We start from the raw sequence: 57,671 nt of genomic DNA, 5'->3' as shown, positions 1-57,671 counted from the left end.
GCTTGACGAAGTTCAGTGCGCGCAGCTCCTTGAGCAGACTCGCATTGAAGGTGATCTCGTTGGTGCGATTGAGAATGTCCACGGCGCTCACTGGGGCATGCTCACGGGCCACCGGATTGATCTGTACGATCAGGATGTCGCGGCTGTCGGTGGTGCGGTAGAAAGGGAACAGCGGTGGATTGCCTGAATAGCCACCATCCCAGTAGGGCACTCCATCGATTTCCACCGCCTCGAACAGGAATGGCAGGCAGGCCGAGGCCATCACCATGTCGGGGGTCAGCTCACCGCCATTGAAGATCTTGACCCGTCCGGTAGTCGCGTTGGTGGCAGCAATGAACAGTTTGAGCTGCTTGCAGCGTCCCACGTTGTCGAAATTCACCTGGTCAACAAGGATGTCACGCAGAGGGTTGTACTTGAGGGGGTTGAACTGACTGGGGGCCCAGAAGCGTGTCATCAGATCGAAGAACAGATGGCCCGGCGAATGGTCGAGACTCCAGTTGCCGATCAGGCGGTCCCAGGGGCTGCGTTGCAGCGGGCTGAAGCGAGCAGCTTCGGCGACAGCTCTCCAGAAGGTCTCGAGCTTTCGGCGCGCCACCTGAGGGCCGCCCGCCACCAGCCCATCGGCCATGATCACGGCATTCATGGCGCCCGCTGAGGTCCCGGAGATGGCCTCGATCTCGATCGAGGGAGTGTCGAGCAGAGTGTCCAGTACGCCCCAGGTAAAGGCGCCATGGGCTCCGCCGCCCTGTAGTGCGAGGTTGATGCGCTTGGCTTGCTGGGTCACCGGTATCTCCTGGTTTCCTGAACCTTGTTTTCCCGAACCTTATTTTCCCGAACCTCAGGTTTCCTGAAACCAGGCTTTCTGAATCCCGGTTTCCTGAACCTGGGTTTCAAGGGCTTGGTTTCAAGGGCTCGGTTGCAGGGGCGGGTGGTTGCCCTGATGAATAGAGTCCTGTCCAGCACCATGCCATACTGCACTGCATATAACAGTCTTGTCTGACCTCAACATTGTCAATGCCCGGCGCCGTTTCGGGTGGATATGATGACACCAATGCCAGCCGTTGCCCCGACCTTGCCGGATGATCTTCGCGAGGATCCACGCTATTACCTGCGTCACTTCCAGTTTGTGCTCGACTGGGTGGCGGCACACCACGACTCTCTGTTGGCGGAATCCGAGTGGAAGTTCATCGTCGGGTTTGGCGAGTTGCCGGAGGTCTCCCAGGCGCTGTTGGTGCGTATGGTGTCGCGCAAGGGCGAATTGTTTCGTCTGTCACGTCTCGACTATGCCGAGATTGGTGATAGCGACCGTGCGCTGGTGCCGTTGGTGGAAGCCGGAATGGTGATCCGTGATCCTCTGATTGGTCTCGATGAGCTGTTTGCGCAGCTACGCGTACCGGAGCTGCGTCAGTGCTTCGCCGAACGACTTGCAGCACATGGTATTGCAAAGTCGGCAACTCGCCAGCGCCTGCTTGACGTCATACAGGAGTACGAGGAGGCCGGTGACGCTGAGCCGCAACGCCGACGTCTGTCGCACTGGTGGACGGAGACCACGGATCAACTGGTGCAATTGACGGTAATGCCGGTATGTGACCGGCTGCGGCTGATGTTCTTTGGCAACCTGCATCAGACCTGGTCGGACTTCGTTCTTGCCGAGCTGGGGCTGGTGCGCTATCAGCAGGTTGACCTTGGCGAGTTGTCCCATGCCTTCCAGTGTCGTGGGGATGTGGACCTCTATCTGGCTCTGCATGACCTGCGTGGCCGGTTGGATGAAGGGGAGTCCATTGAAGCGCTGCTGACGGAAATTCCGCCACCGGCGCAGGACAACCCCTGGCTGGCCGAGCGCCGTGCGCGACTGTTGTATCGCCTCGGTCAGCAGGCGCAGCGCGATGGCGACATCCCTCTGGCCCTGCACTGTTACGGTCTCGCGGGGCCCGGTGAGGCGCGTATTCGTCGGCTACGTCTGCTTGAGCGTCAGGGGGAGTATGCCGAGGCCCACCGGTTAGCGCTTGAGGCACAGGCATCGCCTTGCGGCGAAGCGGAGCAACAGGGCCTGGAGCGCCTGCTGCCGCGCCTGGCGCGAAAGCTGGAATTGCCTCGTCCCGAGTTGCCTCCCACCCGCCAGCCTCGAGCTCGAGTCCTCGAGCTTCCGGCGGATCATCTGGTCATCTGCGGCAGCGTCGAGCTCGCTGTGCGCGATGCCATCAGTCACTCTGATCGGCCGGCATGGTATGTCGAGAATGGCTTGATTACCGGGCTGTTCGGCCTGTTGTGCTGGGAGGTGGTCTTCGCCCCGCTGCCGGGGGCTTTCTTCCATCCTTTCCAGCATGGCCCCGCGGATCTGCGTCGAGATGATTTTGTCGCTCGCCGGCGCCGGCTGTTCGATACTGCTCTGGCCAGACTCGATGATGGCAGTTATCGCGATGTCATTCTCGATCACCGGCAACGTTGTGCAGGGCTGGCCAATCCCTTCGTGCACTGGGAACTGCTGGAGCCGGAACTGCTGAGCCTCGCACTCGACTGTATCCCGGCGATGGATCTGCGCTGCATGTTTCAGCGCCTGCTGTTGGACCCGGCGGTCAACCGCTCGGGACTGCCGGATCTAGTGCAGTTCCTGCCCGGGGAAAGGCCGAGCTATCGTCTGATCGAGGTGAAGGCGCCGGGAGATCGTCTGCAGGACAATCAACGGCGCTGGCTTGATTGGTTGGGCCGCCACCATATCTCGGTCGAGGTGTGGCATGTGGAGTGGCGTCATGACTGATGCTGTTCGTGTTCCCGGCAATGAGTCCATGCCCAGGGTGGGGGTAAGGGCCCTCTGCGACTTCACGGCACGGCGTGGTGATCTCGATCACCGCTTCACACCGTCACCCAGCGCTCGTGATGGTCTCGAGGGACAGGCGCGGGTCGTTGCCACTCGCGGTGAGGGGTATCGTGCGGAAGTGCCTGTCGCTGAGGAGGTGGCAGGCCTGCGCATCCAGGGGCGTATCGATGGCGTCTGCCGGGATGGCCGAACGATCGAGGAGATCAAGACCTATCGTGGTCGCCTGGAGCGCATGGCAGACAATCAGCGTGCACTGCACTGGGCCCAGGTGCGTGCCTATGGCGCACTCTGGTGCCGAGAACAGGGCCTCGAGGAAGTCACTCTGGTGCTGGTCTATGTGGATAGCGCCAACTGGCGTGAGACGCGACTGACCGAGACCTGCCAGGCCGAGGCATTGTGGCGGGAGCTGGAACAGCGCTGTCGGAATTATCGCCAATGGGGGGAGTCGGAGGTCGCCCATCGCCGCGCGCGCGACGCCAGTCTGGCCCAGTTGGCATTCCCGTGGCCGGATTTCCGGCCCGGTCAGCGTGAACTGGCCGAAACGGTCTACAAGGCGGCGGCCACCGGGCGTGAGTTGCTGGTCGAGGCTCCGACGGGGATCGGCAAGACTCTGGGTACCCTGTTTCCGACCCTCAAGGCGATGCCTCGCCATGCTCTCGATCGCCTCGCCTTTCTGACCATGAAGACACCGGGGCGTCAGGTGGCGCTGGATGCGTTGAGAAAGCTGTTTCCGCAGCCCGATGCTCCCTTGCGAGTACTGGAATTGATCGCCCGACAAAAGGCCTGTGAATACCCCGGACGCGCCTGTCATGGTGATGCCTGTCCTCTGGCTCAGGGCTTCTATGATCGCCTGCCGGCGGCTCGGGAAGCCGCGGCAACCTATGCCTGGCTTGATAGAGAGGGATTGCGCGACATCGCAAGCCAGCACCAGCTCTGCCCCTACTATCTGGGACAGGAAATGGCACGCTGGAGCGACGTGCTTGTGGCTGACGTCAATCACTACTTCGACACCAGTGCGTTGTTGCATGGACTGTGCCGTAGCGAGGAGTGGCGCATGGCGGTGCTGATCGATGAGGCTCATAACCTCGTGGATCGCGCCAGAGGCATGTATTCGGCTGGTCTCGATCAACGTCGCATGGCAGGCTGGCATCGCGAGGCACCGCAGGGTGTGAAACGCTCGCTGGGGCGTGTGGTGCGCTGTTGGCAGGCACTGATTCGTGAGCAATACGATGTGGATGTTGCTGTTCCGACGGCTCCCGAGGATACGACTCACTGGAGGCAGCTGGAAGCATTGCCCGAGCAACTGGTTGGAGCTCTGCAGTCGGCCAGCAGTGCGATCAGTGACCATCTTGCCGAGCATCCCGAGGATGGCAGCGGCATGTTGACCGACTGCCTGTTCGAGCTGCTGGCCTTCACGCGGCTCGCCGAGACCTTTGGTGACCATTCGTTGTGTGAGTTGACCCGACAGGGGCGAGGGCGCTCGCAACTGGCCATCGTCAATCTGATACCGGCGGACTTTCTCGCGCCGCGATTTTCCTCGGCCAGCACCTGTACGCTGTTCTCGGCGACTCTGTCACCGGCGCACTATCAACGCGATCTGCTGGGCCTGCCACAACATACCGTGTGGTATGAGGTCGCGTCTCCCTTCAGTGCCGAGCAGCTCGAGGTGCGCGTCTGTCGCCATCTTTCCACTCGCTATCGTGATCGTGAGCGCTCGCTGCCGGGAATAGTCGAAACCCTGGCCGACCAGTACCGGCGGCAGCCCGGCCATTATCTGGCCTTCGTTTCCAGTTTCCACTACCTGCAGCAGCTGCATGAGGCTCTGGCCAAGGCCTGGCCCGAGATTCCCCTGCGTCGCCAACAGCGGAGCATGAGTGAGGAGCAACGGAATCAGTTTGTGGCAGATTTCCGTCCCGGTGGAAGAGGGATTGCGCTGGCGGTGCTCGGAGGCGCCTTCGCCGAGGGAATAGACCTGCCGGGCGATCGGTTGATTGGTGCCTTCATTGCCACCCTGGGATTGCCGCCCCGGGAGCCGCGCCAGGAAGTACTCAAGCAGCGGCTCGAGACGCGCTTCGGGTGCGGCGACGATTATGCCTACCGCATTCCCGGGCTGATCAAGGTCGTGCAGGCAGCAGGTAGGGTCATTCGTCAGCCCGAAGATCGCGGTGTGGTGGTGCTGATGGACGATCGCTATGCCAGTCCCGAGGTTCAGTCTCGATTGCCGGGCTGGTGGCGAGGGGCCTCCTGAGCTCCTGCCTCGGAGCTGTCGGGTTTCATGACGATGTCTTCATCGGCCTCATAGAGCTGCTCCAGCTCGCTGGCAGCCTGCTGAACATTCTGGATCAGTTTGCGTTCGTTGCCGAACACTTCCAGTTGGCGTTGTAGAGTCCGCTCGTCATGCCTGCGGAAGATATCGACGGCATGCTGCGCCTCATCGCGGGGAATGCCCAGTCCGATCAGCGTTTCCCGGGTCATGTCCAGGCTGCCGGGCAACAGTTCGCGCTGGAGGTAGCTGACGTTGGCACGCATCAGCAGCAGTGCGTGGTAACGATTGCGGGCCCGGGCATGGATCTTCAGGTGAGGGAAGCGCTTCTGGGCACGCTCGATGATCCGCATCGAGCTTTCGACATCACTCACTGCCACCACCAGCATCTGGGCCTTGCTGGCTCCTGCGGCCTCCAGAAGGTCGATACGAGCAGCATCACCGTAGTAGACCTCGTTGCCGTAGCGACGCACCACCTGGACATGTCGGGCATCGATATCGAGCACGGTGTACGGAATCTTCAGGCCCTGGAGAATACGGCCGACAATCTGCCCAAAACGGCCGAAGCCGGCAATGATGATCCGGGGCGATTCGTCACGTGGCATATCGAATTCCGGCTTGCTAGCGGCAGGTTGCAGTAGTGGCCGAATCAAGCGCACATGCAGGAGGTACAGCACTGGCGTCGCTGCCATGGATAATGACACCACCAGAATCAGCAACTCGACGGTTGCGCTGTCGAGCAGAAAGCTGCCGCCTGCCGCCGTCAGCAGTACAAAAGCAAACTCGCCGCCCTGGGGCAGTAACATGGCAAGATTGAGGGAGTCGCTCCAACTGGCGCGGAACAGGCGGGCTGCCATCATCACGCAGAATGCCTTGGTGACCAGCAGCGCGCCCGTCAGCCCGAGGACCAGGCCCGGTGCTTCGACCAGCAGCTCGATCTTTGCCGTCATGCCGACGGCCATGAAGAACAACCCCAGCAGCAGCCCCCGGAAGGGTTCGATATCGGCTTCAATGCTGTGACGGTATTCCGAGTCCGATAATAGAATACCGGCGGCAAAGGCGCCCAGCGCCATGGAAAGCCCGGCCATATCCATCAACAGCGCGGAACCGATCACCACGGCCAGCGAGGCGCCGGCAAAGACCTCTCGGCTGCCGGTTGCCGCGGCACGCTGAAACATTGGCCCGAGCAGGAAGCGACCACCAACCACGAGAGCTACCACGGCGGCAGCGGCGATCAGAATTCTGGTGATCAAGGGCCCCCAGCCGGCTTCCAGCAGAGAACCGCTGGCGAGAATGGGGATTGCCGCAAGCACAGGCAGGGTGGCGATGTCCTGGAACAGCAACGTGGCAAAGGCCAGGCGCCCATGGCGTGCATTCAGTTCATGGCGTTCGCCCAGCATGTGCAGCACCAGGGGTGTTGAGCACAGTGCCAGGCTGAATCCCACTATCAGCGCGGGTATCAGTGCCAGACCGAACCACCAGGCGCCTGCCGCCAGCACGACGGTGGTGATGGACATCTGCAGGCCGCCACCGCCGAACACGGCCTTGCGCATCAAGCGCAGACGTGAAGGCTTGAGTTCCAGACCAATGATGAACAGCAGAAAGATGATGCCCACTTCGGCAAAATGAAGTACCGCTTCTGCATCAGGCACCAGGCCCAGTGCGGCTGGGCCAATGACCACACCGGCTACCAGGTAACCAAGGACCTCGCCGAGCCCGAGACGCTTGAGGATCGGCACGATCAGCACCGCGGCGACAAGAAAGACGAACGCAAGGAACAGCAGTGACGAGGCCATGCAGGGTAAGCTCCAGCCGTGGAACAGTTGTCGTCGCTATATTATTGAACCGGCAAGCTCTTGTATTGGGTTAATCGCAGCCCAGGGAAGTGCCGTCGACAATCCAATGGATCAGGATGAGCTATTTGGTTGCCATGCCAATAGCGTACTGCACCTCGCAGGAGACATGCAGCATGTCTATTTCGTGTCGGTAGGTCTCACCCCAGCTGGTTGTCTGATGCCTGGTGATGGCCTGACCTCATGACTCTCTCCAGTTCTGCGACGATATCCTCGTCAGCGGCATAGACCCGTTCCAGCTCGGCGTAGGCTTCCTGCACTGTCTGGATCAATTGCTTCTGGTTGTTGGAAGCCTCCAGTTGACGAGACATCAGCTGTTCATCGTGGGGGCGAAAGATATCCACGGCATGTTGAGCCTTGTCACGTGTGATGCCTAACTCGACCAGTACCTCACGGCTTGTCTCGAGGCTGGCGGGCAGCAGCTCGCGCTGAAAATAGTGGATGCCGGCATTCTTCAATAGCTGTGCCTGATGACGATTACGGGCCCGAGCGAAGATGCGTAGATGAGGGAAGTGCTTCTGTGCCTGTTCGATGATACGCATGGAGCTCTCGATATCGCTGACGGCCAGTACCAGCAGCTGTGCGTGCCCGGCACCGGCCGCTTCGAGCAGTTCCGGTCGAGTGGCGTCACCGTAATAGACGTCATTGCCGTAGCGCCGTACCACCACAACACGATCGGCATCGTTGTCGAGCACGGTATAGGGAATCTTCAGCCCCTGCAGAACCCGGCCCACAATCTGACCAAAACGCCCGAAGCCCACAATGATCACACGTGGTGAACTGTTGTCGGGCGTATCGAACTCGCGGTCGCTGGAGGCGGAGTTGGTGGGGCTCAGCAGTGGTTGCAACCATCTCACGTAGGTGAGAAATACCACTGGTGTTGCGGCCATCGACAGCGAGATGACCAGCACCAGCAGTTCAATCGTGGCCTGATCGATCAGCGCAGAGGCACCTGCCGCTGTCAGCACCACGAAGCCGAATTCACCGCCTTGTGGCAGCAGCATGGCGAGATTGAACGAATCCGCCCAACTGGCACGAAACAGGCGTCCGGCGATCAGCATGCAGACCATCTTGGTGATCAGTAGGGCGGCCGTGAGGCCGAGCACCAGAGCTGGCGACTGGAACAGCAATTCGACCTTGGCGGTCATGCCGATGGCCATGAAGAACAGTCCCAGCAGCAGGCCGCGGAAGGGCTCTATATCGGCTTCGATGGTGTGCCGGTACTCGGTATCCGACAGCATGATGCCGGCAACAAAAGCTCCAAGGGCCATGGAAAGGCCAGCCAGATGCATCAACAGCGCAGCGCCGATCACTACCAGCAGTGAGGCCCCGGCGAATACTTCACGGCTACCGGTGGCCAGGCGAAACAACGGACGCAACAGGTAACGTGCCCCTGCAATCAGGCCGATCAGGGCACATGTTGCAATCAGTATCCTGTCGAGTAACGGCTCCCACCCGGCTGCCAGCAGCGCATCATCGGCAAGGAACGGGATGGCGGCCAGCAACGGAATGGTGGCAATGTCCTGGAACAGCAGCATGGCAAAGGCCAGGCGTCCATGGCGAGTGTTGAGTTCACGGCGCTCGCCAAGAATGTGCAGTACCAGCGGTGTTGAACACAGTGCAAGGCAGAAGCTCACTACAATGGTGGCTGGTATCGACAACCCCAGCCACCATCGACAGCCGAGCACCAACAGCAGCCAGGTCACCAGCATCTGCAGACTACCGAAGCCAAACACGGCCTTGCGCATCAGGCGCAGGCGCGCGGGTTTCAACTCCAGGCCAATGATGAACAACAGAAACACGATGCCGATCTCGGCGAAGTGTAGAACCGCCTCGGCATCGCGTACCAGGCCCAGCGCGGAGGGACCAATGACCAGTCCGGCCACCAGGTAACCGAGCACCTCGCCAAGCCCCAGGCGCTTGAGAATCGGCACAATCAGCACCGCAGCCAGCAGAAAGATCAAGGCGAGAAACAGCAGCGACGTCATTCGAAAGCTCCATCCATGGAACAGTGATTGCAGCCATGTTACCGCAGCGCAGCATTCAGGGATCAATCATCGCTGATATACAACGGATACAGCACAGTGGTGAGTACCATGGTGCTCGCGCGGGGTTTCCGGGGAGGAGGGAAGCGCTATCGGGACGGAGACGTGGCCTCTCTTCGGCGAGCGCTGGTTGACACCCGTCGACGATGACGAGCTGAGCTCACCGGGGCGAGAGGCGTCAGGTTATTTCAGGGTGAGGCAGGCTATTGAGGGTGAGACAGGCTGTCATCACCGATAGGGACATGGCCCGGCAGACTGCTGATGCGGGCCAGCCAGGCACGGATAGCGGGATAATTCTCGAGCTCGAAGCCCCCTTCATGCGCCACATGGGTGTAGGCGTAGAGTGAGATGTCGGCGATGGTGGGACTGTCGCCGACCAGCCAACGGGATTGACTGAGCTGCCGTTCCATGACGTCCAGTGCCCGATAACCACCGGCTTTTCTGGACTCATACTCTGCGCGCCGGTCCTCAGGCAGTCCGAGGTACAGAGATATGAAGCGTGCCACGGCGATATAGGGCTCGTGACTGTACTGTTCGAAGAACTGCCATTGCAGCACCTGGGCACGAGCAAGGCGGTCGCTCGGCAGCCAGTCGGTACCCTCGGCGAGATAGTTGAGAATGGCGTTGGATTCGGCGAGAAACTGACCGTCATCCAATTCGAGCAGCGGAATCTTTCCGTTGGGATTGCGGCCAAGGAAGTCGTCGTTGTGGGTATCGCCAGCGAGGATATCGATACCGATCCAGACCAGGCGGATATCAAGCAGTGCGGCGAGCAGCTTGATCTTGTAGCAGTTACCGGAGCGGGAATCTCCGTAAAGGTTCATCGGCATATCCTGAAAAGCTATACATGGATGTCGACAGTTTGCCACGTTGCTGCGTGGTGGAAAGCTTCCATAGCGTTTCAGCGTAGCTTTTTGAAGGCCGCGCTGACTGTACCTGTCGGTGTTATGAAACGCATGATTGCCTTTCGCACACTGTCCTGCAAACTCCTATCCTTCCTGTACAACTGCTGAATCACATGTGCCTGTCAGAGTATCGGCATCGGCTTTCCCCGGTAGGGGCGGTTCGGTACTCGAGCAGGGAGAGCGAGGGGACTGACGATGGATCGAAAACGTGCAAGCAAGTGGCCGGCGCGGTTACTGGGCCTTCTGATACTGCTGCTGGGTCTCAGCTTGATGGGAGGTGGCGGCTATCTACTGATGAGCGGTGGTTCGGCTTATTACCTGTTGGCTGGAGCCGGGCTCACGCTGTCCGGGGCGACCATGATGGCGAGGCGCCACGGGGCATTGGGGCTTTTTGGCCTGGTCCTGCTGGGCACGACCCTATGGGCAGTGTGGGAAGTCGGTTTCGATTGGTGGCAGCTGGTGCCCCGAGTGGCGCTGTTGTGTGCCATCGGCCTGATCATGCTGTTGCCCTGGTGGAGTCGCGGTGCCAGTCGTGGTGGCGTCGCCATTCTGTCTCTGGCGGTGTTGGCAGCACTTGGTGTGGCGGTGGCCACGCAGGTTCTCGAAACTGGTGACCTGGAAGGCGAGATCGCGGGCCAGGCTCCCGCTGTGGCGCTGAATCCGGCTCAGGTGGCCGCGGAAGACTGGGTCGCCTATGGCGGGACCAATGCCGGGACCCATTATTCGGCACTCGAGCAGATCACGCCGCAGAACATCTCTCAACTGGAAGAGGTCTGGCGTATCCAGACCGGTGATACCGCACAACCCGATTCGCCACCGGAGATCACCAACCAGAATACGCCGCTAAAGGTCAACGATCTGCTGTATATCTGCACTTCGCACAGCCGGGCTATGGCACTGGACCCGCAGACGGGTGAGACCGTATGGTCCTTCGATCCCGAGGTCAGCACCATGGGGGCGGAGGACTTCTCGCTCTGGGCACACATGACCTGTCGTGGCGTTACCTACTACGATGTGGCGTCCTATGGCGAGAATGGTATCGAGGCTGCACCCGATGCCGAGGGCAATATCATCGATGCGGCGGAATCTGCATCCAGTCATGAGGGCGATGCGGCACCGATGGTCAGCGAGACGGATGTCATGTGCCCGCGCCGTATCTTCCTGCCTACCGCCGATGCACGCCTGATTGCACTCAATGCCGATACCGGTGAGCGCTGCACCACTTTCGGTGAAGATGGCGAGATTGACCTGACTCGCAATATGGGGCCGATCGTGCCGGGAGGTTACTACTCCACCTCACCAGCGGTGGTCACCGAGAATCTGGTGATCCTTGGTGGCCATGTCACCGACAACAGCTCTGTGGATGAGCCCTCCGGTGTGATTCGCGCCTTCGACGTTCGCAGCGGAAAGCTGGTGTGGAACTGGGACAGCGGTAATCCGACCAGTACCACACCGCTGAGCGAGGGTGAGATCTATACGCGCAACTCGCCCAATGTCTGGGCACCGTTCAGTGTCGATGAGGATCTGGGGTTGGTGTATCTGCCGATGGGCAATGCAACTCCGGACCAGTGGGGGGCTGATCGCAGTGAGGATGACGAACGCTACAGTGCTGGGTTGGTGGCACTGGACCTTGCGACGGGGAATGTCGAGTGGGCCTACCAGTTTGTCCATCACGACCTGTGGGACATGGACTCACCGGCGCAGCCGGTATTGATTGACCTCAACGTCGATGGGCAGATGGTACCTGCGGTCATTCAGCCGACCAAGCAAGGCAGTCTCTATGTGCTCAATCGTGAGACCGGCGAGGAAGTGGTGCCGATCGATGAAGTTCCGGCGCCTCAGGGCGCGGTGGAGGGAGACTGGACAGCACCGACACAACCGCGTTCGCAGCTAAACCTGCTGCCGCCGCCGCTGACGGGGCGGGACATGTGGGGCGGCACACCGGTGGATCAGATGCTGTGCCGTATCAAGTTCAAATCGCTGCGTTACGAGGGACAGTACACGCCACCATCTCTGCAGGGCAGTATCGTTTACCCGGGTAACGTCGGTGTCTTCAACTGGAGCGGCATTGCCGTCGATCCGGTTCGTCAGGCGATCTTCACCTCGCCCAACTATCTGGCTTTCGTGTCGCGGATGATCCCGCGGGATCAGGTGGCCGAGGGTGAGGGGTCGGCCAGTGAGCAAGGGCTGCAACCCAACGAAGGGGCCCCCTATGCGGTGGAAATGGGGCCGCTGCTGTCGGTGCTGGGCATCCCCTGCCAGGCTCCGCCCTGGGGCGATGTGGCAGGTGTCGATCTGGCTGCTCAGGATGGGCCGGATGTTGTCTGGCGGCATCGTAACGGAACGACTCGTGACAGCATGCCGTTCAATATTCCGTTGCCGCTCAAGGTTGGAGTGCCCGCGCTTGGCGGACCGGTGACTACGGCGGGTGGCGTTACCTTCCTCAGCGGCACTCTGGATCAGTACATCCGTGGTTACGACATCACGACCGGCGAGGAACTGTGGAAGTCACGCCTGCCGGCAGGTGGCCAGGCGACGCCGATGACCTATCAGGGCCAGGATGGTCGCCAGTATCTGGTGGTCACTGCGGGGGGGCACGGTACCTTTGGTACTCGCATGGGCGACTATGTGATTGCCTACGCGCTGCCTGAGGCGTGATTGATTCTGCATAATCATCGCAGATTGTTTGCCTTGGCTGGATAATGATTCCAGTCAGGGCGAATGATTCGTCGGTAATGTATCTGCCAGGCTGGATAACGCTTCACTTGATTAACATTTTCGGTTTCAGGAGGCGTTTCCATGGTAGATCACAGTCTCAACGACAAGGTCGTGCTTATTGCTGGTGGTGCCAAGAACCTTGGCGGCTTGCTGGCGCGTGATCTGGCGCGTAATGGAGCACGGGCGATCGCAGTGCATTACAACAGCGAAGCCACACGGGCTGCCGCTGAATCCACTCGAGACGAGGTCAAGGCACTGGGGGCCGAGTGCGAGCTGTTTCAGGCAGACCTGACCGCTGCGGCCAATGCCACTCAATTGTTCGATGACGTGCGTGCGCGATTCGGAAAAGTAGACATTGCCGTCAATACGGTCGGTATGGTGCTCAAGAAGCCGATGCTGGAAACCAGCGAGGACGAATACGACACCATGTTCGCGATCAATTCCAAAAGTGCCTTCTTCTTCCTCAAGGAGGCCGGTCGTGTTCTGGAGGACCACGGCAAGGTGGTCACCATGGTCACGTCTCTCCTTGGGGCCTTCACTCCCTTCTACTCCACCTATGCTGGAGGCAAGGCACCAGTGGAGCATTTCACCCGCGCGGCGGCCAAAGAGTTCGGAGAGCGCGGAATTTCGGTAACCGCGGTAGGGCCTGGACCCATGGATACACCGTTCTTCTATGGTCAGGAGGGTGACGATGCGGTGGCTTTCCACAAGAGCGCGGCGGCTCTGTCAGCCTGGAGCAGGACCGGGCTGACCGATATCGAGGACGTCGTACCGTTGCTGCGCCACCTGGTCACCGATGGCTGGTGGATGACCGGCCAGACGATTCTGACCAATGGTGGCTATACCACCAAGTGACGACCCCGGTCTGACCGGAAGTCTTTTCTGTGAGGCCTGGCACCCGCCGGGTCTTGCGATTCATGGTGCCAGGCGTGGCGATGGCTTGCTGGCTATGCTGATGCTGGCTGACAAGGGGAGGGAATACCGATGCGAAGCCTGCTGATCATTGTCATTGGCCTGCTGGTGGTGAGGCTGATGCGTTATCTGGCGCCGGGGGGACGGTATGCCGCCATGTGGGGGTTCTCGCTGGTGTGGCTGCTGGTTTGCGCCTGGAACCTGAGTGTCGGCCTGTCTCATGGATACGCACTGGGAGAAGAACTACTGGTGCATGCCTTCCTGTTTGCTATCCCGGTGGGATTCGGGTGGTGGAAGGTGGCAGGCCGGACGAGCTGAGGTCATGGATCGAACGGATCAATTGCGCGCCTTTATTCAGGTGGCGGAAATGGGGAGTTTTACCCGCGCCGCCGATGTGTTGGAGTGCCCGCGAGCCACGGTCTCCCTGGCGATACAGCAGCTGGAATCGGTGCTGGGAGTGCGGTTGTTTCATCGCACCACCCGACGTGTGCAACTGACACCGGACGGGCTGTTGCTGTTGCCGCGTGCCCAGGCACTCATCATGGATTGTGAAAACCTCGAGGTGATGTTTCGTGAGCGTCACGATGCCATTGCTGGCCGCCTATCGATTGACGTGCCAAGTCGTGTGGCGCGGCGTATGTTGGCACCGGCGCTACCGCAGTTGCTGCACCGGCATCCGCGGCTGGATGTGGTGTTGGGGAGCTCGGATCGACATGTGGATCTGGTGGCGGAAGGGATTGATTGTGCACTGCGCTTCGGCACACTCAGTGATTCCAGCCTGGTAGTCAGACGGCTGGGGGAGGCCGTTATGGTCAACTGTGCTAGTCCCGGCTATCTCGAACGGGTCGGTGGCCTGCCGGATCTGGCGGTACTGTGCAATGGGCATCACCAACTGGTGGGGTATGGCTCATCGTCCAATGGACGTGATCAGATTTTCGATTTGATCGAGAATGACGAACCCCGGCAGATAAGCCTACCCAGCCGTGTTCAGGTGAACAATGCCGAGAGCTATATCGCCTGCTGTGAGGCCGGATTGGGAATCATCCAGGTGCCGCGCTTCGATGTTGAAGACCTGCTGGAACAGAGCACTCTGATTGAAGTGCTGCATGAATGGCGTGCGCCTCCCATGCCTGTATCAGTTGTCTACCCGCATCGGCGCCACCGGACATCGCGGATCGATGCCTTCATCGAGTGGCTGGGGGAGTTACTGGCACCACAACTGTCGGGATAACCGCGGTGCCAGGCAAGTACGGAGGCTCTGTCAATCCGGCGAAGGTGTGCGGTAATGGCCGGGGACGGTGACTCGATCACCATTGGGTAGCTGCCTGACATGGGTGGGAACGTATACGCGCTTGATGACGCTCTTGCTGTTGTTGGTCATGCTGGGCCTCCTGCAGAATGGGAGAGTGCTGCTGGGCGACGATGTCGATGTACGACGGGTGCCCATATCGATTGATGTGGCGCGGGCTCTCGTCGGTCTTGTGGCCGACGGCGGTACTTTTCTGTGCCGCAACCAACCCAACACAGATGCTTGTCGGGTCAATAAATGAGAGTTTCTTGCGTCTGTCAACGGCTTTTGTTTGCTGTGGGTGACACCATACTCTCGAATGTGCATGGATTCGAGGAGTGGGAATGATTTCAGGTGATGGCACGATGACTTGTAGCTCAGCCCCAGTGATTGAAGTACGTGATTACCCTGATCGCCCTCTGTCGGATCGGCACAGTTTTCAGCTGCTGCTTGGTCAGGTCGGAATGGTGGAGCTGGAAGTCGGCGGGCGCCCGGTGAGGGTCAGTGAGGGCATCGTGGCGCCGGTGGCCAGTGGTAGCTGGCATCACTATCTGGCGCCTGCGGACAATCGTATCCTGGTCCTCGACCTGCCGGTCGACTGGTGTGAGGCGCTGGATCTGGCGGCCTTGTTCGATACATCGTGTGATGCATCCCGGAGTGGTGGCTGGCAGCTTCCCGAGGTGCTGTGCCGACAGGCGTCGAAGCTGCACCAGCATCCGAACATCGCTGTCGACTGGCTGGAGCAGGTGACTCGTTATCTCGGAGAGCATTCGGCGGCCAGATTGTCGAGGCCAAGGCTGAGCCTGCTTCGTTTGTTGCCTTCTCTACGACGCGAGCCCGGCAGGCGTTGGCAGGTCGCCGAAATGGCGGGGCTCTGCCATCTTTCCGAGGCAGCTTTCGCCAGACAGTTTCGGGCCTTGACGGGGCTTTCACCACATCAGTGGCTCAAGAGAGAGCGACTGAGCGAAGCGCGTCGCCTGATGCTGGAATCTTCCTCGGCGGCTCTAACCGAGATTGCACTGCACTGTGGTTTTCATGACGCCGCGCATTTCTCCCGTGCCTTTCGACAGGAGCAGGGCTGCTCGCCGCGGGAGTGGCGTCGGCAACAGGTCAGGAATTGACAAGTCTGGGTGTGGAGTTTGCTTCAGACTGGAACGATTGAACCGAAGGAATCGTCTTCCGCATGTCCTCGACTTCCCGTTCCAGACCGTCACCCCGCATACCTGCTGAACGGCAGCGTACCAGAGCCACTCTGATCGGCGCGACGACCGTCGCCAACTGGGCGCTGCTCGCGGTATTGACACAAGTGAGTGGCCCGGTGCCGCCCTTTCAACTGACCGCCATGGCCTTTGCCATTGCGTTCGTCTGTTTCGTTATCTGGCTGATCTGCAAGGGAGAGTCTCCCTTCGCCGCGATGCGGCAGCCTTTCCCGGTCTGGGCATTGGGGGTGATCGGGCTGTTCGGCTACCACGCCCTCTATTTCGTGGCCCAGCAGAATGCACCACCGGCCAATGCCGGCTTGATCAGCTATCTGTGGCCGCTATTGATTGTACTGTTCGTGGCACTGTTGCCGGGAGAGCGCCTGCGCGCCATTCACGTTATCGGCAGCCTGCTCGGACTGGGTGGCGCCGCGATGTTGATCGGTGGGGATGTCGATGCCGGCGGCAGCCTGGTGGGTTATGCCGCGGCCTTCGCCTGTGCCTTTCTGTGGAGCGGCTATTCCGTGCTGTCGCGGGCCAACAGCGGCGTTCCTACCGCCGCCGTTGGTGGCTTCTGTCTGGTGACCGCTGTTCTGGCTGCGATATGCCACCTGCTGGTCGAACAGACCCACTGGCCCGAGGGTATAGGCTGGCTGGGAGTCATCGGTCTCGGCCTTGGACCAGTGGGCAGTGCCTTCTTTACCTGGGACATTGGCGTGAAGCAGGGTGACCTGCGCCTGCTGGGACTGCTGTCCTACTTCACACCACTGCTGTCGACGCTGGTGTTGATCGCTGCGGGCTATGCCTCGCCATCGATCTGGCTGGCGGGGGCAGCAGTACTGATTACGCTGGGGATGTTGATCGGCAGCGGCTGGATCGGGAGGCGTCGGGGTAGGTTGAAGTAACCCCGGTAGTCAACCTGGTAATCAACATCAGTGCCTTGTGTCTACACCGGGCAGCCGAGCGCGCGCAGCAGATCATCGATCCGCTCCTCGTCACCTCCCCTGGCCGCGTTGACCTGACGGATGCGCTCCTCGCGGGCGGCATGCTGGTGAGTCTCGTCCAGCAGCGAGGACAGCCGCTGACGGGGGATACTGACCACACCATCGGCATCGCCGAGAATCAGGTCACCGGGCTGGACCGACATGCCCGCGCAGCAGATCGGCACATTGACCTCACCCGGCCCGGTCTTGCTGGGGCCTCGTGGGGTATGGCCCAGCGCGTAGATGGCGGTTCCACCTTCGGCCCATTCGTTGAGATCACGAATGACACCATTGATCACGAAGCCTCCCAACTGGCGCGCCATGGCGGTGGTGCGCATCAAGCCTCCTACCAGGGCCTGGGTGAGGTCTCCCGCCCCATCGATGACGATGACATCACCGGGTTGAGCCATCAGCATGGCCTTGTGGATCAACAGGTTATCGCCTGGTCGGACGCGTACGGTAATGGCCATTCCACATAGGGTCAGCGTCGGATCGCCGTGATAGGCCTTCAGCCCGATGGCGCCGCTCAGTCTGCCCATGCAGTCAGCGGCATGTGCGCTGGGCACCGTGCGGAACTGCTGCACCAGGGCTTGCGGCAGTGATTCGGGGCGTGGCCGGACGGCAAAGCCTGGTGGCCATGAGCGGGTCTTCATCGAGAGGTAACCTCACTGGAGTCGGTAGCGGGCAAGTCGCAGCGGCAACGGCTGAGTGCCGCCAGGCGTTCGGGGCTGACCGGGTGCTGGCCATCAAGGGAGTCCAGCCAGGTCAAGGCATTGTCGACGGCGCCTCTGGCCATCTGGGCCAGTGCCTCGGGGGTGGAACCCGCGACGTGGGGAGTGAGCAAGACGTTGTCGAGTTGTCGCAGTGGACTGGACTCGGCAAGGGGTTCACTGGCGAAGGTATCGAGGCCAGCGGCGGCAATGTGGCCGTTGCGCAGCGCTTCAGCCAGCGCCTGTTCGTCGATCAGCTCGCCGCGGGCGGTATTGATGATCACAGCGCCCGGCGGCAGTTGCGCCAGACGTCGGGCATCCAGCAAGGGCGGGGCACCGAGCTGGGCCGGGCAGTGCAGGCTGAGCAGATCGCATTGCGGCAGCAGAGTATCCAGGTCGGGTTGCAGGCTGACGCCGAAGGCGGAAGCCTGCTCTGACGTTACCATGGGGTCCACAGCGAGCACGCGCATACCCAGCGCCGCGGCGACGCGGGCAACACGGCGGGCAATCTGCCCCAGTCCGACCAGCCCCAGGGTGCGTCCGCTGAGCTCCATGCCATCCCCGTCACGCTGCCAGCGACCGGCACGCACATGGCGATCGAAGCGCGCCAGGTGTCGAGCGCAGGCCAGCATCAGCCCGAGGCTGAACTCGGCAACCGCCTGACTGTTGGCGCCGGGCGTGGAAAACACCGCCACCTGATGCCGCGCCGCCGCCGCGAGATCAATGTTGCTGATGCCTACGCCGTGCTTGGAGATCACCTTGAGAGTGGGGCAACTGGCGATCATAGCGGCGTTGAGTGTCATGGTTCTGGAGATGACCGCGTCCACCGGGTGACACTCCAGCATGCGCGCCAGGCTCGCAGTGTCGCTGATGTCTTTGAGGAACAGCACTTCACACTGACGCTGATGCAGAAGGTCGAGTCCGGCTGGAGCCAGGCCTGGAGCGGTGACGAGTACGGTATAGGGCATGGCGGCCTCGACAGGCAGGTGCTGGGTAAGCTGCGCTGTCAGCGTCCTGAATCGGCGGACAGGCGGCGTGGATGACGCCATTATTGACGTGCGCTGTGCGGTAATACTATTTTCTTTTTATCCATGTTTGATAAATAAAAGTGATGAATAAAGGTAATCAATGAACGAGCGTGATCTACGCTACTTCTCGGCCATCGTCAGGTACTCCAGCATGCGCCGGGCCGCCGAGCGTCTACATATTTCCCAGCCGGCATTGACCAAATGTATCGGGCGGCTGGAGGAGCAGCTGCATGCCCGCCTGTTCGAGCGCAAGGGACGCCAGGTGGTACTGACACCGATCGGCGAAGTCATGGCCCGGCGCTGTAAGCTGATTCTGCAGCACATCGACGAGGCAAAACGCGAGATCGGCGAGTATGCGGAGGGCGTGCAGGGGCACATTCGCCTGGGCGTGGCGGCGACCCTGACCGAGTTTCTGCTACCCAACGCGCTCAGTGAGCTGCTCGAGCAGGCGCCAGGGGTCACGCTGTCATTGACAGTAGGCATGAGCGATGTGCTGCGCGAGGGGCTGTTGCGTGATGAGCTGGATATCGTACTCAGCCCGGTGGTGGCAGGAGAGGATTTTGACTGCATACCGATCGTCGAGGATGAGGTGGTGGTAGTGGCCAGTCGTGATCATCCGCTGGCGCGTAGTGTCCCGACACTGGAGCAACTGAACGACTATCAGTGGATTCTGCCCAGTGGCAATATGGCGACCCGCCGCTGGCTGGAGCAGACCTTTGCTGATCATGGCTTGCCATCGCCCAGGGCGCAGATCGAGGTCAGTTCGCTGGCATTGATGCCACGCCTGATCGCCAGTACTCATCTCCTGAGTTTCCTGTCGCGGCGCAACCTGCATAGTCCACCGTTCAGTGATTCCCTCGTTGAGCTGTCCTTCCGGGAAACCACGCTGCACCGCCATTTCGGCATTATGACGCGGCATGACGGTTATCTTTCCCCCGCTTGCCTGAGTCTGATGACCTTGCTGAAGGACCGTGGTAAACAGCTGTATCGTGGTGATTGATAGCTATAAGTAATCTTTTCGTTAATATTTGTCCTCTTAGGTTAACATTAAGGTCGAATGTCAAATTCCTCTCGAGTGCAGGATGCTCTGTAGGTAGCCGCCGATAGCCTGTCGGTGTGGGTGCCTGCCGCAGGTCGTGGTCAGTGCACAGAATGCAGAGCGGAGAATGACAATGAACGACTCGCGACTGACCTTGATGATGGCCTGCGTTGCCGGGCTGACCATGACAGCGCAGGTGCATGCCTATGCGCCAGGCAACAAGGTGGAGTGCATCGCCCCCAGCACGCCGGGTGGTGGCTGGGATTTCACCTGTCGCAGTGTCGGTGAAGTGCTCTCCGACCTGGATCTGGTCCCACGCTCGGTGCAGACCATCAACATGCCGGGAGCTTCCGGTGCGGTTGGCTTCTCCCATGTATTGAGCAAACGTCAGGGCGACAACTCACTGCTGGTGGCGACGTCCACCGCTACCGCCAGCCAACTTGCCCTTGGTCGCTACCCGGGCAGCGAAGAGGATGTCACCTGGATCCGCGCGCTGGGCAGTGACTATGGGGTGATTGCGGTATCCAGCGACAGTGAATATGACTCGCTGCAGCAACTGATGGATGCGATGGTCGACAACCCCAAGTCCGTTACCTTCACTGGCGGCAGTGGTGTGGGTGGTTGGGATCATCTCAAGGTGCTGCTGCTGGCCCGCGAGGCGGGCGTCGAGCCGCTCAACCAGATCACCTGGCTGGCCAGCACCGGTGGCGGCAGTTCTATCACCCAGATCATGGGGGGCCATGTGGTGGCCTATTCCGGTGATCTCACTGAAGCTGCAGGCTTTCTAGAGTCCGGTGACCTCAAGGTACTGGCAGTGCTCGCACCGGAGCGTCTCGAGGGCGAGTACGCAGATATACCCACCGCCAGCGAGCAGGGATACGACGTTACCGGAGCCAACTGGCGTGGCTTCTACATGCCCGGCGATATTTCCGACGAGGCGCGGCAGTACTGGATTGACGCGATGGATACCCTGTATGTCAGTGAAGAGTGGCAGCAGCGCATGGTCGACTCGGGGCTGATGAAGTTCCATCTCAGTGGCGACGAGTTCACGGCGTTCGTCAGTGACCAGGTCCGTATCATGCGTGAGCTTTCGGCGGAAATCGGTCTGCTGGAACAGTAACCGGTTTGGTACGCCATGACCGACGGGGGTCAGGCGTGCCTCAGTGCCATGACCGGATGTCGGAGAAGCATGCACGCTCTGGCATATGCTATGTTCGTGTCCATGATCGACGTCCAACCCGGTGACAAGCATGGTGCATGATTCAAGGCAACGTTGGGAACGGCTTGGTGCGGCGCAACGCCGTACCGAGGAAATCTATGTCACCCTCCGCGATCGAATCTGTCTGCTGCACTACCAGCCTGGCGCCAAGCTCAGTGAGTCCGAGCTGGCCGCCGAGTTTGGTGTCAGCCGTACGCCGATTCGACGTTCGTTGTTGAGACTGGAGCTCGAACACCTGGCCGAGCGTCGCCAGGGAATGCAGACCGTGGTGACCAGTTTCGACTTTGCCTCGCTCAAGGATGTCTACGTCATCCGAATGATTCTCGAGGAGCAGCTGGACCGTTTATCACCTGCTCCGCAGTGGTGGAAGATCGAGGAGGGTTATCGGGCGCTGCGCCAGCAGTGTGAGCCGTTGATGGAATCGCCGGATCTCGAGACTCTGGGCAGGCTCCACCTGGCGCTGCAGCACGAGCATGCCGGCATCATCGAGAATGATCGCGCCCGCGAGATTCTGATGCAGCTGTATTTCCAGATATCTCGGATCTGGCTGTCAATGGTACCGCGCATGGATTGGCGTAGTGAGGTCGAATCGGTGGCCAACGAGCTCGACCAGTCACTGGAGGCCATCAAGCAACGCGATATCCGGCAGCTCGGGCGGATCCGCAAGGAAGCCATCGAGGCCAATGTCAAACGGCTGGAGCGGTTGGATGCGGAGCTTGAGCTGGAGGCTACCCGGGAAGGGTGACCAGGTCACCCTGTACTGGAAACAGCGATATCTTCTACGCCATTAGTCTCGATAGTGCTTCAGCACACTAATTAATTCCCGGCCATTATCTATCTGAAATGGAAAACTAAAACTCGATAAAAAAGTGCACAGCCAATCACTGGCTGTGCACTTTTTTTATTCTCGTACTTGACCTCCCAGTATTGCTCTTCCATCTTGGATCCAAGTTTAAAAAGGCATGTTATGGCCTGTGACTCAGGTCTCATGGGTTGGAGTTGCGGCATCGGTCTGGCCTGGATATGCCTGCCTGGCGAGGGGAGCACCGGCCAGGTTGCCTGGCTCGTAACTTGTATCAAGATGCTGCTCCAGCGGTGGCGGAGTATGTCTTGAGGTGAACGAGTATGTTCTGAGGTGAAGAGGTTGATGACCTCCAGGGCCTGCAACAGCAATCAGTGCTTCCGACAACAACAACTTATGGAGGTCTGGCGTATGAACAAGCCAAGCTTGACGATCAATCACAGGATAACCTGGCCCGCGCTACTGATTCTTGTGATCTATTGCATACCCATGGTGGTGTGGCAGGAGGAGTCGCTGGGTGTCCTCAACGCCATCTTTGCCGTCATCGTCGACTATGGCGGAAATTTCTATGTGTGGTTCTCGATCCTGATGACCCTCGCCAGCCTGTACTTCATCTGCACGAAGTACGGTAGCGTGGTGCTGGGCGCACCGGACAGCAAACCGCGTTTCGGATGGGGCGCCTATCTGTCAATCATCGTCGCCATGGGCATTGGCTCGACCATCATGCGTACCGGGGTCATTACCTGGGCGCCGATCGCTCAGGCACCACCGCTGGGGCTTGAGCCGCTGACCGAAAGTGCGTTGGCCTTTGGTAATGCTTATGGCATGTATCTGTGGAGCTTCCAGACCTTTGCCATCTTCTCCATGGGGGCACCGGCTATCGGTTATCTGCTGTATGTGAGAAGAACCCCAGTTCTGCGCATGTCAGAGATCTACCGTTGTATCTTCGGCAATCGCTTTGTTGATGGGGCCGGCGGCATCGTGGTCGATATTCTCTTCCTGGTTGCCATTGTTGCCGGGGCGGCAACTTTCCTGGGGTTGGGAACACCGATTGTCACAGCGATCGTGGCCAAGATACTTGGTGTAGAAAGTAGCTTTGCTCTCACCTTTTGCGTGACCCTGGTGTGGATCGTCCTGTTTACCGCCAGTGTCATGCTCGGGCTGGAAAAGGGTATCAAGGTGCTCAGTTCGGTCAACATGTACGTGGCGGCGATGCTCGGCGTGTTCATCATCATTGCTGGCCCGACCACCTTCATCTTCGGCTTCTTCTTCGACACCCTGGCCAGCCTGGCCAGTAACTTCCATGCCTTTGTGATCAATACGCCGGAACCGCCGGGCGTGGAAGGAGCCTTCGATGTGCAGCGCTACACCATCTTCTGGTGGGCTTATGGCGCGACCTGGTCACTGCTGCACAGTATCTTCGCCGCCAAGATCTCTGAAGGTCGCACCATTCGTCAGTTGCTGCTCTCCTATCTGTTGGCGCCGTTGGCACTGGCCTGGATTGCCACAGCCATTCTCGGTGGTCTGGGGGCAGGAGTGTTCAGTGATGGCTCTGTTCCGGTGATGGAGATCCTCAATGACAAGGGCCAGATGGCGGCGATTGCCGAGATCGTCGGCTCAGTGACCGGTGGTCTGCTGACGCTGGTGGTGTTCTCGATCCTGACCATGACCTTCTTCGCCACCACCCTCGATTCCACCACCTTCTCGGTCTCCGCCTACACCGACACCAATGACATGCACAAGCAGGATCCGTCCGGCAGCATCCGCCTGATGTGGTCACTCATCATCTCGGTCATCGCGCTGGTATTGATGAAGGTCGGGGGCCTGGCTCCGCTGGAAGTGACTTCCGGTCTGCTCGGCCTGCCCATCGTGTTCATCCAGCTGTCGGCGGTCTACGCGGCGAAGAAGATGATGGATGAGGACGAAGCCTGGAAATATAACGTCCGTGGTGCGCCCACCAGGGTGACATCCAGTGGGTCTGCAGAATGAGAAGGTGGTTCGTGATGGCCATCGAGATGAGTGAGGTTGCAGGATGACATTGACAGTATTCCCGCCGCAGGAGTTGGCAGACCGTTTGCGTTGCGTGCGCAGCGAGATGGAGCACAGGGGAATGGATTGTCTGCTGGTATCCAAGCCAGAGAACATCCTCTACCTCGCGGGTCTCGACCACCTGGGCTACTTCGCTCTCCACGTGCTGGTCGTCCCTCTGGAGGGGCGCCCCGTGCTGGTCACGCGAGAGATGGAGCGTGCGACCATCGAGGACCAGCAACTGCAGGTGGAGTTCGTCGGTTTTTCCGACAGTGAACCGGCCGAGCGTTGTATCGCCGGGGTCATGCTGGAACTTGGCGTGGGCCCTGGCGTGGGTATCGAAAAGCAATCCAGTGGCATGCCGGTTGCTGTTTACGAGGGCCTCTGTGGTGAGCTGACGTCCATGCGGTCGCTGGATGCCAGCGGACTGGTGGATCAGCTGCGTTTCGTCAAGTCACCACTTGAGCTGGAATATATGCGGGCAGCGGCGCGGGTCACCGATGAAATGTTTGATGCCGCGATGCAGGTGATCCAGGTAGGGGCCAGTGAAACGGATGTTGCCGCAGAAGTGCATCGGCGCATGGTACTGGCCGGTGGCGAGCCTCCGGGGTTCACTCCCTTCATTCGCCCTGCCTCCCGTATTCATCAGGAGCATACGACCTGGAGCAATGAGCGGCTCCAGCATGGCGACGCCCTGTTTCTCGAGATGTCGGGCTGTGTTGGACGCTATCACGCGCCGGCGGGACGCCTGGTGCATCTGGGGCAGGCGCCGGACTCTGCCCTCATCGCCAGTGAAGCCTGTGAAAACGCCTTCCAGTCGGTGGTCGATGTGCTGTGTCCCGGCAATCTGGCGCGCGATGTCTATGCGCAGTGGCAAACCTCGGTGGAGCAGTCCGGTATTCGTGATTATCGTCGCCACCACTGCGGATACATGGTGGGTATCGGTTACCCACCGTCCTGGACCGGTGGCAGCCAGGTCATCGGTTTGCGTAGTGACAGCGATATGCGCCTGGAGGCAGGCATGTCCTTTCATATCCTGTCGTGGATTCTCGGCTCCAACATCGGCGATTGCTTCCTTTCCAATACCGTCGTCGTTACCGAGCAGGGGGGGGATGTACTGACCCATACACCGGTCAGGACTTGTCTGTGAACAATCATGCCGTATCCGGGTGGCCGTATTTCAGGTTGCAACGAAACCCGGCAGGCCAGAACGCACTCGGGTCGTGCCGCCAATATCATCCCCGGCTGGGAGTCTTTACATGAGCCGATATTCTCTCGCCACTCTGGCAAGACATGCGTGGCGCAGTAATGCCCACTGGCCGGAAGCACTTCCCGAACGTCCCCTCAAACCGTCCTACGATGCGGTAATTGTCGGCGCCGGTGGACATGGTCTGGCAGCAGCATGGTACCTGGCCAGCCAGCACGGCATGACCAATATCGCGGTGGTCGACAAGGGCTGGCTGGGTGGGGGCAACGTGGCTCGCAACACGACCATTGTCCGCTCCAACTACTTTCACCCGGCACGACGAGCGATGACCAACCGTGCCCTGGAGCTGTGGCGAGGGCTCAGCCAGGAGCTCAACTACAACGTCATGTTCAGTCCCAGAGGCATCATCAACCTCGCGCACAGCAGCTCGCAGATGGATGATCTGGCCCGGCGCGGCAACGCCATGATGGTCGATGGTGTCGGGGCGGAACTGTTGTCGGTGGAGGATATTCGCCGACGAGTACCGATACTGGATACCGATCCACAGGCACGTCATCCAATTGTCGGCGGCATGGTTCAGCATGAGGCGGGAACCGCACGTCATGATGCGGTCGCCTGGGGGTACGCGCGGGCGGCCATGGCGCTGGGCGTTGATATCTTCCAGAACTGTGAAGTCACCGGCATCGAGACTCGAGAGGGTCGGGTTGAGTCGGTCAACACTGGTCGCGGGCGCATTGCCACGCCACGCCTGGCGCTCTGTGCGGCAGGCGGGACCAGCCATCTGGCACGCATGGTCGGTCTGACCATGCCGCTGGAAAACCATCTATTGCAGGCTTGCGTCACCGAACCGGTCAAACCGGTGCTCGACTGTATCGTGACGCATGGTGTGCACAACTTCTATATCAGCCAGACCGACAAGGGGGAGCTGGTCCTCGGTGGCGATATCGACGGCTACAACAACGCGACCAGCGTCGGTGATCCCCGTACGTTCGAGGAGATCGCTCGGGTCTGTCTCAGCCTGTTTCCCGGTTTCGAGCAGTTGCGCGTGATGCGGACCTGGGGAGGCGTCGTGGATATGTCGATGGATGGCAGCCCTATTCTGTCGCATACCTCCATTGACGGCCTCTACGTCAACGCTGGCTGGTGTTATGGCGGATTCAAGGCAACCCCGGCGGCGGGCGAAGTGCTGGCGGCGATGATTGCCACTGACACCACTCCGTCGCTGGCAGCGGAGTTTGGCCTTGATCGATTTACCACGGGAGCCGTGGTCAGCGAAGAAGGCCATGGTCCACGTCCCTGGATGTACCACTGACGCTGCCATTGGGGCCGGTGCCTGAAGCGCATCGAGACAAGTCGACATCCGGATGGCCAGGAGAGAGTCCATGTTACGCATACCTTGTCCGTTCTGCGGTGAACGGGATTACACCGAGTTTGCCTTCTGGGGTGATGCCAGCTTTCCTCGCCCAGCGGATCCGCAGGAGCTGAGTGATAGCGAGTGGAGCGAGCATCTATTTCATCGTGACAACCCGGCCGGCCAATACCTCGAGTACTGGCACCATGCGCTGGGGTGTCGAGGCTGGTTCATCATCCAACGTGATACGCGCACTCACCTCATATCTCCCGTATGTCGTGGTGGGGAGGGAAGGTCATGACCCAGAAGTTTCGCATCGGCAACGGACACTCCATTGATGTTCGGCAGCCGATTCGCTTTCGTTTCGACGGGGTCGAGTATTCGGCCTGGCAGGGGGATACCCTGGCGTCAGCGCTGTTGGCCAATGGCGTGGATGTGGTGGCGCGCAGTTTCAAGTACCACCGCCCGAGGGGCATCTTCAGTGCCGGCGTCGAGGAGCCCAACGCACTGGTTGAAGTGGGCGAGAAGGGACGGCACCACCCCAACCTTCGGGCCACGGAGGTCCTGCTGCATGATGGTCTGGAGGCGAGGGGCCAGAATGCCTGGCCTTCGGTACGCTGGGATATCGGCAGCATGGCACAGCTTGTGGCTCCATTGCTGGGTGCAGGGTTCTACTACAAGACCTTCATGCGCCCTGCCTGGGCGTGGCCATGGTATGAGACTGCCATTCGGCGGGCTGCCGGGCTGGGACGGGCACCCTCGCATCCTGATGGTGGTCGCCACGACAAGCGCCGTCTGTTCTGTGATGTATTGGTGGTGGGGGCCGGTCCTGCAGGTTTGATGGCCGCGCTTGCCGCTGCGAATGGAGGTGCGCGTGTGTTGATCGCCGATGAGCGTGACACACCAGGTGGCCTGCTGCTTGATGACAGCGTGACCCTCGATGGAATGCCCTGCCATGCCTGGGTCGAGTACATGGTGACTCGACTCGAGACCATGGCCAATGTGCGGCTGCTGAGGCGAACCACCGTTCATGGTCGTTATCGCCATCACCGTTATCAGCTTCTCCAGCGTGATGAGCAGGGAACGCTACTGATCGCCGTCAATGCTCGCCATACCATCATGGCAACGGGAGCCATCGAACGGCCTTTGATGTTCCCGAACAACGATGTACCTGGTGTCATGTTGTCCGGCGCCGTGCGTCGTTATCTGCGGGGCTATGGTGTGGTGCCGGGGCTGCGTCCGGTGATTCTGACCAATAACGACAGTGGTTATGCCTGTGCTCAGGCACTGTGCGAGGCGGGCATTACACCAGTGGCCATTCTTGACCAGCGAGAAGAGGTGCCGAGTCATTCACCTGGTCCGATGGATGGGCTGGCGGAAGTCTCATGCCTGGCCGGGGTACGCATCAAGGCGGTTCATGGGCGCAAGCGCATCAAGCGGATCTCGCTGGAATCGGCTGGAGTGGAAAGACATATCGATTGCGATCTGCTCTGCGTGTCCGGTGGCTGGACGCCGACCCTGCATCTGCTGGCCCAGGGTGGACTCGACAATCAGCGGGTGGTATTCAGTGATGACTGGGGGGCCTTTGTGCCCGTCGAAAGCATGTCCTTGCCTGACCTGACTCCGGCGGGGTCTTGTGCTGGTGTTGCCGGGCTGGTGGATATTCTTCTCAGTGGGCGGGAGGCCGGAATAAGGGCGGTGCAAGGTCTGGAGTCGAAGAGTGCTGTCCGACTTCCGGCGATCCCCTGTCCGGTATTCGCCTGCACCGAGACCAGCCCTCTGGTCAGTGGCGTAGGCAGCAACGAGGTAGGCGAGGGTGCAAGCACCTTTGTCGATCTCCAGCATGATGTCCAGGTCAAGGACCTGGAACTGGCTCTGCGCGAGGGATATCGCAGCATCGAGCACGTCAAGCGCTATACCACCCTGGGCATGGGGACCGACCAGGGGCGGACCAGCAACATCAATGGCATGAGCATCGTGGCGCAACGGTTGTCGCGCCCGGTCGAAGAGGTGGGTACCACAACCTTCAGGCCGCCGTTCTCACCGGTACCGCTGGGAAGTCTGGCGGGGCGTGAGAGTGGCGAACGCCTGGATGCCACCCGCTATTCGCCAATGCATGACTGGCATCAGCAGCATGGTGCGGTGTTCATGCCTTCGAGCCTCTGGGTACGCCCCCAGTACTATCGTTTACAAGAGCAGTGTCTACATGGGCGGCGCCTACAAGTTGAGCGTCAACCTGATCGAAGTCGACTGAACCAGCATCAAACAGCGGCAGGTCGTGCGGGCGAAGGTACCGAGACGCTGCATGAGGCTGCGTGCCGCGAGGCTCGAAACGTGCGCGAGCGTGTTGGCATTGCCGATGTCAGCACGCTCGGCAAGATCGAATTGCAGGGGCCTGATGTTGCCGAGTTTCTTGATCGAATCTACCTCAACAATCCCGGCAAGGCCCCGCTGCACAAAGCGCGCTACGGTCTCATGCTGCGCGAGGATGGGCGGGTTTTCGATGATGGCACCGTGGTACGCATTGCCGATCAACGTTTCCTGATCAGCACCACCACCGTCAATGCCGGTGCAGTGCTGGCGCATCTCGAGTTCCACCAGCAGATGGTCTGGCCTGAGCTGAAGGTGATGATCGAGCCGGTGACCGAGCAGTGGGCCGTCGTCGCGCTGGCCGGCCCTCGCAGTCGAGAAGTGTTGGCACGTACCTTCCCCGATGACGATGTCAGCAATGAGGCCTTTCCTTTTCTTGCCTACCGCGAGACGACTTTCGATGCCGGGCCCGCGCGTCTGTTTCGAATCAGTTTCTCTGGAGAGCTGGCCTATGAAGTTGCCGTTCCGGCGGATAATGGCCTGGCCTTGTGGCAACGCCTTCTCGAGCAGGGCGCGGACCTTGGTATCGCGCCTTATGGACTGGAGGCGATGGACTATCTACGCATCGAGAAGGGCCACCTGATTGTGGGTGCCGACATCGATGGTCGTGTGACGCCCATGGATATCGGCATGGGTGGCATGTTGCGTGGTGAGAATGACTGTGTGGGGAGGCGTTCACTGGCACTCCCCGCGCTGTCCGATAGGTCACGCCAGAGGCTGAGCGGTTTTCGCTCCTGCGATGGGCACTCGGCTATTCCTGCGGGAGCGCAGTTGCTGCTGCGCCCCTGGAGCGGAGAACCACAGCGGAGTCTGGGGAGGATCACCTCACCGGGGTATAGCGTGATGCAGGAGGACCCGATTGCGCTGGGGCTGGTGGAGCCTGTGGAGAAGGGAGCAACGTTGTATGCCGTTGCTCCGTTGACTGATCAATGTGTCCAGGTCGAAGTGACCGACACCGTGTTCCATGACCCGAAGGGAGAGCGTCTGCGTGCCTGATCCGCAACCCAGGAAAGTACCGGGCCCGGCTCCCTCCACCGTCGTTGAAGGAACCCCGGCGACAGCACTGGCGGGAGTCTCGAATATCCTCAGGAATGGGCTTGGCATGGAGGTCGATGCGCCGCAGCAGATATTGGCGCTGCAGGGGATGTCCCCTGCGTTATTGGATGAATTGCTGGATGAACTGTTGGATGGGTCAGAGGGTGAGCTGCATCAGCATCAGCATCAGCATCAGCATCAGCATGGTTACTGGCTGGCAAGCGGGCCGCAGCGCGGCATGCTGGTGCTGGAGTCAAGAGCGTCGTCAGCGTTGGTCGAGCGCCTGCAGCAGGATGCTGGTCTGATGGTGACCGACGTGAGTCATGGTTGGTGTCGTCTGCGGCTGTCCGGTGGTGCTGTGCGAGCGTTGTTGCAGGGCGATATCAGTGCGGAACTGTCGATACATGCCTGGCCTCCGGGCCAGGGACTGGCAACGGCATATCGAGGTGTCGCGATATTACTGTATGGCCGCGCCGAGGCAGACATCGAGCTGTTCGTGCAGCGCAGTCTGGCACGATCAGTGTGGCAGTGGTTGGAGGATGCCATCGAGGGCGCCAACCATGGACTCGAACTGGAGCCATCCACGACGGGGACGGGGCTGGCTACAACGATATCAGCCGAGAAGGTTGCCAATGAAGACCGAGGTGGTTTGCGATGAACAAGAGCACTGACGGTTCCTTGAGCATGCTGGCCAGTGACAATGCCTCGGGTGTACATCCTCTGGTGCTGGAGGCACTGGCCGAGGCCAATCACGGGCACAGTCTCGGCTATGGTAATGATCCCTGGACGGCACGAATGGACGAGTGCTTTCGCGAGACCTTCGGTGGCCATGTTGAAGTCTTCGCGGTGACCACTGGCACCGCTGCCAATGTGCTGGCGCTCAAGGGCATGCTGGCCTCGCATCAGTCCATCATGTGCAGTGATGTTGCTCACCTGCTGGTCGATGAGTGTGGGGCTCCCGAGAATGTCATCGGCAGCAAGCTGGTCGGCATTCCATCACCGGATGGTCGCCTGGATCTGGCCGCTGTCGAGGCACATCTTCAGAAGACCGCAGGCATCGTCCATCACAGCCAGCCGGGCGTAGTCAGCCTGACGCAGGTGACGGAGCGCGGCACTCTGTATCGGGCCGAGGAGATCGCTGCCCTTGTGGATCTGAGTCGGCGGCATGGGTTACGGGTACACATGGATGGGGCTCGACTGGCCAATGCCGCCGTCGCGCTGGGCCTGACGCTGCGTGAGCTGACCACTGAACTGGGTATCGATGTGCTGTCATTCGGTGGCACCAAGAACGGTCTGATGATGGCCGAGGCAATCGTGGTTCTGAATCCAGCGCTGGCCGATTCATACGGTTTCATCCGCAAGCAGGGCATGCAGCTTGTTTCCAAGCAGCGCTTTCTTGCCGCTCAGTTCCTGGCCTATTTCGACAACCAGTTGTGGCAACGTAATGCCGAGCACGCCAATCGCATGGCGGCTCTACTGGCCGAGAGCCTCCAGCAGTATCCGTCGGTCCAGCTGAATAGCCCGGTGGAGGCCAATATGATCTTCGCCACCTTACCGGAGGACTGGGTTGAGCCGTTGCAGCAGGTCAGCTATTTCAACCTGTGGAATGCAGCGACCAGTGAAGTCCGTCTGATTACCGGTTTCGATACGCGGCACGAGGACATCGAGCGGTTTCTCGCGGCCGTGGCAGATCTCGAGCAGCGCACCGTCTGAATCACCAATGGGAGAGCGGAAATGAGTCTGATCGAACAGCGCAACCCCTTCACCAATGAAGTGGTATTCAGCCGAGAGAGTGAGACTTTCGAGGCGGTCAATGCACGTATCAACAGAGCCCAGCAAGCTTCTCGTCTGTGGCGGTGTCGCTCGGTCGGGCAGCGCTCTCAGGTGCTGATGCAGGCCCTGGACTACTTCCGAACTTACCGTGAGACGATCGCCGAAGGGGTAACTCGGGAGATGGGCAAACCCATCAAGGAGGCGCGTGGCGAACTCGACTTCATGATCGAGCGCGCCGAGTACATGTGTCGCTTTGCGGCGGATGGCGCTCTCGATGCACATTCGCTGGCAACCTACGCCGGTGAAGACTTCAGTGGTCGGCTCGAGTCCCGAGCCAAGGGAGTGGTCTATGTCATTACGCCCTGGAACTACCCGCTGTTCTGCGCCATCAATGGTGTTATCTGCGCATTGCTCAGCGGCAGTGCGGTGGTGCTGAAGCACACCACCACTCCCTCGGTTGGTGAGCATTTCGAGCGTGCCTTCGGCAGCCTCGATGGTATCGATGACCTACTGGTCAATATCACCGTGGACTTTGCCGTATCGGCGCAGGTCATCGAACACAGTGACATCAACCACGTGGTCTTTACCGGCTCGGTCAAGGGCGGCCAGACCATTCAACAGAGTGTTGCCGCTCGTGTGTTCAATGAAGTGCCGTCACCTTTCATCGCCAGTTCGCTGGAGTTGGGCAGCTCCGATGCGGCCTACATTGCCGAGGATGCCGATCTCGAACATGCCGTGCTGTGGGCGGTGAAGATCGGGCGCCTACACAACAGTGGTCAGTCGTGCTGTGCCGTCAAGCGTGTCTATGTCCATGAAAGTCGTTATCGGGACTTTATCGACCGGGCCCGGAAAGTGATGGAAGCGGAAGTCTGCGGTGACCCCATGGCGGAGGGAGTGACCATGGGGCCGCTGTTTGGTGGGCCTGCGGCGGTGGAGTCGCTGGTGGCGATGGTCCGCGATGCCGAGAATGCTGGCGCACGAGTCATCTGTGGTGGTACCACCGAGTCACACAGTGAGGCGCTGTTCCTGAGCCCTACACTGATTGCTGACGCTACGCCGGATATGCGCGTGCTCCGAGAGGAAACCTTTGGCCCGGTGCTGCCGGTGGTCTCGGTGCCGGATGACGCGGCGGCCATCCGTGAAGTCGACCGCAGCGACTTCGGGCTGACCGCCTCGATCTTTACGACTTCCCGTGAACGAGCGGAGCGTTTTATTGCGGCCTGTGACAGCGGTACCGTCTACGTCAACCGCTGCAATTTCGTTGATGCCCGACTCGGCTGGATTGGCCACCGGTGCTCAGGCAATGGGTCGATTGCCCTGTCGCCGTTGGGCCTCGCTGCCTTCAGTTATACCCGTTCGGTGAATATTGATCCGTCAGCACTGAGGTAAGCCCTGACGTCGGGGCAGAGCCGGTGCTCTGCCCCTGGCTACTCACTACTTGGCACTTGCCACTTACCTACCTTGCGAGGCGCTGAATGAGATTACGCGCTAAAGGCATTGAGCCGCGCAGGATCCTGTTTTACATGAATAACGGCTGACCCATCCTCGGCAAGCGCAGACTCGATAGTGCTCTCGACACTGTCGGTGTTGTCAATGGTATAGCCGCGTACACCAAACGACTCTGCCCACGCGGCGAAATCCGGGTTGGTCAGCGATGTTGCTACCTGTCGCCCCGGGAACAACTTCTCCTGGAATCCCTTGATGGTGCCGTAGACTGAGTTGTCCACGATGATGATCTTGATGTTGATGCCATGATGTATGGCGGTGGCTAGTTCATTACAGGTCATCAGTGCTCCACCATCACCGAGGAAGGCGATGACCATTCTTTCCGGGTGACGCATGCCGGCGGCGACAGCAAATGGAACTCCGCTGCCCATGGCACCGGAGGCGCTGGCGAGCAGGCGTTGCTCCTCATGAACGGTCAGGTAGCGGTGAACCCAGGTGGCGAAGTTGCCGGCATCCAGGCAGAACAGGGCATCCGGACTGGCATTTCTATTCACTGCAGTCACAACGGCTCCCGGGTCGACGCCACACTCGTTGGCGTTGGGGGAGTACTTGCCCAGCGAGTGATAATTGCCGCTCAACTCGTCCAACCACGTCTGGCGTTCATCTGTTACCGTCGGGGCGGGTAGCTTGCCGAGCTCGGCCAGGAAAGTGCCGCTGTCTGCCACAATGCCGATCCGCGGTACGATATTGCGACCGATCTGGTCCGTATCGGGGTAGACATGGATGACATCCTGAGCTGGAACGGGAGCTGCCGGAAAGCGATAGCCTTGGGTGCTGATGTCGCCAAGACGGGTTCCCACCGCAAGAATCAGGTCTGCTTGCTCGAGGCTTTCTGCCATGAGAGAAGGCATGACGAATCCGACCTGACCGACCCAGTTGGGATGGTCATTGGCCATGACTTCCTGCTGCTTGAAGGTGCCAAGTACGGGCAATCCCCATAACTCGGCGACTCGGCGTAGAGCTGCCTTTGACTCAGGGGTATTGATCTGGCCTCCCGCCAGCAATAGAGGACGTTTCGCCTCACTCAGCCGTTGCTGGATGGCGTTCAAGTCGGTGATGGTAGGGCCGGGCTTCAGTGGGACCGGTAGCGGTAGAGGAGCGTCAACTTCGACATCATCGGCCAGCATGTCTTCGGGCAGAACAACAACGACCGGGCCAGGAGTACCATTGGTGGCCAGCCTCCATGCTTGAGCGACAAGGTCGATTATTCTGTTACCCGAGTGGACCTCAAAAACGCCTTTGGCGATATCGCCGAAGGTCTGTCGATAGTCGACCTCCTGGAAGGCGCCACGGCCCAGTTCTTCACGAGTGACGTGGCCGATGAAGGCAAGTAGCGGGACGCCGTCCTGCTGAGCGGCATGTAGGCTGATGGCCGCGTTCATGGAGCCGGGGCCGCGGCTTGTGAACAGTACCCCCGGGCGCCCCGTGAGTCGTGCGTCGGCCACTGCCATGAATCCCGCGCCACCTTCGTGGCGGCAGGCAATTACCTCAACGGTTGGATGCTCGTACATGGCATCCAGCGCGGACAGGTAGCTTTCCCCGGGCACGCAGAAGATTCGATCAATACCGTTGGAAGAGAGGAACGTTATCAGTGCCTCAGCAGCGGAACATCGCATGGAAACCACCTATGACATATGGGGCGGAGGAAGGAAGGCGACCCTGATGATCTGTCGTCATGATGGGACGCCATTGCTTCCTCGAAAGTCTCAATCAACGAGTGGGTAGACCTAGAATTCGATACCTTCGGCAACCCTGGTCAGGTTAGCTTCATTCTCGGACAGAAAGTCTCGATACTCCTGTCCTGCGAGGAAGCTCGGTTCGGAGCCAAGTTCGTTGACCAAGGTAGTCCGAAGCTCCTCGTTCTCCAACGCTGCTTCGAACGCATCAGCAAGAATATCGATATGTTCCTGTGGTGTTCCCTTGGGGGCAAAAATTCCGCGACTTGTGGCTGATTCCATATCCACGCCCATTTCGTGGAATGTCTTGATATTTTCCAGGGCACTGCCACTCAGCCGCTCGGAGTGTGCAACACCAAGTGGGCGGAAGGTGCCATCTTCATAGAACGAAGAGCAGCATGCGGCGTTGGTGATGGTGAAGTCGACTTCCTTGGCCATCAGTGCCGACATCTGCTCCGTTGTGTCTGGATAGCTGATGAGTTTTACATCAGAGGTGTCGATCCCCATGGCGTCAAACATCTGCATCCAGAAGAAGTGGTCCGTCGAGGTCGGGATCATGCTGAATTTTACTTCGCCCGGGTGATCCTCGATGTACTGAGGGATTTCACTGGCATCCTGAACGGGATGGTCAGGATAGGTGGTGGGCATGTTGAAGGTCTGCGTCACACGGGCGACAGGTTCAAAGGCGTCATACGAGTAATCGACCATTCCCGCAATCCTTGAAAGTGCAATGTTGTCGTGGCCACCAAGGATTGTATATCCATCAGGTTCGGCATCCTTTACATGTCTGGAACCCAGCGTCGCTCCTGCCCCGGACATGTTGACCGGTACGATCGAGACACCGAGTTCCTTCTCCGCTTCACGGGCGATCTGACGAAATATGACGTCGGTAGGTCCACCAGCGCCGTACGGAATTATCAGGCGAATATCCTGGTTGGGGTAGTCATCCGCCATGGCGGTAAACGGAAACACGGCAGTGGAGAGCACAATAGAGCAACCCGCAAGGGTTTTGAGTGAACTGTGGAGTCTCATGAAGCACCTTTTGTGTTGTGGTTGTTTGTATGTTCTTGCTGTCTGAAAGAAGCAGGTAATGGAACTGTGTTCGTGACGTATGGTTCTCTTGGTAGTGGGGGGTGCGCTACTGATTTATCGCCATTTTTTGTTGAATTCTTCGGTTCTGGTACAGAGAGACAATGACGGATATTACGGCGAGTACCAGGAAGGTTGCCGAGAGTGGGCGTGTCAGGAAGGTGAGCCAGCTATCGTCCAGGTCCAGGGCACGGAACAACTGCTGTTCGAGGTTGTTGCCCAACACTACGCCAAGGATCAGTGGAGTCAGTGGCACCTCGGCCTTCCATAGCAGGTAGCCCACAATACCGAACCCGAACAGGACCCAGATATCGAAGAGGTTGTTGTTCAGGGCATAGGCACCGATGGCGCATAGCATCAGTACCGCAGGCACCAGAATCTGTTGCGGAATGAGTGCTATACGGGCAAACCAGCGCACCAGCAGCAGTTGGCACAGCACCATGACGACGGCTCCGACCAGCAAACTGGCGTAGATCGCCCCGACCAGTACCGGGTTCTGCTCGAACATCAGCGGCCCGGGCGTGATGCCATGCAGGATCAGTACGCCCATCATGATGGCCATCGGCAGATCGCCTGGAATGCCCAGCGCAAGGGTTGGAACAAATGCACCGCCTGCAACAGCGCTGTTGGAGGCTTCAGAAGCAATAATCCCGCCCGGTATCCCTGTGCCGAAACGCTCGGGGTGACGAGAGAACTTTTTTGCCTGGTCATAGCTGATGAAGTTGGCCACGGTGCCGCCGGTACCCGGCAGGGCGCCGATCAGGCTACCGATCAGTGAAGAGCGAACGGTGTTGACCTTCTGGGAGGCTATGTCACGAATGATGCGGCCGTAAGGAATGGAAATGTCGGGTATAACCTCTTGTCTAGCGGTCTTCTCCTCGCGAAGCTTTTCAATATTATCCATCAGTTGGGAGAAGGCGAAGATACCGATCATTACCGGGAGGATCTCGAATCCAGAGCTCATCACCGGTAGATCGAAGTCGAAGCGTAGGTTGCTGTTGCGATCATAGCCGACGGTCGTGATCAGCAGGCCCAATGCTGCAGCCAGCATCCCCTTGAGAAGGGCGCCATTGGACAGTCCTGCGACCAGCGTCAACGCAAAGATGATCAGTGCAGATATTTCCCATGGGCGGAAGTTCATGCTGAAACTAGCCAACAGTGGACCGAAGAAGACCAGCACGGCCACGCTGATGACGGTGCCGATGAAAGAAGCTGCTACGCCGATGCCCAGCGCTCGCCCCGGCTCTCCTCGCAGGGCCATGGGATAGCCGTCGTAGACGGTAGTGATCGATGAGGGAGTTCCGGGGATGCCGAGCATGACCCCGGACACGATACCTCCCGAGTACCCACCAACAAAGACACTGACCATCAGCGAAACGCCACTGACAGGGTCCATGGCAAAGGTGAAGGGGAATACCACCAGAATCGCCATGGTGACGGTAAACCCGGGTACGCTGCCGCCGATGATGCCGAATAGCACGCCAATCAGAATCAACAGGAGCACAGAAGGGCTGCTGACCAGGGCGAACGCATGAAGAAAGAAATCAGCCATGTAGTTCTCCAGGTAACATGTACTACTCCAGATGCATTACGACGGTCAGGGCAGCCAGATATTGAGACCGAAATGAAAGGTCACGTAGATCAGAGACGCGAGAGTCACGCTGACGCCAAGATTAATGATCCACTTCCTTCGGGTATCCACGCCCAGCAGCAGGGCCAACGAGGCCACCATGAATGCCATGGTGGAGACGAGATAACCGAGCACCGGTAGCACGAGAGCGTAGAGGCCAAACAGAGCAAACAGAGTCAGTACGACACCGTTCTTTTTCAGCCACTGCATGGCTGTACGGCGCTCATGAGCTTGTGACGATTTGCTGTTGAAAAGTGACCGCAGCAGGATCAACACAGAGAGGATGGCGATAACCCCCAAAAGGATTTGGGGGAACATCGCTGAACCATAGGTCTGCCAGCTCGTCGGTGGCCGAATGTTGCCCGACTCGACGTATAGAATGGCCACCATGATCAGCATGGCAAGTGCCAGAGCGCGATCTTTGGTTATTGTTGGCATGGAATGTTTCTCCAGTACTGCGCCTGGCGAGCATGCGCTTCTGGCGGCAGTGATCTTGGCAGGGGTGGCAAGTCTGGATGGTCAGCGGATAGGGGACTCCCTGGTGTCTGTTGGGTCAGAGCAGCATCGATCTCTGGTGAAGAAGGTAAGGTGGGGGCGTGTGATAAGCGTCATGTCGAAACACCTTTGTTGTTGTCAGTCGCGTGCAGAGGGGGCAGTTGATCGCTCTGGTGTACTGCAATGCAGGAAAGAGTGACCTGGCGACACTTTGTCAATATTTCGTTTTTTGATAAAAAAATCGATTATGTGCGTCTGACTATAGAAAGCCACGGAAGGTGGCGTCAACCCTTCTTTTTTCGACCATCTCTATTCGTGGGAGCTCATGTCACGCTTGGGAGAGGGCGGTGCCGCCGTCGGCCATCAGGCCGACGCGAGACCGCACCACACCAGCAGATCCGCGCATCTGCGCCGGTGTGGTGCGGACGAAAATCAAATCGATCAGGATTAGCTATTTGATTGCCATGTTGATAAGTCAGGTTGCTGGAGCCAATTGTGGTGCACGTCATGCCTGAATCGGCAAACAAGGTCGGATTGATGGCGGCCAGAGAGTGATAAATTGGTTAAGCCGTGTAATGCCCATGCATCAGGGGTGACAGAGCACTGCAACTGAGCACTACCACTTTCCGGCGAGGGTACAGCTCTGCACCTTCTCTCGGACCATGGGGGGATGAATATGCGCTGGTTGATAGGCATGGTCTTGTTGGTGTTTTCGTTGTCGTCTGCTGCCGATGACGTGACCGGTGGGGTCTACATTGCCTCAAACAACGAAGATGAGAACTCCATCGTCGCCTGGCGACAACATGCCGATGGTAGCCTCTCGCCCGTGGGGGAGTATGGTACCGGTGGTGCTGGTACAGGAGATGCCAATGGCATCGATCCGCTTATATCATCCTATGGTCTATGGCGTTCATGGGATAACCGTTACCTGCTGGTGGTCAATATCGGGGATGGTACTGTCTCGTCGCTGCGTGTGCAGGATGATCTGTCATTGCAGTTGACCAGTGTGGTAGCGGCGGGCGGCAAGAAGCCCAACAGCATCGACTCCTGGCGTGATCTTGTCTATATCGCCAGCGTCGGGGATCGAGAAGATGGTACGGGGCCCGGCAACGTTGTCGGCTACAGACTTGGTGACCAAGGCCAACTGGAGAAGATTCCTGGTTCCATGAGACTGCTGACAGGAGAGCCTGCGAGTATCGAATTCACCGAGGATGGCAAGTATCTCATCGTTGCCGAGTTCAATACCGGAGTTATCCATTCCTGGGCCGTTCAGGGCGATGGACAACTGTCTGAGCAACCGGTCTCGAGTATCGATTCGCCGACCACCTCGGAGGAGCGGTTCTTTGCCCTACCCGTGGGCACAAAGCTGGTGACCCGGGAGGATGGCAGCAGTACCTTTCTGGTTACCGAGACACGCTATGTCACTCAGGATTTTCAGTTCCACCCTTCCTCCGAGGAAAGCAGGGCGAAGTATCCGTTCCTGCAGGAGCACGAAAGCCAGACCGGGTCGATGACCTCCTACAACGTCGATGCACAGGGGCAGTTGTCGATCATTTCTCCTGATGTCATTACCGGTGACGATATCTGGGGCGGTCAGCAGGCGGCTTGCTGGGTGACCACATCGCGCAATGGCGAATATGCCTGGACGGCCAATTCGCACACCTCGAGTCTTTCAACCTTCCGGCTTGACCCACAGGACGGCAGTCTTGAGCTCGCTCAAGAGATCACCTTCCAGGCGGAAGACTACAACGAGTTCTTTCTGGATATGGATCTCAGTGCCGACGGTAACTATGTGAATATTCTCAGTGGCAATACCGGCAAGACATGGGTGTTCCGGATCAATCACGATAATGGTGATCTCGAAGTGGTCGGGGCCTGGCCGGGAGGCCCGCAGGTACATTCCTATGGTCTGGTAACGATCCCTCACTATCAGTGATGTCATTGGTAAAGGTGTTGTTGGCTGGCCACAGTCTGACTCGAGCGTTGGTTTGCCCGGAACATACTGATCAGGCCGTGCAACAGCACGGCCTGATCCGGTTCAGTGGCTGGTAGCGGTACGCCCGGCCAGGCGGATGAAGCGGATCGGTGGGCTCTTGGCGGAGCCTCGATTGCTGCGATCCAGGGCGGGCTGAGCGCGCCAACCACGATATAGTGCCCAGCGTTTCAGGGCATCGAGATTGAGGTGGGGGTGATGTTCGTCGCGAGGGTCGTATTGCGGGGCGGGAAAGGCGTGTGCGAGATGATCGTAGCGAGCGAGGGCGTGTTCACCGCCATGGGCGGCGAGAGCCTGATCCAGCGCAGACTGCCAGGCTCGGGTGTCGTGCTGAAGGCGTTGATTGGGGCTTGGCATATGGCCTCCTGAAACGGGTTTTCCAGCGTTGCCTTAGCGGGTCATCATTCCTTGCAGATATCTCTCGGTGACGTTGAACTCAGTGATGCCGAATTGTTGTATGAGACACCTCCTTCCGGTTATGGGTTCAAGCGGTCAACCTCTACCGGTGCATGCACCTCGATGGCTGCCGGCACGGCACTGACATGATCGACAGTGCCGTGCTGTATCAAGCGGAGCCAGTCTGACGTCGGCGTTCTCGGCCTGGTGTCAAATCTGGCTCATCGCAACTCAATCCCAGCTCAGTGCGCCGCCAACCTGATACTCGGTCACGCGGGTCTCGAAGAAGTTCTTTTCCTTGCGCAGGTCGATGATCTCGCTCATCCACGGGAAGGGGTTCTGCGCGCCAGGGAACTGTTCCTTCAGGCCGATCTGGGCCAGACGACGGTTACAGATGAAGTGCAGGTACTCTTCCATGATGGCGGCGTTCATGCCCAGCACTCCGCGCGGCATGGTGTCTCGTGCATAGGCGATCTCGAGTTCGGTGCCTTCGAGAATCATCTGGGTGCACTCGTCCTGGAATTCAGGCGTCCACAGGTGCGGATTCTCGATCTTGATCTGGTTGATCATGTCGACACCGAAGTTCAGGTGCATGGACTCGTCGCGCAGGATGTACTGGAACTGCTCGGCGACGCCGGTCATCTTGTTGCGACGGCCCATGGAGAGAATCTGGCTGAAGCCGCAGTAGAAGAAGATGCCTTCGGTGACGCAGTAGAAGGCGACCAGGTTGCGCAGCAGTTCCTGGTCGGTCTCGGTGGTGCCGGTGTTGAAGTCAGCACGGGCCAGCGACTGGGTGTGTTTGAGACTCCAGGCGGACTTGGCGGCCACCGAGGGCACTTCGCGGTACATGTTGAAGACAGCGCCTTCGTCCATGGCCAGCGATTCCACGCAGTACTGGTAAGCGTGGGTATGGATAGCCTCCTCGAAGGCCTGACGCAGCAGGTACTGACGGCATTCGGGGTTGGTGATCAGGCGGTAGAGAGCCAGCACCAGGTTGTTGGCCACCAGCGAATCTGCAGTGGAGAAGTAGCCCAGTGACCGCTCGACGATACGTCGCTCGTCTGCGGTCAAGCCGTCCTGGCTCTTCCACAGCGCAATGTCGGCGTTCATGTTCACTTCCTGGGGCATCCAGTGGTTGGCACTGCCATCCAGGTACTTCTGCCACGCCCACTCGTACTTGAATGGCACCAACTGGTTGAGATCGGCGCGAGCGTTGATCATCTGCTTGTCGTCGACCTCGATGCGGGCGGCCCCCATCTCGAGTTCCTCGAGGCCAGCGGCGACATCAAGCTCTTCGAGCGACTTGCGTGCGCGGGCAACACGGTCCTCATCAGCGACCTTGTACTGTCCGGCACTTTCACTGACCGCGGGCTCGGCTTGCGGTTCGGGCTGGGAGACAGGAGTCTGAGGCTTTGAGCTCGGCACCTCAGCGGTGGTGGTTTCGTCGTCGTGGAACTCGTCCCAGTTCAGCATGCGAATAACTCCGGTTGATGATGGCTTCGAGCTTCGAGCTTCGAGCTTCGAGCTTCGAGCTTCGAGAAGCCTCATTGCAGTTCTGTGTGCTGGCGGCTCGGCAAGCCGTGCCGCCCTCGCTGTTCTTGATTACTGGCAGGCCTCGCAGCCCAGTTCGTCGATCTCACTCGCGGACGGTGGGCGCTGGCCGCCCTTGCCTGTCAGGAAGTCTTCGATGCCACGCGGCTCGGGCTTCGAGGGCTCCGTTGTCGGCGCAGGGGCTGCCTCCGGTGCCGAACCATTGCTGACTGCATTGAGCTTGCCGCGGTTTACGGTGGACTTCTCGACTGACGTGGCACCCAGAGCACGCAGGTAATAGGTGGTCTTGAGACCACGGAACCACGCCATGCGGTAGGTCACGTCGAGCTTCTTGCCTGAGACGCCCTGGATGTAAAGGTTCAGCGACTGCGCCTGATCGATCCACTTCTGGCGACGCGAGGCGGCCTCGACCAGCCACTTCGGCTCGACTTCAAAGGCGGTCGCATAGCGCGCCTTGAGGTCTTCCGGGATACGGTCGATGGGCTGCACACTACCGTCGTAGTACTTGAGGTCATTGATCATGACCTCGTCCCACAGGCCGCGCTCCTTGAGGTCGTTGACCATGAACGCATTGACCACGGTGAACTCACCGGACAGGTTCGATTTGACGAACAGGTTCTGATAGGTCGGTTCGATCGACTGAGTGACGCCACAGATATTGGAGATGGTGGCGGTGGGAGCGATAGCCATCACATTGGAGTTACGCATGCCCTGTTCACGCACCTTGTTGCGGATGCGGTCCCAGTCCTGGGTCTGACTGGTGTCGACCTCGATGTATTGCTCGCCGCGCTCGGCCTTGAGCTTCTCGATGGAGTCGATGGGCAGTACGCCCTGGCTCCACAGCGAACCTTCGAAGCTCTCGTAGCGGCCGCGCTCGGCGGCGAGATCACTGGATGCCTCGATGGCGTGGTAGCTGACCAGCTCCATGGACTCATCGGCGAAGACCACAGCCTCGTCGCTGGCGTAGGCGATGCCCTGGGCGTAGAGCGCATCCTGGAAGCCCATGATGCCGAGGCCCACCGGGCGGTGCTTGAAGTTCGAGTTCTTCGCCTGGGGCACCGCGTAGTAGTTGATGTCGATGACGTTATCCAGCATACGCACGGCAGTACGTACGCTCTTCTTGAGCTTGTCGCCATCGAGCTTGCCGTCGACCACATGCTGGGCAAGGTTGATTGAGCCGAGGTTGCACACCGCGATCTCGTCGACACTGGTGTTGAGTGTGATTTCGGTGCACAGGTTGGAGCTGTGCACCACACCGGCGTGGCTCTGCGGACTGCGGATGTTGCACGGATCCTTGAAGGTGATCCAGGGGTGGCCGGTCTCGAACAGCATCGACAGCATCTTGCGCCACAGATCACGGGCCTTGAGGCGCTTGAACAGCTTGAGCTGGCCGTTGCGGGTCATCTCCTCGTATTCGCTGTAGCGCTTCTCGAAGGCCACTCCATAGAGATCATGCAGATCCGGGCAGGTGGAGGGTGAGAACAGCGTCCACTCACCATCATCGAATACCCGCTTCATGAACAGGTCTGGCACCCAGTTGGCAGTGTTCATGTCGTGGGTACGGCGACGGTCGTCGCCCGTGTTCTTGCGCAGGTCGAGGAACTCCTCGACGTCCAGGTGCCAGGTCTCCAGATAGGCACAGACCGCCCCCTTGCGCTTGCCACCCTGGTTGACGGCCACGGCGGTGTCGTTGACCACCTTGAGGAACGGTACCACCCCCTGAGACTTGCCATTGGTGCCCTTGATCCAGGAGCCCAGGGCACGAACCGGTGTCCAGTCATTCCCCAGACCACCGGCCCACTTGGAGAGCATGGCGTTGTCGCGAATCGCGCTGTAGATCTGGTCGAGGTCGTCGGGCACGGTGGTGAGGTAGCAGCTGGATAGCTGGCTACGCAGAGTGCCGGCATTGAACAGCGTTGGCGTCGAGGACATGTAGTCGAAGCTCGACAGCAACTCATAGAACTCGATGGCACGACCTTCGCGATCTTCCTCATTCAGCGCCAGACCCATGGCCACACGCATGAACATCACCTGGGGCAGTTCATAGCGGACATCGTCACGGTGGAGGAAGTAGCGGTCGTAGAGTGTCTGTAGACCGAGGTAGGTAAACTGGTTATCACGGCTGTGATCGAGCGCATCTGCCAGACGCTGGAGGTCGAAGTCGGCGAGCTGGGGATCCAGCTGCTCGAATTCGATGCCGCGCTCGATATAGGCCAGGAAGGCCGGCTTGTAGAGCTCAGCCATGTCGCCGTAGGTTGCATCCTCAGCGATACCGAGGAACGACAGCGCTTCGCGGCGCAGGTTGTCCTGCAGCAGGCGGGCGGTGACGTAGGTGTAATTGGGATCCTTCTCCACCAGGGTGCGTGCGGTCATCATCAGTGCCTGGGAGACACCATCGATGGTCACACCGTCGTAGAGATTCTTGAGCGAGTCTTGAACGATCCTGTTGGGATCGACGTGCTCCAGACCTTCACAGGCATCGAAGACCAGCGTTTCGACGCGGCCGAGATCCAGCGGTCGACGGTTGCCGTCGATACCGGTGACGTTCAGCGTCGGGTGAGGCTTCTGGATACCGCTGTCCTCACGCGCCCGAGCGTGTTCCTCACGGTACAGTACATAGGCGCGGGCGACCTTCTGCTCGCCACTGCGCATCAGGGCCAGCTCGACCTGGTCCTGGACATCCTCGATATGGATGGTGCCGCCATCCGGCATGCGGCGCGCGAAGGTGTTCAGAATGGCGTCCGAGGACTCCTTGACGAAGTCACGCACGCGGCTGGAGGTCGCGGCATTGTCTCCCTCGACGGCAATGAATGCCTTGCTCATGGCGACGGCAATCTTGCCAGCGTCAAACGGCACCACATCACCAGTGCGCTTGATCACACGTAGTGCCTGAGGTGCTGTGACGGACACGGACGTTTGGTCCGGAGATGCGAGGGTTTCCATGGCGCCGAGGCTCCCTTCCTGCTGATATCGGTGTGGAAATGTCGTGCGGAAATGTCGGTTGACAGTCAGTCGCGACAACTGCTAGAGACACATTATATGGTGTCTCTGGATATTTCGAACACAAGATAGTGTGGTTTTGTGGTGTCGGCAAGTGGATAAGTCTGTGGAAGAACTGTGGTGAAGCAGAGGGTAGAATGGCCGATGCGCTGGAAGAGCGGGGATGGGGCGGTTCGGATACTGCTTTAGTGGGGAGGAAGGCGAAAACGAAATTTTCGGGTATGCTTGGAAAATTGCCCAGGGCTTTGCTCGATCGCTCTGGCGTGGCAAATTTTTTCAAGAACGTGATTTCCTGCCAACTCAAAGGACTAGAGTGACTGTATGGAAGACCGCCAGGATCAACGTGCCCAGGATCATGTACTTATTATCGAGGATGACGAGCGCCTTGCTGGGTTGACGCGAGATTATCTCGAAGCCAATGGATTTCGTGTCACGATCGAGGAAGATGGTGCCAGAGGAGTCGAACGCATTCTCGCAATACAACCGGATCTGGTGATACTGGATCTGATGCTGCCCGGAGAGGATGGGTTATCGATCTGTCGACGGGTGCGCAGTGACTATCCGGGCCCGATCCTTATGCTGACGGCACGCACGGATGATATGGATCAGGTACTCGGGTTGGAGATGGGGGCGGATGACTACGTGCCCAAGCCAGTTCAGCCGCGAGTCCTCCTGGCTCGAATGCGCGCCTTGCTGAGACGTCTGGATGCCGCCGATAGCAGTGCTGATACACGCCTGGCCTTCCGCGATCTGGAGATCGACAATGCCACTCGCGAGGCATGGTTGCGAGGAGACCGTATCGATCTGACCAGCGCAGAGTTCGATCTACTGTGGTTGCTGGCCAGCCATGCTGGCCGTGTACTGACCCGTGAGGAAATATTCTCTCAACTGCGTGGGATACGGTATGACGGTCAGGATCGTTCGATCGACGTTCGTGTCTCGCGGATTCGTCCCAAGGTTGGCGACGACCCACATCATCCCCACCGCATCAAGACGGTGCGGAGTAAAGGATATCTGTTCGTAAAGGACAGCTGATCTGATGCGCCGGACCCTGGCTGACAGCACTTTTCTGCGGGTATACGTCATGCTGGCGGCTACCCTGGTGCTGGCGCTCGGGGTGGCCATGTCTGGCCTGGCATTGGTCGACAAGGTGCGGCTTGAGCACTATCGCGAGAGTCTCGCAACAGCTCCGATGCTGCTGTTGACCGAGATGATCGAGGATATTCCCTCCGCTGAGCGTGACGCCTGGTTGAAGGAACAGTCGATGGGGTTGGACATGTCCATGGAGCTGGTAGCCTTGGCCTCCCTGTCACCCGGCTATTTTTCGCGTATCCGCATGCAGCGCGGCGGTGTACTGGTCGATCAGGTCAGTGAGCACGGCTGGCGGTTCCGTCGTCTGATGCCTTCCGGCGATCAGGTGCTCCAGGTATCCATGGTCGGCATGACCGAACGTCAGTTACGTGGCCTGACGCGACTGGCGGGAGGCTGGTTGACGGCGGTCAAGGCTGGGGAGCGTCAGGTTCGCCTGGAGGGACTCGGAGAGGGCGCGTTGCCGATTGCCCTCAGTCGTGAGCCTCCGGAAGTCCTCGATGATCGCCAGTTGGAGCACCTTGCCCAGGGCGATGTCTTGATGCGTCTACTCCCTGAGCATTGGTCGGTGGTCATGTTCATGGAGTTACGACCTCCCGGTGAGCCGGTTTGTTGGCTGACAGTTGGCCCGTTGGCGGCATACGAAACCATGCCGCCAGCGCTTCAGGCCTCGCTGCTGGTGGTGCTGATGGCGGTGCTGGCGGTGGTTATCTACTTGATTGTACGGGGCATCGAGGCGCGTATGGCACGTCTCGAGATGGCGGCGACGCGTCTGGCCAATGGCCGCCTCGAAACGCGAGTCAAGGTCGAGAGCGGCGACTTCCTGGGCCGAGTGGGTATGGCATTCAATGGAATGGCCTCGCAGGTACAGTCGTTGTTGCGTGCTCAGCAGGACATGATCCGGGCCGTATCCCATGAGCTGCGTACTCCGGTGGCACGTATACGCTTTGCGGTGCAGATGGTCGAGGACATGTCTGAAGATCCGCTGGTTCGCCGTCAGTTGCAGGGTGTGGATAGCGATATCGACGAACTTGATGATCTGATCGATGAAATTCTCACCTATGCGCGGCTCGACAGTGAAAGCATCAATGGTGTGGATACACTGCCGGCACCGCTGGAGTTGCGTGAAATCTGTGAACGGGTCATCGATGCCTTGATGCCGTTGCACGGTAATCTCGATGTGCACCTGGTGGACGGTGACGAGATCGAGATCAACGCCGATGCACGCTATCTACAGCGTGCGGTCCAGAATTTGGTGGGCAATGCCTGTCGCCATGCTCACCAGCAGGTGACAGTCAGTCTGCATGCTGAAGCGCGTCTGGTCCGTCTGGACGTCGAGGATGATGGTGACGGCGTACCACCGGAATCCCGTCAGGATATCTTCAAGCCCTTTGCGCGCCTCGATGACAGCCGTGCCAGGCGTTCCGGCGGTTATGGCCTCGGACTGTCGATCGTGCAGAAGGTCATGGCCTGGCATGGAGGTAGCGTCACCGTTGATGAAAGTCCCACTCTGCATGGCGCGCGCTTCTCGCTGATACTGCCGCGGAGGCCGTAACTGCAGCAGCGGGCTACGAGCTGCGAGTCACGAGCAGCTATGAGACAGAGCTGGGTTATGCATCTGGAATCCGAACACCGCTTCTGGTACTGCTTCATCATTGCTGCGCTGGGTAGCTCGCCGACCCTTATCCGACAGTGACAACATCAACAGCAGGCCGGTATGGAGCGCGGAGGGCATCTCGGTGTCCGTTCCGGTTACGGCAAAATATAGCACTTTGCTATTTAAAGCATTGTGCTATATTCTGATTGTGATGGTACAGGGACGCGTGTATGCACATCATTACCCAGAAGCGCATTTGGGAAGCCAGGGAACGGTGGCCACAGGCTGCCGGCGCGCTTGATGCGTGGTATCGCATCATGAAGGCAAGCGAGCCCGATGACTTTGCTGCCATGAAGAGCATTTTTCCTGCTACCGACAAGGTCGGGCGTCATCATGTATTCGATATAGGCGGCAATAAGATCAGATTAATTGCAATCGTTCACTATCGGGGCAAGCGTGTCTATATCCGTGACATCCTTGATCACAAAGCGTATGACAAGGGCAAATGGAAGGAGTGACTCATGAATGCCATCCTTGACCAGGCTGCCATGCACTGGACACATGTTGCTCCCCTGCTTTCGGAACCTCGTGACGAGGCTGAGTATGATGCCAAGGTAGAAGCATTGGATGACCTTCTGGACATGATCGGTGATGATGAAAATCATCCACTGACGAGTCTTGCTGCGCGTCTGGGAGATGTCATCGAAGCCTACGATGAAGCGCATCGGGCCATGCCTGAGGTCTCTGGCGTTGATGTCCTGCGCTATCTCATGGCAGAGCACGGTCTCAGCCAGAGGGATCTGCCTGAAGTGGGGGCCCAGTCGGTGGTGTCTGCCATTCTCTCCGGCAAACGTTCCCTGAACTGGCGGCAGATCTGTGAAATCTCCACGCGCTTTCGCGTGCCGACGGATGTGTTCAGGGATCGCCGGGCGTAATGGCTGCACTGGACAGTTGCTCGGCGCTCGCGGACTCGCAGCTCGTTGCTGCCTCTGGCCATCAGGCCGGCTTGATCCCCTCCAGTACGGCAAAGGATGTTTCCCGTGCAGTGCGCAGAAAGTCCGCCATCCAGGGAGCGTCTCGCTGCTCATCGCGGATCGCGGCGAACAGCGTGCTCCACACACCTTCCTCGCCCAGTGCCACCGCCTTGACGTAGTCACGCTCCAGATATTCGGTCAACGCCCAGTTGGGCAGGGAGCAGACGCCACGTCCACTGGCGACCAGCTGCATCATCATGATCGTCAGTTCGGCCGTGCGGATCTCTTTGGGTGACACGCCAGCGGGTTCGAGGAACTGAGTAAATACGTCCAGTCGCGAATGCTCGACCGGATAGGTGATCAATGTTTGATCGGCGAGCTGTTCGGGCTCGATGAAGGCACGGCCTGCCAGTGGGTGCTGGCGTGCCACGGCCAGCAATCCCTCGTAGCGGAACAGTGGCTCATAATGGACACCATTGAGGGGCTGAGGGTCGGCGGTAATGACCAGGTCGAGTTGCTCACGGGCCAGTGCTGGTAGCGGATCGAAGTGATGGCCACCGGGAATGTCGATCTCGACCTCCGGCCAGTGGTCACGGAAGTGGTCGACGGTGGGCATCAGCCACTGGAAGCAGCTGTGGCATTCGATGGCCATATGCAACCGTCCCTGCTCGTTGCCGACCAGGCGCGCGAGGTCACGCTCTGCCATACGTACCTGGGGCAGCACCTGTTCTGCGAGCTGCAACAGACGCAGCCCGGCGCGGGTGAACTCCACCGGACGTGTCTTGCGCAGGAACAGCGGGCTGCCGAGACGCTCTTCAAGATCCTTGAGCTGATGCGATAGGGCCGATTGGGTCAGGTGCACGCGCTCGGCCGCTTCGACGAGAGATCCTGCGTCGCGTAAGGCGATCAGTGTGCGCAAGTGGCGGAATTCAAGCATTCTGTTGAACCGTTTTCATGTTGAGTATTAGTAAGTTTAGTTTGATTCACCACCTCATGGCCAGAGACACTCTGTTGCATCATTCATGGTCAATAGGCTTCAACATGACTATCTCTCATATTTGTGGTTATCCGCGTATCGGCGATGACCGTCAGCTCAAGCGTGCCACTGAAGCCTACTGGCAGGGCGATATGTCTCGCAGTGAGCTGGAGGAGGTCGGGCGTGAGCTGCGTCGCGAGAACTGGCAGATACAGCGGCAGTCGGGACTGGATCTGGTAACCGTTGGTGACTTTGCCTTCTATGACCAGGTACTCAATACTTCACTGCTGCTGGGTGTGGTGCCGGAACGCTTCAACGCCGAGGATGAAATCGCTCGGGGTGAGATCGACCTCGATACCACCTTCCGCATGGCTCGTGGTCGCGCACCCAGCGGCCAGCCGGCGGCTGCCTGCGAGATGACCAAGTATTTCGATACCAACTACCACTATCTGGTGCCGGAATTGCACGCTGATCAGCATTTCCGCCTGGCCAGTACCCGCCTGTTTTCCGAGGTGGAAGAGGCCCGTGCCGATGGGCATGCCGTCAAGGTCGTGCTGACCGGGCCCTTGAGCTGGCTATGGCTCGGCAAGGAGCGTGCGGGAGAGTCGCTGGATCGCCTGAGCCTGCTGGATGGCGTGTTGGATGTCTATGCCGAAGTTCTGCAGCGCCTGGCGGCTCAGGGAGTGGAGTGGGTGCAACTCGACGAGCCGGCCCTGGCGCTGGACCTGCCAGGCAACTGGAAGGCCGCCTATGAACGTGCCTACTTCCGTCTCCAGGCGACACCGGTCAAGCTGCTCGTGGCGGCGTACTTTGGTGCTCTCGGCGATAACCTGTCGCTGGCTCTGGGCTTGCCGGTGGATGGCCTGCATGTGGATGCTGTCCGTGCGCCGGGAGAAGTTGATCTGCTGGTTGATCGCTTGCTGCCACACAAGGTGCTGTCCGTCGGGGCCATCGATGGTCGCAATATCTGGCGCACCGACCTCGCCGAGGTGCGTGATCGCCTGACCTCCGTAGCACAGCGGCTGGGAGATCGACTGTGGATTGCGCCGAGCTGCTCTCTGTTGCACGTCCCGGTGGACCTGGCGCGAGAGACTGAGCTGGATGCCGAGCTCAAGAGCTGGCTGGCCTTTGCGCGGCAGAAGCTGGACGAGACAGTGACCCTGGCTCGTCTGCTGGGAGGCCGTGCCACCGACGAGGACGAAAGTCGTCTGCAGGCATCGACCACGGCACTGGCCTCGCGTCGTACTTCCCCGCGCATCCATCGGCCTGAGGTTGCCGAGCGCCTTGCTGGCCTGACCGCTGCCGATAGTCAGCGAGCCAGTCGGTACCCTCGACGTGCCGAGGCACAGCGCCGCGTGTTGGGGCTGCCATTGTTCCCGACCACCACCATCGGCTCCTTTCCGCAGACCGTGGAGATCCGAGCGGCGCGCCGACGCCATAGGGCCGGCGAGTTGTCGGAGGCTGACTATGCAGCGCAGATGAAGGCCGAGATCGCTGAAGCCGTGCGTGTGCAGGAAAAATTGGGGCTCGACATGCTGGTGCATGGTGAGGCCGAGCGTAACGACATGGTCGAGTATTTCGGCGAACAGCTCGATGGCTATGCCTTCACGCGATTCGGTTGGGTGCAGAGCTATGGCTCTCGCTGCGTCAAGCCGCCCATCCTGTACGGTGATGTATCACGGCCCAGGGCCATGACGGTTACCTGGAGCGCCTATGCCCAGTCGCTGACCGCTGCGCCGATGAAAGGCATGCTCACCGGCCCGGTGACCATGCTGCAATGGGCGTTTGTGCGTGATGACCAGGCCCGTGCGGTGACCTGTCGACAGGTCGCCCTGGCGCTGCGCGACGAAGTCCGAGACCTGGAGCAGGCCGGTATCCGTGCCATCCAGATCGATGAGCCGGCGCTGCGCGAAGGGTTGCCTCTACGCCGCAGCGAATGGGCGGGCTATCTGAACTGGGCCGTGGAAGCCTTCCGTCTGTCGTCCTCCGGTGTGTCTGATACCACCCAGATCCATACCCATATGTGCTATTCGGAGTTCAATGACATCATCAATGCTATTGCCGCCCTGGATGCTGATGTCATCACCATCGAGACTTCGCGTTCCAACATGGAGCTGCTCGATGCCTTCCGTGATTTCGACTATCCCAACGAGATCGGTCCGGGCGTCTATGACATCCACTCGCCAAACCTGCCGGATATCGACTGGATGGTCGCACTGATGGAGAAGGCCGCTGAGCGCATCTCGCTGGAGCGTCTGTGGGTCAATCCGGATTGTGGTCTCAAGACTCGCCATTGGGAGGAGGTGAGGCCGGCACTGGCCAATATGGTCGAGGCAGCGAAGGTGTTGCGGCGCCGTCATGCTTGAGCGAATCGCGCACTGGCCCTGGTGCTATTAACATGGCAATCAAATAGCTCATCCTGATTGATTTGATTTTCGTCCGCACCCCACTGGCGCAGATGCGCGGATCTGGTGGTGTGGTGCGGTCTCGCGTCGGCCTGATGGCCGACGGCGGCACGTCCCTGTGCCGCCATTCACCCAACATGAAAGCATGCCGGGTTAATAACGGCGGAACTGCTGGCAAGTCGATGTAATATAAGGTAAACGGTATTGGGTAGAGCGTTCCGCTACCCATCGTCTTGCCAAATCAGGAGTCAGCCATGTCGCGATTCACGCTTTCTGCCCGGGGTTATGCAACGGCCACGGTGTTGTTCGGGGCCCTCTGGTTGGGTGGGTGTGCCACGAACACCACCCCGGTGCTTGTGGAGAGCGAGGACTCCAATGCACAGATTGGTGACCAGAGTAAGGCTCCATACTTGCCGTCATCGCTTTTTGTCGGCAGCGCCGGGGAATTTGTCGGCTGGCGTTGCACACCCTCTCAGGACATGGTGACTGCGGCTCAGCAGGACTCGCTGCGCCTGTGGTCCTCCCAGAGTGCCGCGGAGCTACCGCAGTCGGTAGTGGCCAGCGGTACTCGCTATCAGCAGGGGAATCTCAGTGTGTGGCTCAAGGGGGATGAGGGGGTTGTCGAGAGCGAACGAGGGCGCCTCGAGTGTGAGGCGGTTACGCGCCGTGACTCGCTGCGTCGCTCCGACAAGCCAGGGGTGATGTTCTATGCGCGCGGCAATGAACCCGGTTGGTCGGTGGAACTGGCCAACGACGTGCCGCGTATCAAGATGTCGCTGGACTATGGCGAGCGTCAGGTGGACGTGCCCTATCGCGTGACCACGCTCGATAATGGGGTCGGACGGGTGATCCTTGCCAGTGGCCGCTCCGATGCCCCCTTCGAGTTGCGCATCGAAGCTGGAGCCTGTTTCGACGATATGTCCGGCACCCCCTGGCCGGCGAAGGTGACGATGAACGTCAATGGCCAGCAGTTGCGAGGCTGCGGGCAGGGCATTGCTCCCTGAACTGGTCACGATAAGCTACGAGCTACGAGCTACGAGCTACGAGCTACGGACCACGGGCCACGGGCCACGGGCCATACCTGGAGTGATAGCACCCATGGCTCGTGGCGTACTGCTGATGCAGTATTTTCGATTATATCGAACGTGGTATGCAGATATTTGCGCTTTTCGTCGAAAAAATAGCACATAGAATGTCGTACATCAGCCTGACTCACTCTCAAGGAGATTCTGATGTCCGACTCAACTCGTGTGCTCGTGGTCACTTCCTCGATTCTCGGTACCCATGGCCAGTCCCTCGGTCTGGCGCAGTCCTTCCAGCGTGCAGCGGAGCAGCGCGAAGGCGTATCACTGACATTACGCGATGTGGTGGCCGATGACCTACCGCATCTTGGCCTGGAGGAGCTGTCCAGCTGGCAGGTGCCTGAGGAGGAGCGTAGTGCTGCTCAGCGTGAATTGGCGGCTCGCTCGGATGACTTGATCTCCGAAGTGCTCGATCACGATGTCATCGTGCTGGCGGTTCCGATGTACAACCTGGGAATTCCTTCCCAGCTCAAGGCCTGGTTCGACCGTGTACTGCGCGCAGGCAGAACCTTCCGTTATACCGAGAACGGTCCGGTTGGTCTGGTGGAAGGCAAGCGTGCGATTCTGTTGGGGGCGCGAGGTGGCAAGTACGCCGGTACCCCGATGGACTCCCAGACACCACATATCTCCCATATGCTGGGACTGATGGGCATCTCGCAGCTCGACAGTGTGTTTGCCGAAGGCCTGAACATGGGTGATGACGCCAAGGAAGCGGCACTTACCGAAGCTCATCAACAGATCGAGACGCTGGTCAAAGCGCTGTAGTTCGGCGGAAAACCACCATGGCGCCCGTACCTCAATGAGGTCGGGCGTCTGTGCATTCAGCAGGTATCTCCGAGCGGAAGCGAGGCGCGATCAGCTCACTGATGCAGAGCGGCGGCGTCGGCGAAGTCAGTCGCTGGAAGAGTCTCGCCAGAGAGCTGCGTTGCCCTTCCTCGGAAATCTGTTGGGTCGGTACCAGGGAGAGCCACTCCGTGGTGGCATCGGTACGCTCCGCAATGGCAAAGCGGAAGGGATGGTAGCCGGGGAATCCCAGACGCAGGTCCGTGGCCATCAGCCACTGATGCCCCTGGTGATACATGATGTCATAGCTCAGAAAGGGGCCAGCAAACCAGTTGAGACGCTGCCCCTTGGCGGTTGCCTGGGCAATGGGCTCGAGTTCGGCACCACGCTGGAATATCTCGATCACAGGGGGCGTATCCCCATCGAAGACACCAACAGTAGTCTCGGCATAACGGTTCTGGTCGATTGCCGTGACTCGCCACAGCAGGATGTTGAAGGGGGTTGGCTGTATCAGCCGAGGAGCCTGGTCGAGCTGGTGTTCAGCCAGTGCCGGGGTTACCCGGTCGTCGACCCAGCTGCGAATGCCCAGTGACATCAGTAGGTAGAGGCTTGAAAGGACCAGTGCCCAGCGAGCAGCGCGTTGGATGCCACCTTCGCTGCCCAATACCAGGCCGGCAATTACTCCCACCGCCAGCGGCAGGGTATAGAGAGGATCAATGATGAACACCAGCGGATTGGCGCTGGGACGGCTGACCGAGAGTGGCCACCACAGTTGAGTGCCATAGGTGGTCAGAGCATCGAGCAGTGGATGAGTGATCAGGCATAGCCAGAATAGCCACCACCACCGCGACAGACTGATGTCTCGAGCCGGGGCCAGGCGTCGGGTCAATAGCGCCAACAGGGTGGCCAGCGCACTGAGCACGAACAGCGAGTGACTGAAACCACGGTGATAGGTGACATTGGCCACGGCATCGCCATAGTCGATGACCACGTCGAGGTCCGGCAGCGTGCCCAGAGCGGCACCGATGACCAGTGACTTGCGGCCTAGACGTCGGCCCAGCACTGCTCCACCGATGGCGGCCCCGAGAGTAGCTTGCGTCAGCGAGTCCATGCGTGACTTTCTCCATACATGATGGCGGACTGGAGCATCAACGGTTTCTCAGCCAGGCAGGTCTGGCAGCCACAATGCGCTGTTGCACGGGACAGTCATCACGGTGAGCGCCGGGCAGATAGCCGGTGCTCATCAGAAATTCATTGACGATCTCCGGTCCGGTAAAGCGGAAGGTGCGCTTGAACAGCTTGACCCATTCGGCGTGTGTGCGAGGATGATGCGCCTCGATCCAGCCGGAGAAGCCTCCATGGCTGTCACGCATGTCGCGGATGACCTGGGCATTGTGGATGACGGCATCGACCTTGAGCCGGTTGCGAATGATGCCGGCGTCGTTGAGCAGGCGTTGGCGCTGTTTATCGCCATAGGCGGCCACCAGGTCGACATCGAAGTGGTCGAAGGCCAGGCGAAAGGCTGAGCGCTTCTTGAGCACGGTAAGCCAGGAAAGCCCCGCCTGGTTGATTTCCAGTACCAGCCGCTCGAACAGCTCGCTTTCGTCGCTGACCGGGAAGCCGTACTCGTGCTCATGGTAGGGCCCATGAAACGCATGGCCCGGGGCAGAGTCACAGTATTCGCTCATGCAGAGTATCCTTGTTCATTAATCGGCGGTCCTGAATCGGCAGTCCCGGGAATCATCCATGGCTGGTCGATTGTCATCCAATGGCGGCACTCTTTCTGTGACACCATGAACCTGCCTGTGTCGCCATGAACCCGGCAAGCGAACCGCCGGGTTACCCTTCAGCGTACCGGCCTTCATTGCCTGGTACGCTTGAAATCAACCACAAGGGCCGCAGATATTAACCCGGCATGCTTTCATGTTGGGTTAATGGCGGCACAGGGACGTGCCGTCGTCGGCCATCAGGCCGACGCGAGACCGCACCACACCAGCAGATCCACGCATCTGCGCCAGTGTGGTGCGGACGAAAATCAAATCGATCAGGATGAGCTATTTGATTGCCATGTTAATAGTGCCCACTGCCCCCTGACCAATAGGAGCCTTCTCCATGCAATTTCTTCACACCATGGTTCGTGTCAGCGACCTCGATGCCTCACTGCAGTTCTATTGCGACTTGCTGGGGTTGAAGGAAGTTCGTCGCAAGGAAAATGACAAGGGGCGCTTCACTCTGGTGTTCCTCGCAGCGCCTGAAGATGAGTCGCGCTCCAGCGAGTTGCAGGCACCGGAACTGGAGCTGACCTGGAACTGGGATCCGGAAGAGTATCAAGGTGGACGCAACTTTGGTCACCTGGCCTATCGCGTCGATGATATCTATGCCCTGTGCCAGAAGCTGCAGGATAATGGCGTCACCATCAACCGTCCCCCGCGCGACGGGCATATGGCCTTCGTGCGCAGCCCGGATGGCATCTCTGTGGAACTGCTGCAGAAGGGAGAGGCTCTCGAGCCTCAGGAACCCTGGGCATCAATGGAGAATACGGGTAGCTGGTAGTACCGGTAGCTGGGGTAGTACCGGTAGTCGGTAAAGCACCGATGGTTAACGCAGAAGCCGGTGACCGATTGCCGGTCACCGGCACTGCTCGCCACGCGAAGGCGTGGCGAGCCTTGACACCTCAGCTTGATGAGCCGCTGGCAGCGCCGGTGATGCCGCCTGCGGCAGCGGCGCGCCGGGCAATGTCGGCAACGCCTGCATCGTCGACGTTGAGGTCGCGGAAGGCACCCATGGCGCCCAGCAGAGCGGAACTCTCGTAGGGCACGAAGACGCGCTCGCCGTCACGGGCCATGTCCGGCAGCATGGAAATGTACGACTGGCCCAGCAGGTAGCCGATGACAGTGCGTGAGTTCTGTTCGCCTTCGCCCATCGAGCCCAGTACCAGCTCGATGGAGCGGCTTTCCCCCTGAGCCCGCAGGATGGCGGCTTCCTTGTCGCCCTGAGCGTTGAGTATGGCGGATTCCTTCTGTCCCTGAGCCTTGGCGATGGCTGCTGCCTTGTCACCTTCTGCTTCGGTGACCGTTGCGCGGCGGCGGCGCTCGGCGGACATCTGCAGGTGCATGGCCTCCTTGACCTCCTCGGGCATCTCGATGTCCTGGACCTCGATACGATTGATCGACACTCCCCACTTGGAGGCGGGTTCTTCCATCTGTTCCTTGATCAGCGCGTTGACCTCTGCGCGCGATTCGAAAATCCTGTCGAGCTCCATCTGACCGACCACTGAGCGCAATGTGGTCTTGGCGAGGACTTCCACCGCCTGACTCATATTCTCGATCTTGTAGACCGCATTGGCCGGGTCGATGATCTGGAAATAAATGGCGCCATCAATGCGCACGGTAACGTTGTCGGTAGTGACCACCGGCTGGGAGGGGAAGTCCATTACCGACTCACGGAGATCGATGCGCGTCTCGTGGGTCATCAGCGGAATGAATTCCGCACCGTGACGTTGGTAGCGCACCATCTTGATCGGGCGCGGCTTGTCGAGGAATGGAATGATGAAGTTTACGCCGCGCTGCAAAGTACGGTTGTAGGCACCGAGACGCTCGATGACCATCACTTCTGATTCCTGCACGATCACCAGCCCCTTGAATACCATGATCAGGGCGATCGCGGCGATTACCAGAGTGATGATGAGGCCAGGACTGAGGCCGAGAATAAAGGACATGATAAGAGCTCCCTACGATGAGGCGGTTGGTATGTGGGCAGCATCCTGTGCTACCCATGTCGAGTGATTCTGTTATTAACCCGGCATGCTTTCATGTTGGGTTAATGGCGGCACAGGGAAGTGCCGCCGTCGGCCATCAGGCCGACGCGAGACCGCGCCACACCA

The 57,671-nt window shown here is 59.4% G+C and carries 48 protein-coding genes (1 of these 48 running past the window's edge); 30 read left to right on the top strand and 18 right to left on the bottom strand.

The genetic code is table 11. The features are described 5' to 3' along the window. A protein-coding gene (locus BUE38_RS15200; protein ID WP_073436085.1) for a patatin-like phospholipase family protein crosses the window boundary here: on the bottom strand, positions 1-784 show its 5' portion. Its footprint begins 239 nt before the window's first position; 784 of the gene's 1,023 nt are visible here — the first part of the coding sequence; it begins with the start codon at positions 782-784; its stop codon lies beyond the left edge, outside the window. A gap of 267 nt (positions 785-1,051) precedes the next feature. Here BUE38_RS15200 and BUE38_RS15195 point away from each other — a divergent pair, with 267 nt between their 5' ends. Both BUE38_RS15195 and BUE38_RS15190 read left to right on the top strand, forming a co-directional pair. Beyond that, complete coding sequence (locus BUE38_RS15195; protein WP_143166346.1) at positions 1,052-2,758, top strand: VRR-NUC domain-containing protein; 1,707 nt, start codon at positions 1,052-1,054, stop codon at positions 2,756-2,758. Then, positions 2,751-5,066, top strand: a complete 2,316-nt coding sequence (locus BUE38_RS15190; RefSeq protein ID WP_234987032.1) for an ATP-dependent DNA helicase — start codon at positions 2,751-2,753, stop codon at positions 5,064-5,066. Before BUE38_RS15195 ends, BUE38_RS15190 begins: the two co-directional genes overlap by 8 nt. Here BUE38_RS15190 and BUE38_RS15185 read toward each other — a convergent pair. The 3 genes from BUE38_RS15185 to BUE38_RS15175 all read right to left on the bottom strand — a co-directional run bounded on the left by BUE38_RS15185 (position 5,027) and on the right by BUE38_RS15175 (position 9,803). Further along, complete coding sequence (locus BUE38_RS15185) at positions 5,027-6,877, bottom strand: monovalent cation:proton antiporter-2 (CPA2) family protein (RefSeq protein ID WP_073436083.1); 1,851 nt, start codon at positions 6,875-6,877, stop codon at positions 5,027-5,029. The genes BUE38_RS15190 and BUE38_RS15185 overlap by 40 nt on opposite strands. Positions 6,878-7,074: 197 nt before the next feature. Beyond that, positions 7,075-8,922 (bottom strand): monovalent cation:proton antiporter-2 (CPA2) family protein, encoded by a 1,848-nt coding sequence (locus tag BUE38_RS15180; protein WP_073436082.1) that lies wholly within the window; start codon positions 8,920-8,922, stop codon positions 7,075-7,077. Between the two features lie 260 nt (positions 8,923-9,182). Continuing rightward, the gene (locus BUE38_RS15175) at positions 9,183-9,803 is read right to left on the bottom strand and encodes a glutathione S-transferase family protein (RefSeq protein ID WP_073436081.1); all 621 of its coding nucleotides are present in this window, start codon (positions 9,801-9,803) and stop codon (positions 9,183-9,185) included. Between the two features lie 276 nt (positions 9,804-10,079). Here BUE38_RS15175 and BUE38_RS15170 point away from each other — a divergent pair, with 276 nt between their 5' ends. The 6 genes from BUE38_RS15170 to yddG all read left to right on the top strand — a co-directional run bounded on the left by BUE38_RS15170 (position 10,080) and on the right by yddG (position 16,906). Then, positions 10,080-12,542 carry a glucose/quinate/shikimate family membrane-bound PQQ-dependent dehydrogenase gene (locus BUE38_RS15170; RefSeq protein WP_073436080.1) on the top strand — a complete coding sequence of 821 codons (2,463 nt, stop codon included), beginning with the start codon at positions 10,080-10,082 and terminating at the stop codon, positions 12,540-12,542. A gap of 141 nt (positions 12,543-12,683) precedes the next feature. Next, on the top strand, positions 12,684-13,457 hold the full coding sequence (locus BUE38_RS15165; protein WP_073436079.1) for an SDR family oxidoreductase: 774 nt from the start codon (positions 12,684-12,686) through the stop codon (positions 13,455-13,457). Positions 13,458-13,586: 129 nt separating this feature from the next. Continuing rightward, positions 13,587-13,832 (top strand): hypothetical protein, encoded by a 246-nt coding sequence (locus BUE38_RS15160; protein ID WP_073436078.1) that lies wholly within the window; start codon positions 13,587-13,589, stop codon positions 13,830-13,832. Between the two features lie 4 nt (positions 13,833-13,836). Beyond that, positions 13,837-14,745 carry a LysR family transcriptional regulator gene (locus BUE38_RS15155; RefSeq protein ID WP_073436077.1) on the top strand — a complete coding sequence of 303 codons (909 nt, stop codon included), beginning with the start codon at positions 13,837-13,839 and terminating at the stop codon, positions 14,743-14,745. Between the two features lie 422 nt (positions 14,746-15,167). Further along, positions 15,168-15,923, top strand: coding sequence for a helix-turn-helix domain-containing protein (locus BUE38_RS15150; protein ID WP_073436131.1), 756 nt, complete (start codon positions 15,168-15,170; stop codon positions 15,921-15,923). A 62-nt stretch (positions 15,924-15,985) separates the two neighbouring features. Next, positions 15,986-16,906, top strand: a complete 921-nt coding sequence (yddG, locus tag BUE38_RS15145; protein WP_073436076.1) for an aromatic amino acid exporter YddG — start codon at positions 15,986-15,988, stop codon at positions 16,904-16,906. Positions 16,907-16,947: 41 nt separating this feature from the next. On the opposite strand, the gene BUE38_RS15140 is transcribed toward yddG, so the two are convergent. Together BUE38_RS15140 and BUE38_RS15135 are read right to left on the bottom strand one after the other, a co-directional pair. Next, on the bottom strand, positions 16,948-17,637 hold the full coding sequence (locus BUE38_RS15140; protein WP_073436075.1) for an RraA family protein: 690 nt from the start codon (positions 17,635-17,637) through the stop codon (positions 16,948-16,950). Beyond that, a complete protein-coding gene (locus tag BUE38_RS15135; protein ID WP_073436074.1) occupies positions 17,634-18,662 on the bottom strand; it encodes a hydroxyacid dehydrogenase in 1,029 nt (342 codons plus the stop codon). Before BUE38_RS15135 ends, BUE38_RS15140 begins: the two co-directional genes overlap by 4 nt. A gap of 160 nt (positions 18,663-18,822) precedes the next feature. On the opposite strand from BUE38_RS15135, the gene BUE38_RS15130 reads away from it, so the two are divergent. The 11 genes from BUE38_RS15130 (at position 18,823) to BUE38_RS15080 (ending at position 32,935) form a co-directional block, all read left to right on the top strand. Then, positions 18,823-19,722 (top strand): LysR family transcriptional regulator, encoded by a 900-nt coding sequence (locus tag BUE38_RS15130; protein ID WP_073436073.1) that lies wholly within the window; start codon positions 18,823-18,825, stop codon positions 19,720-19,722. 172 nt (positions 19,723-19,894) lie between these two features. Beyond that, positions 19,895-20,881, top strand: coding sequence for a Bug family tripartite tricarboxylate transporter substrate binding protein (locus BUE38_RS15125; protein WP_073436072.1), 987 nt, complete (start codon positions 19,895-19,897; stop codon positions 20,879-20,881). Positions 20,882-21,011: 130 nt separating this feature from the next. Further along, a complete protein-coding gene (locus tag BUE38_RS15120; RefSeq protein ID WP_073436071.1) occupies positions 21,012-21,725 on the top strand; it encodes a GntR family transcriptional regulator in 714 nt (237 codons plus the stop codon). A gap of 468 nt (positions 21,726-22,193) precedes the next feature. Beyond that, complete coding sequence (locus BUE38_RS15115; protein ID WP_073436070.1) at positions 22,194-23,771, top strand: BCCT family transporter; 1,578 nt, start codon at positions 22,194-22,196, stop codon at positions 23,769-23,771. A gap of 43 nt (positions 23,772-23,814) precedes the next feature. After that, complete coding sequence (locus tag BUE38_RS15110) at positions 23,815-24,960, top strand: M24 family metallopeptidase (RefSeq protein ID WP_073436069.1); 1,146 nt, start codon at positions 23,815-23,817, stop codon at positions 24,958-24,960. Positions 24,961-25,069: 109 nt separating this feature from the next. Then, complete coding sequence (locus tag BUE38_RS15105; RefSeq protein WP_073436068.1) at positions 25,070-26,329, top strand: sarcosine oxidase subunit beta family protein; 1,260 nt, start codon at positions 25,070-25,072, stop codon at positions 26,327-26,329. 70 nt (positions 26,330-26,399) lie between these two features. Continuing rightward, the gene (locus BUE38_RS15100) at positions 26,400-26,669 is read left to right on the top strand and encodes a sarcosine oxidase subunit delta (RefSeq protein ID WP_073436067.1); all 270 of its coding nucleotides are present in this window, start codon (positions 26,400-26,402) and stop codon (positions 26,667-26,669) included. Continuing rightward, on the top strand, positions 26,666-29,734 hold the full coding sequence (locus BUE38_RS15095) for a 2Fe-2S iron-sulfur cluster-binding protein (RefSeq protein WP_073436066.1): 3,069 nt from the start codon (positions 26,666-26,668) through the stop codon (positions 29,732-29,734). The genes BUE38_RS15100 and BUE38_RS15095 overlap by 4 nt, the downstream gene beginning before the upstream one ends. Then, on the top strand, positions 29,727-30,431 hold the full coding sequence (locus BUE38_RS15090; protein ID WP_159438898.1) for a sarcosine oxidase subunit gamma family protein: 705 nt from the start codon (positions 29,727-29,729) through the stop codon (positions 30,429-30,431). Before BUE38_RS15095 ends, BUE38_RS15090 begins: the two co-directional genes overlap by 8 nt. Beyond that, complete coding sequence (locus BUE38_RS15085) at positions 30,428-31,486, top strand: threonine aldolase family protein (RefSeq protein WP_234987030.1); 1,059 nt, start codon at positions 30,428-30,430, stop codon at positions 31,484-31,486. The genes BUE38_RS15090 and BUE38_RS15085 overlap by 4 nt, the downstream gene beginning before the upstream one ends. Positions 31,487-31,507: 21 nt before the next feature. Further along, entirely contained in the window at positions 31,508-32,935 is a 1,428-nt protein-coding gene (locus BUE38_RS15080) for an aldehyde dehydrogenase family protein (RefSeq protein WP_073436064.1), read from the top strand. A gap of 92 nt (positions 32,936-33,027) precedes the next feature. Here BUE38_RS15080 and BUE38_RS15075 read toward each other — a convergent pair whose 3' ends face one another. The 4 genes from BUE38_RS15075 to BUE38_RS15060 all read right to left on the bottom strand — a co-directional run bounded on the left by BUE38_RS15075 (position 33,028) and on the right by BUE38_RS15060 (position 37,846). After that, the gene (locus BUE38_RS15075; protein WP_073436063.1) at positions 33,028-34,668 is read right to left on the bottom strand and encodes a thiamine pyrophosphate-dependent enzyme; all 1,641 of its coding nucleotides are present in this window, start codon (positions 34,666-34,668) and stop codon (positions 33,028-33,030) included. A 111-nt stretch (positions 34,669-34,779) separates the two neighbouring features. Next, complete coding sequence (locus tag BUE38_RS15070) at positions 34,780-35,760, bottom strand: Bug family tripartite tricarboxylate transporter substrate binding protein (protein WP_084541971.1); 981 nt, start codon at positions 35,758-35,760, stop codon at positions 34,780-34,782. Positions 35,761-35,866: 106 nt separating this feature from the next. Beyond that, the gene (locus BUE38_RS15065; protein WP_073436061.1) at positions 35,867-37,369 is read right to left on the bottom strand and encodes a tripartite tricarboxylate transporter permease; all 1,503 of its coding nucleotides are present in this window, start codon (positions 37,367-37,369) and stop codon (positions 35,867-35,869) included. A 45-nt stretch (positions 37,370-37,414) separates the two neighbouring features. After that, the gene (locus BUE38_RS15060; RefSeq protein ID WP_234987028.1) at positions 37,415-37,846 is read right to left on the bottom strand and encodes a tripartite tricarboxylate transporter TctB family protein; all 432 of its coding nucleotides are present in this window, start codon (positions 37,844-37,846) and stop codon (positions 37,415-37,417) included. Positions 37,847-38,267: 421 nt separating this feature from the next. Here BUE38_RS15060 and BUE38_RS23370 point away from each other — a divergent pair, with 421 nt between their 5' ends. Both BUE38_RS23370 and BUE38_RS15055 read left to right on the top strand, forming a co-directional pair. Further along, on the top strand, positions 38,268-38,393 hold the full coding sequence (locus BUE38_RS23370; RefSeq protein WP_268762459.1) for a hypothetical protein: 126 nt from the start codon (positions 38,268-38,270) through the stop codon (positions 38,391-38,393). A gap of 225 nt (positions 38,394-38,618) precedes the next feature. Beyond that, on the top strand, positions 38,619-39,878 hold the full coding sequence (locus tag BUE38_RS15055; protein WP_073436059.1) for a lactonase family protein: 1,260 nt from the start codon (positions 38,619-38,621) through the stop codon (positions 39,876-39,878). 102 nt (positions 39,879-39,980) lie between these two features. On the opposite strand, the gene BUE38_RS15050 is transcribed toward BUE38_RS15055, so the two are convergent. The 3 genes from BUE38_RS15050 to BUE38_RS15040 form a co-directional block, all read right to left on the bottom strand. Then, the gene (locus BUE38_RS15050; RefSeq protein WP_073436058.1) at positions 39,981-40,292 is read right to left on the bottom strand and encodes a hypothetical protein; all 312 of its coding nucleotides are present in this window, start codon (positions 40,290-40,292) and stop codon (positions 39,981-39,983) included. A gap of 270 nt (positions 40,293-40,562) precedes the next feature. Then, the gene (locus BUE38_RS15045) at positions 40,563-41,804 is read right to left on the bottom strand and encodes a ribonucleotide-diphosphate reductase subunit beta (protein ID WP_073436057.1); all 1,242 of its coding nucleotides are present in this window, start codon (positions 41,802-41,804) and stop codon (positions 40,563-40,565) included. 129 nt (positions 41,805-41,933) lie between these two features. Then, entirely contained in the window at positions 41,934-44,825 is a 2,892-nt protein-coding gene (locus BUE38_RS15040; RefSeq protein ID WP_073436056.1) for a ribonucleoside-diphosphate reductase subunit alpha, read from the bottom strand. A 194-nt stretch (positions 44,826-45,019) separates the two neighbouring features. Here BUE38_RS15040 and BUE38_RS15035 point away from each other — a divergent pair, with 194 nt between their 5' ends. The 5 genes from BUE38_RS15035 to BUE38_RS15015 all read left to right on the top strand — a co-directional run bounded on the left by BUE38_RS15035 (position 45,020) and on the right by BUE38_RS15015 (position 48,503). Continuing rightward, on the top strand, positions 45,020-45,199 hold the full coding sequence (locus BUE38_RS15035) for a hypothetical protein (protein WP_073436055.1): 180 nt from the start codon (positions 45,020-45,022) through the stop codon (positions 45,197-45,199). A 4-nt stretch (positions 45,200-45,203) separates the two neighbouring features. After that, positions 45,204-45,917, top strand: a complete 714-nt coding sequence (locus BUE38_RS15030; protein ID WP_073436054.1) for a winged helix-turn-helix domain-containing protein — start codon at positions 45,204-45,206, stop codon at positions 45,915-45,917. 4 nt (positions 45,918-45,921) lie between these two features. Further along, positions 45,922-47,526, top strand: a complete 1,605-nt coding sequence (locus tag BUE38_RS15025; protein WP_073436053.1) for an ATP-binding protein — start codon at positions 45,922-45,924, stop codon at positions 47,524-47,526. A gap of 272 nt (positions 47,527-47,798) precedes the next feature. Further along, positions 47,799-48,086 carry a type II toxin-antitoxin system HigB family toxin gene (locus BUE38_RS15020; protein ID WP_073436052.1) on the top strand — a complete coding sequence of 96 codons (288 nt, stop codon included), beginning with the start codon at positions 47,799-47,801 and terminating at the stop codon, positions 48,084-48,086. Between the two features lie 3 nt (positions 48,087-48,089). Next, on the top strand, positions 48,090-48,503 hold the full coding sequence (locus BUE38_RS15015; protein WP_073436051.1) for a helix-turn-helix domain-containing protein: 414 nt from the start codon (positions 48,090-48,092) through the stop codon (positions 48,501-48,503). 61 nt (positions 48,504-48,564) lie between these two features. On the opposite strand, the gene BUE38_RS15010 is transcribed toward BUE38_RS15015, so the two are convergent. Then, positions 48,565-49,479, bottom strand: a complete 915-nt coding sequence (locus BUE38_RS15010) for a LysR family transcriptional regulator (RefSeq protein WP_073436050.1) — start codon at positions 49,477-49,479, stop codon at positions 48,565-48,567. Between the two features lie 104 nt (positions 49,480-49,583). Here BUE38_RS15010 and metE point away from each other — a divergent pair, with 104 nt between their 5' ends. After that, positions 49,584-51,884: a 5-methyltetrahydropteroyltriglutamate--homocysteine S-methyltransferase gene (gene metE, locus BUE38_RS15005; RefSeq protein WP_073436129.1), complete on the top strand. Its 2,301-nt coding sequence runs from the start codon at positions 49,584-49,586 to the stop codon at positions 51,882-51,884. On the opposite strand, the gene BUE38_RS23000 is transcribed toward metE, so the two are convergent. Further along, positions 51,875-52,051 carry a hypothetical protein gene (locus BUE38_RS23000; RefSeq protein WP_159438897.1) on the bottom strand — a complete coding sequence of 59 codons (177 nt, stop codon included), beginning with the start codon at positions 52,049-52,051 and terminating at the stop codon, positions 51,875-51,877. The genes metE and BUE38_RS23000 overlap by 10 nt on opposite strands. Positions 52,052-52,177: 126 nt before the next feature. Between BUE38_RS23000 and BUE38_RS15000 the strand changes: the two genes are divergently transcribed. Further along, entirely contained in the window at positions 52,178-52,927 is a 750-nt protein-coding gene (locus tag BUE38_RS15000) for a COG3650 family protein (RefSeq protein ID WP_073436049.1), read from the top strand. Positions 52,928-53,155: 228 nt separating this feature from the next. Next, positions 53,156-53,770 carry an FMN-dependent NADH-azoreductase gene (locus BUE38_RS14995; protein WP_073436048.1) on the top strand — a complete coding sequence of 205 codons (615 nt, stop codon included), beginning with the start codon at positions 53,156-53,158 and terminating at the stop codon, positions 53,768-53,770. A 31-nt stretch (positions 53,771-53,801) separates the two neighbouring features. On the opposite strand, the gene BUE38_RS14990 is transcribed toward BUE38_RS14995, so the two are convergent. Both BUE38_RS14990 and BUE38_RS14985 read right to left on the bottom strand, forming a co-directional pair. Further along, positions 53,802-54,899, bottom strand: a complete 1,098-nt coding sequence (locus BUE38_RS14990) for a metal-dependent hydrolase (protein WP_073436047.1) — start codon at positions 54,897-54,899, stop codon at positions 53,802-53,804. A 37-nt stretch (positions 54,900-54,936) separates the two neighbouring features. After that, positions 54,937-55,476 carry a DNA-3-methyladenine glycosylase I gene (locus BUE38_RS14985; RefSeq protein WP_073436046.1) on the bottom strand — a complete coding sequence of 180 codons (540 nt, stop codon included), beginning with the start codon at positions 55,474-55,476 and terminating at the stop codon, positions 54,937-54,939. Between the two features lie 424 nt (positions 55,477-55,900). Here BUE38_RS14985 and gloA point away from each other — a divergent pair, with 424 nt between their 5' ends. Further along, positions 55,901-56,341 carry a lactoylglutathione lyase gene (gene gloA, locus BUE38_RS14980; RefSeq protein WP_073436045.1) on the top strand — a complete coding sequence of 147 codons (441 nt, stop codon included), beginning with the start codon at positions 55,901-55,903 and terminating at the stop codon, positions 56,339-56,341. A 121-nt stretch (positions 56,342-56,462) separates the two neighbouring features. Here the strand turns inward: gloA and BUE38_RS14975 are convergent, their stop codons facing one another. Further along, a complete protein-coding gene (locus BUE38_RS14975) occupies positions 56,463-57,506 on the bottom strand; it encodes an SPFH domain-containing protein (RefSeq protein WP_073436044.1) in 1,044 nt (347 codons plus the stop codon). Between the last annotated feature and the right edge of the window lie 165 nt (positions 57,507-57,671).

Origin of the sequence: Halomonas cupida, assembly GCF_900142755.1 — a bacterium.
GTDB lineage: Bacteria > Pseudomonadota > Gammaproteobacteria > Pseudomonadales > Halomonadaceae > Halomonas > Halomonas cupida.
The sequence above is the reverse complement of the archived record's forward strand: the minus strand, read 5'-3'. Positions and strand labels throughout refer to the sequence as shown.

Excerpts from the sequence above, each read along its gene's own strand:
- BUE38_RS15140 (WP_073436075.1), bottom strand. The coding sequence starts at position 17,637 with ATGAAGACCCGCTCATGGCCACCAGGCTTTGCCGTCCGGCCACGCCCC.
- BUE38_RS15130 (WP_073436073.1), top strand. The coding sequence starts at position 18,823 with ATGAACGAGCGTGATCTACGCTACTTCTCGGCCATCGTCAGGTACTCC.
- BUE38_RS15110 (WP_073436069.1), top strand. The coding sequence starts at position 23,815 with ATGACATTGACAGTATTCCCGCCGCAGGAGTTGGCAGACCGTTTGCGT.
- yddG (WP_073436076.1), top strand. The coding sequence starts at position 15,986 with ATGTCCTCGACTTCCCGTTCCAGACCGTCACCCCGCATACCTGCTGAA.
- BUE38_RS15055 (WP_073436059.1), top strand. The coding sequence starts at position 38,619 with ATGCGCTGGTTGATAGGCATGGTCTTGTTGGTGTTTTCGTTGTCGTCT.
- BUE38_RS15065 (WP_073436061.1), bottom strand. The coding sequence starts at position 37,369 with ATGGCTGATTTCTTTCTTCATGCGTTCGCCCTGGTCAGCAGCCCTTCT.
- BUE38_RS15190 (WP_234987032.1), top strand. The coding sequence starts at position 2,751 with ATGACTGATGCTGTTCGTGTTCCCGGCAATGAGTCCATGCCCAGGGTG.
- BUE38_RS14975 (WP_073436044.1), bottom strand. The coding sequence starts at position 57,506 with ATGTCCTTTATTCTCGGCCTCAGTCCTGGCCTCATCATCACTCTGGTA.
- BUE38_RS15160 (WP_073436078.1), top strand. The coding sequence starts at position 13,587 with ATGCGAAGCCTGCTGATCATTGTCATTGGCCTGCTGGTGGTGAGGCTG.
- BUE38_RS15195 (WP_143166346.1), top strand. The coding sequence starts at position 1,052 with ATGCCAGCCGTTGCCCCGACCTTGCCGGATGATCTTCGCGAGGATCCA.
- BUE38_RS15020 (WP_073436052.1), top strand. The coding sequence starts at position 47,799 with ATGCACATCATTACCCAGAAGCGCATTTGGGAAGCCAGGGAACGGTGG.
- BUE38_RS15070 (WP_084541971.1), bottom strand. The coding sequence starts at position 35,760 with ATGAGACTCCACAGTTCACTCAAAACCCTTGCGGGTTGCTCTATTGTG.
- BUE38_RS15080 (WP_073436064.1), top strand. The coding sequence starts at position 31,508 with ATGAGTCTGATCGAACAGCGCAACCCCTTCACCAATGAAGTGGTATTC.
- BUE38_RS15115 (WP_073436070.1), top strand. The coding sequence starts at position 22,194 with ATGAACAAGCCAAGCTTGACGATCAATCACAGGATAACCTGGCCCGCG.
- BUE38_RS15150 (WP_073436131.1), top strand. The coding sequence starts at position 15,168 with ATGACTTGTAGCTCAGCCCCAGTGATTGAAGTACGTGATTACCCTGAT.
- BUE38_RS15075 (WP_073436063.1), bottom strand. The coding sequence starts at position 34,668 with ATGCGATGTTCCGCTGCTGAGGCACTGATAACGTTCCTCTCTTCCAAC.
- BUE38_RS15015 (WP_073436051.1), top strand. The coding sequence starts at position 48,090 with ATGAATGCCATCCTTGACCAGGCTGCCATGCACTGGACACATGTTGCT.
- BUE38_RS15125 (WP_073436072.1), top strand. The coding sequence starts at position 19,895 with ATGAACGACTCGCGACTGACCTTGATGATGGCCTGCGTTGCCGGGCTG.
- metE (WP_073436129.1), top strand. The coding sequence starts at position 49,584 with ATGACTATCTCTCATATTTGTGGTTATCCGCGTATCGGCGATGACCGT.
- gloA (WP_073436045.1), top strand. The coding sequence starts at position 55,901 with ATGCAATTTCTTCACACCATGGTTCGTGTCAGCGACCTCGATGCCTCA.
- BUE38_RS15000 (WP_073436049.1), top strand. The coding sequence starts at position 52,178 with ATGTCGCGATTCACGCTTTCTGCCCGGGGTTATGCAACGGCCACGGTG.
- BUE38_RS15105 (WP_073436068.1), top strand. The coding sequence starts at position 25,070 with ATGAGCCGATATTCTCTCGCCACTCTGGCAAGACATGCGTGGCGCAGT.
- BUE38_RS23000 (WP_159438897.1), bottom strand. The coding sequence starts at position 52,051 with ATGGCGGCACAGGGACGTGCCGCCGTCGGCCATCAGGCCGACGCGAGA.
- BUE38_RS15095 (WP_073436066.1), top strand. The coding sequence starts at position 26,666 with ATGACCCAGAAGTTTCGCATCGGCAACGGACACTCCATTGATGTTCGG.
- BUE38_RS23370 (WP_268762459.1), top strand. The coding sequence starts at position 38,268 with ATGTCACGCTTGGGAGAGGGCGGTGCCGCCGTCGGCCATCAGGCCGAC.
- BUE38_RS15185 (WP_073436083.1), bottom strand. The coding sequence starts at position 6,877 with ATGGCCTCGTCACTGCTGTTCCTTGCGTTCGTCTTTCTTGTCGCCGCG.
- BUE38_RS15100 (WP_073436067.1), top strand. The coding sequence starts at position 26,400 with ATGTTACGCATACCTTGTCCGTTCTGCGGTGAACGGGATTACACCGAG.
- BUE38_RS15135 (WP_073436074.1), bottom strand. The coding sequence starts at position 18,662 with ATGCCCTATACCGTACTCGTCACCGCTCCAGGCCTGGCTCCAGCCGGA.
- BUE38_RS15040 (WP_073436056.1), bottom strand. The coding sequence starts at position 44,825 with ATGGAAACCCTCGCATCTCCGGACCAAACGTCCGTGTCCGTCACAGCA.
- BUE38_RS15175 (WP_073436081.1), bottom strand. The coding sequence starts at position 9,803 with ATGAACCTTTACGGAGATTCCCGCTCCGGTAACTGCTACAAGATCAAG.
- BUE38_RS15165 (WP_073436079.1), top strand. The coding sequence starts at position 12,684 with ATGGTAGATCACAGTCTCAACGACAAGGTCGTGCTTATTGCTGGTGGT.
- BUE38_RS15035 (WP_073436055.1), top strand. The coding sequence starts at position 45,020 with ATGGCCGATGCGCTGGAAGAGCGGGGATGGGGCGGTTCGGATACTGCT.
- BUE38_RS15060 (WP_234987028.1), bottom strand. The coding sequence starts at position 37,846 with ATGCTGATCATGGTGGCCATTCTATACGTCGAGTCGGGCAACATTCGG.
- BUE38_RS15180 (WP_073436082.1), bottom strand. The coding sequence starts at position 8,922 with ATGACGTCGCTGCTGTTTCTCGCCTTGATCTTTCTGCTGGCTGCGGTG.
- BUE38_RS14990 (WP_073436047.1), bottom strand. The coding sequence starts at position 54,899 with ATGGACTCGCTGACGCAAGCTACTCTCGGGGCCGCCATCGGTGGAGCA.
- BUE38_RS15155 (WP_073436077.1), top strand. The coding sequence starts at position 13,837 with ATGGATCGAACGGATCAATTGCGCGCCTTTATTCAGGTGGCGGAAATG.
- BUE38_RS15025 (WP_073436053.1), top strand. The coding sequence starts at position 45,922 with ATGCGCCGGACCCTGGCTGACAGCACTTTTCTGCGGGTATACGTCATG.
- BUE38_RS15050 (WP_073436058.1), bottom strand. The coding sequence starts at position 40,292 with ATGCCAAGCCCCAATCAACGCCTTCAGCACGACACCCGAGCCTGGCAG.
- BUE38_RS15030 (WP_073436054.1), top strand. The coding sequence starts at position 45,204 with ATGGAAGACCGCCAGGATCAACGTGCCCAGGATCATGTACTTATTATC.
- BUE38_RS15085 (WP_234987030.1), top strand. The coding sequence starts at position 30,428 with ATGAACAAGAGCACTGACGGTTCCTTGAGCATGCTGGCCAGTGACAAT.
- BUE38_RS15010 (WP_073436050.1), bottom strand. The coding sequence starts at position 49,479 with ATGCTTGAATTCCGCCACTTGCGCACACTGATCGCCTTACGCGACGCA.
- BUE38_RS15120 (WP_073436071.1), top strand. The coding sequence starts at position 21,012 with ATGGTGCATGATTCAAGGCAACGTTGGGAACGGCTTGGTGCGGCGCAA.
- BUE38_RS14985 (WP_073436046.1), bottom strand. The coding sequence starts at position 55,476 with ATGAGCGAATACTGTGACTCTGCCCCGGGCCATGCGTTTCATGGGCCC.
- BUE38_RS15170 (WP_073436080.1), top strand. The coding sequence starts at position 10,080 with ATGGATCGAAAACGTGCAAGCAAGTGGCCGGCGCGGTTACTGGGCCTT.
- BUE38_RS14995 (WP_073436048.1), top strand. The coding sequence starts at position 53,156 with ATGTCCGACTCAACTCGTGTGCTCGTGGTCACTTCCTCGATTCTCGGT.
- BUE38_RS15045 (WP_073436057.1), bottom strand. The coding sequence starts at position 41,804 with ATGCTGAACTGGGACGAGTTCCACGACGACGAAACCACCACCGCTGAG.